Below are 56,599 nucleotides of genomic sequence, written 5' to 3' on the forward strand. Positions count from 1 at the left end.
TTGTACTTCTCGCCGAGGGGATGCATGCCCTGCGGGCTGAAAATCAGCACGTCACGAATCTCGCCGGTCAGCTCATCACGCATGCTCAGCAGGGAGGGGCACTCATACATGTAGGTGCCCTTGAGGCTCTTATCCTTGATGTCCAGCTCGCCGCGGAAGGCCCACTCGCGGCGGTCAGCGGAGGTGTACACGACCACGGCGCCGGTCTTGTCTTCACGCTGAGCACCAATAACCATCCACCACTCGCCGTTACGCTCAAAGACGTGCGGGTCGCGGTAGTGCGCGGTGTAGCCCTTCTCAGGGCCGGAAATCAGCGGGGGCAGCTGACGGGTCGGCTTCGCGTCCTCACCCGCAGTTGCGAGAATCTGGTAGGTTTCACGGTTGCCCTTCTCGTCCTTCACGTTACCGGTGTAGAAGAACTCAAAACCGCCGGGAACCTTAATACCGGAGCCGGAGTAGCAGCCGTGCGAATCGTAGCGGCTATCGGGCACCAGGGCGGTACCCTCATCGGTCCAGTGGGTCAGGTCCTCACTGACCGCATGACGCCAGTAGACCATACGCTCCGGGTGCAGGGGCGAGTACTGGTAGAAGGCGTGATAACGCTTACCATCGAAGACCAGGCCGTTCGGGTCATTCAGGCGGCCCACGGGAGGCGCCAGGTGCAGAGCAGGGTAGTCGCGGTCTTCACGAACACCGGCACCGAAAGCGTCCAGGACCTGCTGTGCTTCAGCCGCCAAGTCGCGGGCGGGTCGCTCGGTTGCGCTCTTCTTCTTTTTCTTCTGCTCGCTCATGTCTATCCGCTTTCGTGCAAAGGAATGTCTGGGTTGTCTCATCCCATCATACGGCACCTCTGCCCCGTTGCCGGGCTCTAGGAGAGAGGCACCACAGTGCTCTCAGCCTCTCTCATCCGGGGCACAGTGCGGTCACAGCGACTTCTGCGGGTGAGCGCGGTCAGATAGGACAGCACCACCGTTTGCTACAGGAGAAAAGAGCGGATGCGGCAAAGCCCCGAACCTCCCCAGTCTTCATACCGGGCGGGTTCGGGGCCGTTAAATGCCGCGAGGCGGCACATCCGATGGATGCACCGCCCGCGTAAGAATCGAGAAGAAGTCGATTACTTGAGGGTGATGGTTGCGCCAGCAGCCTCGAGCTGCTCCTTAGCCTTCTCAGCGTCTTCCTTGGAAACGCCCTCGAGCAGAGCCTTGGGAGCGCTGTCAACCAGGTCCTTTGCTTCCTTCAGGCCGAGGGAGGTCAGGGCACGAACTTCCTTGATCACTGCGATCTTCTTGTCGCCAGCGGACTCCAGGATAACGTCGAACTCGGACTTCTCTTCAGCAGCCTCGCCTGCTGCGCCGCCTGCTACAACAGCAACGGGAGCTGCTGCGGTGACGTCGAACTCTTCCTCGAATGCCTTAACGAACTCGGAAACCTCAACCAGGGACAGTTCCTTGAATGCTGCAATGAGTTCTTCGATGGACAGCTTAGCCATTGTTTGGCTCCTTCACTATCTGGTGCGGGCTGACGCCCGCGGTGTAAATCTTCAGTACCTACCCGAAAGGGTCGGTCAAATTTAGGGTGCGTTATACGCTGTTTGCGTTCACGCTGCTGAGTATCTCAGCGCTGGTGCAGTAGCACGAAAGGGGCTTATGCCTCTTCCGAAGCCTCCTCGGCTGCAGCGGGAGCTGCGCCTTCCTGCTCCTCCAGCTTGACGCGCAGTGCGTCCACAACCTGTGCGATGCGTGCGATGGTAGCCTTTGCACCACCTGCAACCTTGGACAGCAGAACCTCGCGGGATTCCAGGTCAGCGTAGCGCTTGACGTCGTCCTCGGAAAGAGCGGCACCTTCGTAGTAACCGTTCTTCACAATCAGCTGGGGGTTAGCCTTGGCAAAGTCACGCAGGCCCTTGGCAGCATCGATCAGGTCGCCCTTGATGAATGCCAGTGCGGAGGGACCCTGGAGGTGGCCTTCGAATGCGTCGATGCCAGCTTCCTTAGCTGCGATAGCAGCCAGCGTGTTCTTCACCACGGCGTATTCGGTCTCTGCACCGAGTGCGCGGCGCAGCTCCTTGAGCTGTGCAACAGTGAGACCGCGGTATTCGGTCAGGATGACTGCGTTCGAAGCTTCGAAGAGTTCCTTCAGCTCGGATACTGCAGCGATCTTTTCCTGAGTCGCCATGGTAGTTCCTTCTTCCGATTCTTGTAAGGTCGCCGGTAGAGCCTCGAAGCATTTATTGCAAGCAATAAAAAATGCCCCGACGCGTAGGCGTACGAGGCACGATAGACGGCACCCTAAATTAGGGCAACGACTATTCACTTCGAGTTACCTACGCGGGCGGCGATTTCTAGTGAAATCTGCTCTTATCAGAACTCTATTCTTCGTCTCCATCGAGGTGGCGATAAAGGACATAGTTCTAGACCGGCGGTCTTTGGTTCATTCATCATCTCAGGTTAAAGCCCGAGTCGCAAGTTAAAAACGTGATTAAGTGGGATTAATCACTTAAAGACCCCTTTTAAGCCAAATAACCGCTCTTTCTCCCGCCTAAAAGGCCCGATTGAAAGGCCCAGAAACCGTGTTCTAGAGGTAAAAGCGCTTTCCACCTGAGAACAAGAAGCAACGCTCCGCTGCCACACCCAGGTGCACCTGCTCCCCTACGCTGAGCGAGGCGCCAATCAGGGAGGTGCCCTGCGCATCCGAGATAAAGAACTCAAGCTCCTGACCGGCACGCACTCGGGCACTCAACTCAGAATCCACCGAAGCCCGTCGAGATTCCAGAGGTAGGGACACCGCCTCTAACAGACGCGCACTGTACAGCATGCCGCCCACCAGATGGCGGCTGCCAAGCACCTGCACCGGCAGAGCATGAGCAGCGTCTGCTGCCACAGGGCACAGCGCGGTCGCACGAATCGCCAGCTCACACCCGGCAGGAAGCGACTCAGAATCCTCAAGATTCAAAAGGTTCAGCGCGGGCGCCGCCAAAAGCTTAGCCACCTGCAGAGTATGCGGATGCGCCAGCAACCGCTCCGGAGTGTCCACCTGCACCAGGTAGCCAGCATCCATCACCGCCACACGCTGCCCCAGCATGAGCGCCTCATTCTGATCATGGGTCACGTACAGGCCCGTAAAACCGTAACGCTCATGCAGGCGCACAATATCGGCGCGGATACTCGCGCTCATCTGCTCATCCACACTCGCCAGCGGCTCATCAAAAAGAACCACCGGGGCACGACGAATCAAAGCACGCGCAATACCCACACGCTGAGCCTGACCACCCGACAGTTGCGAAGGCTTACGGGACTCCAGCCCCTCAAGTTTCAAAGCCTCCAGTAGCTCACGGTAGTAGTCCATATCAACCCGACCGGCGAACGCGCCCAGCCGGGTCGGAAACAGAATATTGTCCTTCACGCTCAGGTGCGGGTACAGAATAGGGCGCTGAAAAACCACACCCACCGAGCCGCGTTCCAGAGGCTGACCGGCGTAGGTCACCCGACCGGCGCTCGGTTCCTCCAGACCGGCAATAATACGCAGCAGGGTCGACTTGCCCGTACCCGAAGAACCAACCAGAGAAATCAACTCGCCGGGGTGCACATCCAGGTCAATCTCATTCAGAACCGTCGTATCGGTGCCAAAGGTCTTGGCGACACCTCGAATACGCAGGCCTTCAAAAGGCTCCGCCGCGGCAGAAGAATAGGATGCAGAAGTCATTCCCCCATTATCGCCGAAACTTGTGCCCGGCACGGGTGCAGAAGATAAGCACCGTCATAAAACAACCGCTTCAGCCTCCACGCCGGCTGCCTGAAGAAAAACCAAACAAAAAGCCCACACAAGAAAGTCTAGGCACGGCAAAGCCCCGGATCACATCCGGGGCTCACACCATATGCCTAAAGCAGCGAAAGGCCTCTAGCGCCGACCCACCAACAAACGACCCTGCGACGCCACATACGCCACACCGCCCCACAGGAAGACCAAGAAACCAGTACCAATCGCCATCAGCACAATACCCAGCGGGTTCAGCACGCCCGCGGCGCTCAAATGCACGCCGGTAGAAACCATTGCACCCATACCGAAGGAGAAACCCCACAGGCTCATGGAGAAGCCGCCCTCCATAATCCAGGGCAGCAGACGCATCAAAAAGAGCAGCTGCAAAATACCGTAACCGGTCATGATGAGGAAGAACCAGTCCACCGTGCCGCCATTAGCTGCCAGGTACGCGTTGCCTCCCACAAACGGCGGAGCCAACTGCACACCCATCAGACCGCGCTCACCAACGTTCATCGGAGCCAGGTTACGCAGACGGTTCAAGATCGCGGACTCCATGCTGAACCACGAAATCAGGCCCGCGCCGAAGAAAAGCATCGCCGCGTCCTTCCATCCCATCATGCCCATCGCGGTTGCCGTCGCAAAGTTCGTCGCAACCGTCGGCAGGTATAGTACCGGGGTGGTCGCCTCCGCCACGTGGGTACCGCGCCACATACCCGCAATGCGGTGGGAGGCAAAGTACAGCTGCCCCAGACCGCCAAGAATCGCCAAAGCGTAACCCAGGTAGGACAGGTACGGGAAGACCGTCGCACCCATCTGCGCGGTCGTCGCCGGGATTAGCGAAAAGAAGCAGCACTGCACCGGATGCGCCCACTGCTCCCGCAGCCACGGGCGGAAATTCAACACCGCAACAACCATGGCGGCAATCAGAATCAGCCACACCACAGCGGCGAAAGCAAGAATCGCCTCACCCAGCCAAGCGGGAACCATACCCGCGGAGGCGGCGGCACGCCATGCCGCGCCCAGGGCACCGGTACCCAGTGCCATCGCAAAGTAGCTGACGGGAATCGGGAAGGGACGAATGGCAGCCTGCGCTGAGGGAGTAGAAGAAGCCGGTAAAAGCTGAGTCATGAATAGATCCTTAAGGTCTGCTTGAGCCCGCGCATCAGGCAGGCGGAACTAGGATGATAAGAACGAAGTGTGTGCTGTTTATTCTAACGAGCTTGCCGCAGATATATTCCAGAACATACAGGTAGAGCGGCAGGAGAGCAGGCATAAAAATCGCCCCCGACGCCTAAACGTCGGGGGCGACTACTAGCTAAATGCTAGAAGCTACAGGTGCATACCTTAGGCAGCAACGGCAGCCGGATCAACGGGGATGCCGGGGCCGAAGGTGGTAGCAACGGTTGCCTTGGAGATGTAACGACCCTTAGCCGAAGAGGGCTTCAGGCGGTTAACCTCTTCCAGAGCTGCCTGGAAGTTCTCCTCCAGCTGCTCAGCGGTGAAGGAAGCCTTACCGATGATGAAGTGCAGGTTGGAGTTACGGTCAACGCGGAAGTCGATCTTACCGCCCTTGATGTCTGCAACAGCCTTTGCAACATCCATGGTCACGGTACCGGTCTTGGGGTTCGGCATCAGGTTACGGGGACCCAGGATCTTACCCAGGCGGCCGACCTTGCCCATCATGTCGGGGGTTGCAACCGCTGCGTCGAAGTCAGTCCAGCCGCCAGCGATCTTTGCGATCAGCTCGTCGGAACCAACGTAGTCAGCGCCAGCTGCCTCAGCCTCAGCAGCCTTGGGGCCTGCTGCGATAACGACCACGCGAGCGGTCTTACCGGTGCCGTGGGGCAGGTTCACGGTACCGCGAACCATCTGGTCTGCCTTACGGGGGTCAACGGACAGACGCATTGCAACCTCAACGGTTGCGTCGGTCTTGGTGGAAGAGGTTTCCTTCGCCAGGGCAACTGCCTCAGCGGGGGTGTAGAGCTTACCCTCTTCAATCTTGGCTACAGCTGCCTTGTACGCCTTGCTGCGCTTTGCCATCTGCTTTTCTCCTTATGCAGTTGTGGTCTCGTGAGCCGCGCTCGGCTCTGCCACATCCCGTCCATACGACGGGCATTTACAAGTTCTGTGTAGAAAAATCTACGGTGCCGATTACTCGGCTATTCGGCGAACCGAAATTACTCGACGGTGATACCCATGGAACGAGCGGTACCTGCGATGATCTTGGAAGCAGCATCCAGGTCGTTTGCGTTCAGGTCGGGCATCTTGGTCTCAGCGATCTCGCGCACCTGAGCCTCGGTCAGCGAACCAACCTTGGTGGTGTGAGGAACAGCGGAGCCCTTAGCAACGCCAGCAGCCTTCTTGATCAGCTGGGAAGCCGGAGGGGTCTTGGTGATGAAGGTGAAGGAGCGATCCTCGTAGACGGTAATCTCAACGGGGATGATGTTACCGCGCTGCGACTCGGTTGCAGCGTTGTATGCCTTGCAGAACTCCATGATGTTCACACCGTGCGAGCCCAGTGCGGGGCCGACGGGGGGAGCCGGGTTAGCGGCGCCTGCCTGGATCTGCAGCTTGATGAGGCCAGTGACCTTCTTCTTGGGAGCCAATGTAGGGTCCTTTTCTTAGCTGGGAACCGACGCACAGGAGCGTACGCCGGCAAGACGGTGACCGTGGCGCGGTCACCCGTGCATCCGCATGAAAGCGTGACATGCGCATACACAAACCAACATTCTAGCGTTAATCAGCGACTTAATCCAGCGCCAGCTAGCAGAAAGAGTAAACCCCACCCGCACAGCCGCCGCTGGTTATACAGCCGACACAAAATATGAGCCCCACACCGAAGTGCGAGGCTCATATTCACACGCTAAAAGCGTTAAATCTTTTCGATCTCGGTGAAGCTCAAGGTCACCGGGGTATCGCGGCCGAAGACGGAAATCATCACGACAATCTGCTGGGACTCGCCCTTAATCTCCGAAACGGTAGCGTCCATGCCCTCGAAAGCACCGGACTTCACGCGGACATTCTCGCCCACAGTGTAGTCGGACTCGATAACGGGCTTGGAAACAGGCAGACCCTGGCTCTGCTGCTGCTCTTCGAAGACCGGCAGGAGCATGTCGAAGACCTCGTCCATGCGCAGCGGGACCGGGTTGTACGCATCCTGACCCACGAAGCCAGTCACACCGGGGGTGTGGCGGACAACGCCCCACGAGTGGTCGGTCAGTTCCATACGAACCAGAACGTAACCGGGAACACGCACGCGGCGGATGGTCTTCTTCACGGTGTTCTTGAACTCAACCACGGTTTCCATGGGGACCTGAACCTCGAAGATCTCATCTTCAGCTTCCAGGTTCTGGATACGGGTCTCGATACCGGTCTTCACCTTGTTCTCGTAACCGGAGTAGGTGTGAACCACGTACCAGTCGCCCATCTGACGGCGCAGCTTGGACTTGAATTCTTCCAGAGCGTCGACTTCCTCAGCCGCCTCAGCAGCTGCTTCAGCCACCTCGACAGCCTCGGTAGCTTCCTCAGCCTGCTGCTCAATAGCTGCAGACTCCTCAGTAGCCTCAGCAGCGGCTACCTCGACCTCTTCAATCTCGGATACCAGTTCCTGCTCGGACACGTCGCTCCTACTTTCTATCGTTAATCATCTAGAGGGGACTTCCACTCGCCAATGCGCTGAGGGAAATCACTGATGGGGCACCCCAGATAAGGATGCAGCCAGTACTAGTTACGCTGAATCGTTCCGTTACCGAAAATCCAGAATGCTCCCTGGCCGAAAAGATAATCCAGACCAGAAATAAGCAGGAGCATCACCACGACAAAGAACAGAACTCCGAAGAAGTAACCAACCAGTTCGCGTCCGGTGGGAGTAGTAACCTTCTTCAACTCCGCAATAACTTCACGGAGGAATGCAAAAATACGGCCGAAGAAACCGAGCTTCTTATCGCTCTTCGACGATGCGCCGGGCTTAACAGCCTTCTCGGCGGTAGCAGACGATGCCATTTCTTCTGCCCCTTTCTGAGTCTAAAAAAGTACGCCCGGGGAACGGGCGTACAAAGATGGTATTGAGGCAATAAAAGCAGGGCGGACAGGACTCGAACCTGCAACCTGCGGTTTTGGAGACCGCTGCTCTACCAATTGAGCCACCACCCTTTGAAGCGTTAACTTCAGGTGCGAGAGTTGCTTCTCACTTGTCTACTCCTCCACTGCCTCCTAAGCCGTGGCTTTAGAGGGGCAAACAATTACACCCTTGCGGGTGCAGAACTAACTGTAAACCATCTTTCGGGGCTGATGCAACTTCAAAATGTAATATTTTTCGAAAAACCTCTTGAGATACCTTGACGAAGGGTTCCGCATCGCTACTAGTGGACCGTATCCTATTACAAGGAACGCCGCACACACCCGCGCCCATCACGCGCGGATTGGTCCCACACGTGCATTCCCATCACCTATTTCCTTGTCGACTTCACGCCGGCAGCGCACAAGAAGAAAGAGAAGAGAGCCCCATGGCGCGTATTTCAAGCCGCATCGGTGCCATCGCACCCTCCGCAACCCTTGCCGTCGACGCAAAGGCAAAAGCACTCAAGGCTCAGGGACGCCCCGTCATCGGTTTCGGCGCAGGCGAACCGGACTTCCCCACCCCCGCGCACATTGTGGACGCCGCACGCGAAGCGCTCAACGACCCCAAGAACTTCCGCTACTCCCCCGCCTCCGGTCTTCCCGAGCTGAAGAAGGCAATCGCGGAAAAGACCCTGCGCGACTCCGGCGTAGAGATTGACCCCTCCCAGGTTGTCATCACCAACGGCGGCAAGCAGGCGGTCTACCAGGCATTCGCAACCGTCATTGACGAAGGCGACGACGTCCTGCTGCCCGCACCCTACTGGACCACCTACCCCGAGTGCATTCGCCTGGCTGGCGGTAACCCTATCGAGGTTTTCGCCGGTAGCGACCAGCACTACAAGGTCACCGTCGAGCAGCTCGAAGCGGCCTACACCCCCGCCACCAAGGCGCTCATCTTCGTCTCCCCCTCCAACCCGACCGGTGCCGTCTACACCGAAGAAGAAACCCGCGCCATCGGCGAATGGGCACTTGCCAAGGGCATCTTCGTTCTGACCGACGAAATCTACGAGCACCTCACCTATGACGGTGTTCAGGCAGTCTCTATCCTGAAGGCAGTACCCGAGCTCGCTGACCTGTGCGTCATCCTCAACGGCGTGGCAAAGACCTACGCCATGACCGGTTGGCGTGTAGGCTGGATGATTGGCCCGCGCGACGTCATCGCCGCAGCCTCCAACCTGCAGTCCCACATGACCTCCAACGTCAACAACATCGCCCAGCGCGCAGCCCTTGCCGCTCTGACCGGCCCGCAGGACGACGTGGAAATCATGCACGCAGCCTTCGACCGCCGCCGCCGCACCATCGTAGATGGCTTGAACGCTATTGAAGGCGTGCACTGCCCCGTACCCACCGGTGCGTTCTACGCATACCCGGACGTACGCGAACTGCTCGGCAAGGAAATTGAAGGCGTACGCCCGCAGACCACCGCAGAGCTCGCCGAGCTCATCCTCGAAAAGGCCGAGGTCGCAGTGGTTCCCGGCGAGGCATTCGGCCCCAGCGGTTACCTGCGCCTCTCCTACGCCCTGAGCGATGAGGATTTGGCAGAGGGCCTGGCGCGTCTGCAGAAGTTCCTCGGTCAGGCACGCGACTAGTTCGCGGCTCTCCGAACCGCGTCTCTTGCCCCGGCGGGAGGTGCGATTTAGGTGTTGGGTGAACCGGCACAAAACGATCAATCACAGGACTATTGACCGTTTTTTGTCCTAAAAACGGAGAATCCCACAAGTATTTAAAAATATTTTTAAAACGAATGAGGCTTCCCGCATCTTTACAGATGTGAGGAAGCCTCATTCGCCTCTTCGGTGCCATAGGTGGGAAAGGGCGGCTATTTGTGTTTCAAACCCAAACATACAGGTACTAAAAACCTGAACTTTTCAGCACCGAAACGGGCGTTCCCACGGCTTTCCACCACTACCCACACAACCCAAACATCGCTAAAATAGAGACCAAGAGAACGACCTCCCGACCGGCGAACATTCGCGTGCCGAATTCGTGGAGGTCATAGTTATATACACGCGCGCACAACACCTAAAACGCGCAGACATTAGGAGCCAACCATGAAGATCGGTCTGCTTACTTCCGGCGGCGACTGCCCCGGCCTGAACGCTGTCATCCGCGGCGCTGTCCTCAACGGCGTCAAGAAGTACGGCTACGAGTTCGTCGGCTTCCGTGATGGCTGGCGCGGCGTCGTTGAAGGCGACTACATGGACCTGCCCCGTCAGAAGGTCCGCGGCCTGGCAGCCCAGGGCGGCACCATCATCGGTACCTCCCGCACCAACCCCTTCGACGGTCCCAACGGTGGCCCCGAAAACATCGAAATTATGATGGAACGCCACGGCATCGACGCAATCGTCGCTATCGGTGGTGAAGGCACCCTCGCAGGCGCAAAGCGCCTGGCAGACGCAGGCCTGCCCGTCATCGGTGTCCCCAAGACCATTGACAACGACCTGCGCGCAACCGACTACACCTTCGGTTTCGACACCGCAGTGTCCATCGCAACCGAGGCTATGGACCGCATCCGCACCACCGGTGAATCGCACCACCGCTGCATGGTCGCAGAGGTCATGGGCCGCCACGTCGGCTGGATCGCCCTGCACTCCGGTATGGCAGCAGGCGCACACGCAATCCTGATCCCCGAGGTCAAGGTCTCCATGGAGCAGGTCGCTGAATGGGTCAAGGAAGTACACGACCGCGGCCGCTCTCCCCTGGTTGTTGTGGCTGAAGGCTTCATCCCCGAAGGCTTCGACGACGTCATGGCAAACAAGGGTACCGAGAAGGACGGTCGTCCCCGCCTCGGTGGTATCGGTGAGTACATCACCCACGAAATCGAGAAGATGACCGGCGTCGAAACCCGTAACACCATCCTGGGCCACATCCAGCGCGGTGGCGCACCCACCGGCTACGACCGCGTGCTCGCAACCCGCCTGGGCATGGGCGCAGTCGACATGGTCGCTCAGAAGCAGTGGGGCAAGATGGTCTCCGTTCAGGGCACCGAGATCAAGTACGTACCCCTTGAAGAGGCACTGGACGGTCTGAAGTCCGTACCTCAGGAACGTTGGGAAGAAGCAGCCGTCCTCTTCGGCCGCTAAACCCCGCAAGCTCAGCAAGCTCAGCAAGCTCGCTGAGCACTCATACTAAAACCGCGGAGGCGGGCACTCGCAACGAGTGTCCGCCTCCGCGGTTCTAGTTGGGATGGGTTCTAGTTCAGGCGGTTTTGGGTCGGGGAGCGCCTAGCGCTTCAGGAAGTCCTGACCCGCCAAAGAACGACGCGCCACCTCACCGGACTCCGGCGAAACCACAGTCGTCTGAGCCACCGCATACTCCGTGGCCGGTGCCGGGGACCCGTCGGGCAGGAAATCCCCACCGTCTACCGCGCGCAGGGGCGCCTTCGGATCAACGCCACGCTTAATGACGGCCAGGGCGATCGGGCCCGCCTCGTGATGCAACGCCACTGAGGTAATACGACCGACCGGGCGGGACTTGCCCTCCACGAACAGCTCACTACCTGCCGCCGGCAGGGTGTGCTCCGAACCGTCAATATCCAAGAACACCAGGCGGCGCGGCGGGCGGCCCAGGTTATGCACACGAGCCACCGTCTCCTGCCCCTTGTAGCAGCCCTTATCAAAATGCACCGCCGTACGGGTGTAATCCAGCTCCTGCGGGATGGTCTTATCGTCAGCCTCGGTGCCATAGCGGGGGCGCCACGCCTCAATACGCAGAGCCTCCGCAGCCCACAGACCCGCAAAACGCGCGTCCGAAGATTCAGCCAGGGCGGGCAGAACAGAGCGCGGCACGATGCTCAAGAAACGCACGTAGTCCGCGCCAGGGTGAGCGTCACCCGCCTCATCGTAACGGTAGCTGCCAGGTGCCGGAGTGTGCCAAGAGTCCTCCCACACCAGCGGCTTAGTCTCGGCGAGCGCCGGATGCACCGAACCGTCCTGCAGAATCGGGTTGCGGGCGCTCTCCAGCACGGCGTACTCGTCGCTGAGGTTCTGTACCTCAACACGCATCATGAACTTCATGCGGTTCAGGTAATCGGTCAGCGGCTGAGCCTGGTCGCCCTCCACGATGAGCCAGAGCGCCTCGCCATCTTCGATAGCAGCCGGGGCATACTCCACGCGGCCCTGAGGCGAAAGCAGCAGGAACTCGCGGCTCTCCCCGGCGGTCATGCCGGTCAGAATCTGAGAAGCGATGGAAGTCAGCCAAGTCTGGCGGTCCGGACCCGCAACACGCACTACGCCCAGGGAGGAGCGGTCCACTAACACTAGCGGCTCATCCGCACCGGCGGAGCGGTCGAAGCTGAGGGCGCGCTGCTCCAGCATGGGGTTGCCGTAGTGTGCGGCGACGCCGGCATCCAGCCCGGAGGCGGCAAAAGCGCCGTGCAGGCTCAGCAGGGGGCTCACCGGGCGGGAGGCATCGGGCTGGGGTGCCTCAGCCTGAGGCGCTTCAATCGAAGATTCAGTCACGGAAGGTGCACCTTTCACGCAAAGAGTCTGCCCCGCCGACCAGCGGGGCAGACACAAGTTAGTTATTAGGCGGTGGGCTCAGAGCCGGGCTCGCCGGTGGGCTCTTCGCCGTCCAGGGAACCGAACATCGAAGTGCCCAGGGAGTCGCCGGTCATCGAAGAGGTCTTACGCAGCTCAGCGGAAGCGTGCTTGTGCAGCTTGCCCTCGGCGTCTGCGACCTCCCAGTCCCACATGAGGTTGCCGTTGACCAGGCCCCACAGTCGCACGGAGCCTGCGTATTCGTGGGAAATGTCGTCGCGCAGTAGGTTGCCGGTCTGCATGCGGATGACCGGACCCTTAACCATGCCCACGTAGTTTTCGCTAATACCGCCGGGGTGCGCAATGGTTGCCAGCAGGGAGAAGCCGTCGTCGGCGTTGCGGAGAGTCTCTACGCTTGCCGCGTCAGCGAAGGCGGGAACAACGTCCTTGGGGACGATACCGAAGCCGCCGTCAGCGTCGGTGAGGGGGCGGTCAATCTGCCAGAAACCGGTTTCAACGGTGATGGGGCGCAGCTTCTGACCCTCGTCATCGAGCAGGAAAGACTCAGCGCGGTATTCAATGAAGGGCAGACCATCCTGCTCAAAAGTAATAATCTGGCCGAAGGGGGTGTTTTCCTGGCCTTCGTACCACATGGTTCCGGTGCCTTCCCAGGTGCCGAGCAACCATGCGAAGGGAACAAGTTCAGGGGTTAGGTTGGTAGGGATTTCAATAGCCATACCTTCCATTTTAGTATCCTGCGTACAACAGTAGCCTGTTCGTTCGCTCACGGCACGGGGTAGCACCGCCGTCTGCAGAGTAAACGGTACGGCGGGCAACATAAAGAAAACCCCCAACCGGAGGGGACCGGGTGGGGGTTCACGCCGCCATTGGCGAGGCGGTACGAACCGTACGACCGCCTAAAGCCCTGTGTGGGCGATGCTTCTGCTCTGTGCGGGGAAGACTACTTCTGACCGCTGAAGAGGCCACGCAACACTGCGAATGCACCGATACCGATGCACACGGAGATAATAGCCATCAGCGACATGAAGAGAGCTTCAAGAGCCATAAGATTGTTTTCCATGCCTTAAACCTACCACAGACCCACCCCGAAAGGGCGCAGAATCGGTGCTAAAAACATCCTGGACAGAGCTATCGGCAGCGACCTGCGCAGACGGGCAAGTAAACAGTCCGGTATACGATATCTGCATCTGCTCTTTACCGCCTCCACAGCTGCACCATAGGCGGGCGAGTACACTAGAAAGAGCCTAATATTTTACCGGGAAAGGAGAGGGTGTGTACCGTATTGCGCTTCTGAGCGATACCGCCGCGCAGGATATGATTCCCTCGCTGAGTCTACTCAGCCACAAGGTACACGTTTTCCCCCTCGACACCGCCCATACAGCTCTCGAAACCGAGACATTCGACCTGCTCATGGTCGATGCCCGCACCGCCCTCGTTAAAGCACGCCACTGCGCCCAGCTACTGCGCGCCGCAGGTGTGCAGTTGCCGCTCATCGCGCTCCTGAATGAAGGCGGCATGGCGGCTGTTGCCGCCTCCTGGCAGGTGGACGATATTGTCTCTGACCAGGCCTCCCCTTCCGAGCTGGATGCGCGCCTGCGCCTCGCCATCAAAAGGGAAGCAACCACCGAAGAAGAAAACCAGCAGGAACGAGTGGTGCGCGCAGGCAACCTCGTGATTGACACGCAAGCATATTCGGCGCATCTTTCCGGTACCGCGCTGAACCTGACCTTCAAAGAGTTTGAGTTGCTCAAATTCATGGCTCAGCACCCCGGACGGGTCTTCTCCCGCGCCCAGTTGCTCTCCGAAGTGTGGGGTTACGATTCCTACTACGGCGGCACCCGAACCGTGGACGTGCACGTGCGCCGTCTGCGTTCCAAGCTCGGTACCGAGTACGAGCAGATGATTTCGACCGTGCGTAACGTGGGCTATTCCTTCAACAGCACCCGCTAAATTTTGGGGCTCCAACCCCTGTTTTGGTGTACCCGCTCTGCGAGTTGCCCCGGTGCTGCGCCAAGTACCAGAATGCGTAAATGTTCCGGTTCTTGTCATATTCGCCCAGGACGGAGAACAAACTCTCCAAAGAGCAACTATCCCCGGTAGAGTTGAATCAGAAGGCTACGAAAGAAGGCGATGATGGTACACAGTCAGACACCCGAAACCTCCACCCTGCCCGCAGCAAGCACCCCGGTCTACGCAGAACCGCAGCTCACCGAAGAGCTGCTGGAACGCTTCGATTCCTTCGCACAGAAGGTTGCCCGCCACGACGGCGTCTCGGCATTCTCTGAGCAGACCCGCATTGAACTGAGTAAGGCACTCCACGAAAGCACCCTGATCCCTCCGCGTTTCTTTGTCGCCGAGGATAACGGCACCCTCGCTGCCGTCTTTGTGGCGCTCACCCCCGCCAACGACGAAGACACCGGCGTGATTGAGGCAGCCGTCGCCCCCGAATACCGCGGACGAGGCGCAGGTAGCGCATTCTTCGACCACGCCGTCCGCCAGCTGGGCGATGACGCAACCCGCTACCGCCTCTGGGTTCACGGTAGCGCCACCGACACCGGCATCGAAAGCCCCGCCCACGCGTTCGCGACCCTGCACGGTTTCGAGCCGGTGCGTGTGCTGTACAAGATGGTTCTGCCCCTGGACGCGCAGACCCGCGAAGAGCTCGTGGAACGCTCCGATGCGCGCACTCTGCCGGAGAACCTGCGGATGCGCACCTTCACCGGCGCGGACGAGTTCCCTTGGCTACGCGTGAACGCCGCCGCTTTTGCGCACCACCCGGAGCAGGGCAAGCTCACCCTTGCCGATTTGCGCGAGCGCACCGGCTCCCCCTGGTTCCGCCCCGAGGGTTTCTTCATCGCCTCCGAGGTGGATGACGACTCCGCCATCGCGGCATTCACCTGGACGAAGATTCCAACCGGTCAGGAGCAGGGCGAGCTGTCCCCCTCCGGTGAGATTTACGTGGTGGGCGTGAACCCTCAGGCGCAGGGAGGCGGCCTGGGCCGAACCCTCACCCTGCGCGCGCTGGCATACCTGGCATGCGCTGAGGACGAGAACGGCGAGCCGCTGCGCGCCATCGACCTGTACGTGGACGCCGATAACACCACCGCATATTCCCTCTACACTTCGTTGGGTTTCGGCGTGGCGACGGTTGACCGCATGTACGCCCCCGCCCAGCAGGATGAGCCTGCCGCCTAGCTTTTGGTGCGCCGTCTCTGGCGTGCTTCTTCACGACTTATCCCCGATCAGAAAGGCAAGTACAGTATGGTACCCGCCCCCAATGGCCTGAATAAGGCGCCTAAGCCTAAGCCGTCTGAGCCGGCACCCATGACCGGTGTCATTCATATCGGCCACGATATTTCGAAGATTGAGCGTGCCGAGTCTCGCGGCGACCGCATTGAGAAGGGCGAGAAGCGCTCCTACTTCAGTCTGGAAGAGGAGTTCGGCCCGGAGCGTTTCTTCGACCGTGAGAGCAGCTGGCTGGACTTCAACACCCGCGTGCTGGAGCTGGCGGAGGACCCGAACCTGTTCCTGCTGGAGCGTCTGAACTTCCTGTCGATTGTGGCGTCTAACCTGGATGAGTTCTTCATGGTGCGTGTGGCGGGTCTGAAGCGCCGCATTGCGACCGGTCTGGCGGTGCCTTCGGCAGCAGGTCTGAGCCCCGAAGAGCAGATGGAAGAGATTGCTGAGCGCGCTCACCAGTTGCAGACTCGCCACGCTGATGTGTTCCAAAACCAGGTTCTTCCGGCTCTGGAGGAGCAGAACATCCGCATTGTGGGTTGGAACGACCTGGATGCGGACGCTAAGCAGCGTCTGCGCGAGGAGTTCATGCGCGATATTTTCCCGATTCTGACTCCTCTGGCTGTTGACCCGGCGCACCCCTTCCCGTATATTTCGGGTCTGTCGCTGAACCTTGCGGTGCTGGTGCGTAACCCGCAGACCGGCAAGGAGCTGTTCGCTCGCGTGAAGGTGCCCGATCAGCTGGACCGTATGGTCTCTGTGGATGGCTCGCGCGCCGCTAATACTGCGGGCCGCGAGAGCCGCTACATTGCTCTGGAAGACATCATTGCTGAGCACCTGGACACTCTCTTCCCGGGCATGGAGGTTGTGGAGCACCACGTCTTCCGCGTGACCCGTAACGAGGATCTTGAGGTGGAAGAGGACGATGCAGAGAACCTGCTGAAGGCTCTGGAGAAGGAGCTTCTGCGCCGTCGTTTCGGTCCTCCGGTCCGTCTGGAGGTTGAGGACACCATCAACCCGACCATCCTGGATCTGCTGATTTCTGAGCTGAACATTGATGAGTCTGAGGTGTACCGCCTGCCGGCTCCGCTGGATCTGCGCGGTATGAGTGCGATTGTTCGTGCGAACCGTCCGGCGCTGCACTACCCCAAGCACATTGCGCACACTTCCCGTTGGCTCAACGCCACCGAGACCGCGAAGGCTGCGGATGTGTTCGCTGCCGCCCGCGACCACGACGTGCTGCTGCACCACCCGTACGACTCCTTCGCAACCAGTGTGCAGGCGTTCCTGGCTCAGGCTGCCGCCGACCCGCGCGTTCAGGCGATTAAGCAGACCCTGTACCGCACCAGTGGCGACTCCCCCATCGTGGATGCGCTGATTGAGGCGGCTGAGGCGGGCAAGCAGGTTGTGGCGCTGGTCGAGATTAAGGCTCGCTTTGATGAGGAAGCCAACATCTCGTGGGCTCGTAAGCTGGAGCGCGCGGGCGTGCACGTGGTGTACGGCATCGTGGGTTTGAAGACTCACTGCAAGCTGTCGTTGGTGGTGCGCCGTGAGGGTAACCACCTGCGTCGTTACGCACATATTGGTACCGGTAACTACCACCCGTCCACGGCTCGTTTCTACGAGGACTTGGGTCTGATTACCTGCGATGAGCAGATTTGTGAGGATGTCTCCCGCCTGTTCAACCAGCTGTCCGGTTACGCGCCGAAGACTAACTACCAGTCGCTGCTGGTGGCGCCGCGTACTCTGCGTAGCGGCCTGATTGAGTGCATCGACCAGGAGATTGAGAACCACAAGGCTGGCCGTCCGGCGAAGATTCAGTTCAAGTGCAACTCCATGGTGGATGAGGCCATCATCGATTCGCTGTACCGTGCTTCGCAGGCTGGTGTGCCGGTGGATGTGGTGGTTCGCGGTATTTGCGCTCTGCGCCCGGGCGTTAAGGGTCTAAGCGAGAATATTCGCGTCCGTTCGGTGCTGGGCCGCTTCTTGGAGCACTCGCGTGTGTTTGCGTTTGAGAACGGTGGCGATCCGATTGTCTACATTGGCTCTGCCGACATGATGCACCGTAACCTTGACCGCCGTATTGAGGCTCTGGTACCGGTGAAGGATCCGCGCCACGTGAAGTATCTGCGTGATATGTTCACCATCTACATGAGTGATTCTTCGCGTACTTGGCACCTGGATTCTGAGGGTAACTGGACCCGCCACGACACCGACGATCAGGGCAACCCGCTGCAGGATGTGCAGTCGTACTACCTGAGCTCGCGTTCCCGTAAGAACGTGGTGGATAAGGTCTAAGGAAGTACCGCTGACCTACCGGTGATTTCTGGGGTGAACCCCGTCTGTTCTCGCGCTTTATGGCGTGGGGCAGGCGGGGTTTTCCGCGTGTCGTGCAAAAACGTGCGGTGGACTAGTGCACTTAGCGCAAAAGTGAACAACAGGTTACGTTGAGATTACAACTTGACGCTTCTCTCCCCTACAATTAGACGCGGAGCATGGTGCCCTCTGGCATTGTGCACAAGCCTAGCGAAGAGGTTCAGAGAGAGATATGGCACCGCTGGATTCCCCCTCCATCTACTACTCGGCACGACGTTTTGACGCGGTCAACAGCATTGACCGTGCCCCCTCAAACACTGCGGATATTGTTGCTTCTGGCGCACTGATTTGGCGTATGCACGACGGTGCGCTTGAGGTCCTGATCATTCACCGCCCCCGCTATGACGACTGGTCCTGGCCTAAGGGCAAGCAGGATCCGGGCGAGTCCCTGGCTGAGACCGCTATTCGTGAGATTCGCGAAGAGGTCGGTCTGCAGGTTGTTCTGGGTGTGCCCCTGGCGGTGACTTCCTACCCGGTGGGTGGCCGTCCGAAGGATGTTTTCTACTGGGCTGCTGAACTGCCCGAGGGCGCCCGTGCCCTGGCGGATGAGGGTGAAGTGGATGAGCTGCGTTGGGTATCCACCGAGGTTGCTCGCGCCCTGCTGACCAACGAGGACGACCTGGCACCCCTGGAGTCCCTGGAGGCTCTGGCTGAGGCGGATGCGCTGCGTACCCGCCCGATTCTCATTGCCCGCCACGCGAAGGCTAAGCCGCGTTCGAACTGGGCTGCCGCTGAGGATGACCGCCCGCTCGCGGCGACCGGCAAGCGTCAGGCGTTGGCTTCTAGCCGCCTCTTTGCGGCGTGGGCTCCGAGCCGTATTATTTCTTCCCCGTGGTTGCGTTGCGTTCAGACCGTGACCCCGTACTCGGTGGATTATGGTGTGTCGGTGAAGGAGAAGAAGTCCCTGTCTGAGGCTGGCGCTCAGCGTCACCCGGCGCGTGTTGCCCGCACCGTGGCGTCACTGTTCGATAAGGATTCTTCCTCGCTGCTGTGCACTCACCGCCCGGTACTGCCCCAGGTGATGGATGTTCTGCGCGAGTACCTGTTGGAGGGCTCCGCGGAGGTCCTTCCGACTAAGGACCCGTACCTGGAGCCTGGCGATGCCCTGGTTCTGCAGGTGACTGAGGGCGATAACCCGCGTATTGTCTCGGTAGAGCGTGTACGCGCTGCTCTGGACTAACACCCATAGACTTTTATCTTCTAACGGCGAGCGCGCTGGGCTTTATGCTCAGCGCGTTTGCTCTACCTGCGCCCGTTCGAGGGTTTTACAATAGAGGGGCGGTTGATTTGTGGCCGTCTCTCACGTCTACTGACAGGATTCAAGGTTTTTCTTATGACTCACGCAATCCCCACTCCCTATGAAGATCTTCTGCGCGAAATCCTCGAGGAGAACAAGGACGCCATCGCGGCGGATGCGCAGCGTTCCGACCGTACCGGCACCGGTACCTTCGGTGTTTTTGGCCGTCAGATGCGTTTTGACCTGCGTGAGTCGTTCCCGCTGATTACCACCAAGCGTGTGCACTTCAAGTCTGTTGCCATTGAGCTGCTGTGGTTCTTGCGCGGTTCCTCGAATGTGCGCTGGTTGCAGGAGCGCGGCGTGACCATTTGGGATGAGTGGGCTGATGAGAACGGCGATTTGGGCCCGGTCTACGGCGTGCAGTGGCGTTCATGGCCGACCCCCGACGGTGGCACGATTGACCAGATTGCTAAGGTTATCGATTCGTTGAAGAATAACCCGAGCTCTCGCCGCCATATTGTTTCGGCATGGAACCCTGCCGAGGTGGACAACATGGCGCTTCCGCCCTGCCACGCACTCTTCCAGTTCTACGTGCACGAACGCGCGGACGGTGTGAAGGAGCTGTCCTGCCAGCTGTACCAGCGTAGCGCGGACATGTTCCTGGGCGTGCCCTTCAACATCGCCTCGTACGCTCTGCTGACCTACCTGATTGCGCAGGAGGTCGGTATGGAGCCGGGCGAGTTCGTGTGGACCGGCGGCGACTGCCACATCTACTCGAACCACCTGGAGCAGGTGAAGAAGCAGCTGGGCTACGGCACCGACCCGGAGGGTAACCCCTACCCGCCGCGCGAACCGTACCCGTACCCGAAGTTGGTTATTAAGACGAAGAAGCCTTCTATTTTCGATTACGAGTATGAAGACTTTGAGCTGGTGGATTACAAGCACCACCCCGGTATTGCCGCCCCGATTGCGGTCTAACTGCAGGTAACGAGGAGGCATGATGTATCGTTTGGGCGCTATTTGGGCACAAACTGATGCCGGTATTATCGGCCGTGACGGGGATATGCCCTGGTACGCTCCGGAGGATTTGGCGCACTTCAAGAAGGTGACGCTGGGTGCTCCGGTGATTATGGGTCGCCGCACCTGGGAGTCGTTCCCGCCGCGTTTTCGTCCCCTGCCGGGCCGTACGAATATTGTGATTAGCCGTTCGGTCACCGAGGCGGAAGAACGCGACGGTGCGCTGTGGGTTCCCTCGCTGGATGCGGCGCTGTACGCGGCTCGTGACGTTGCAGGCGCGCCGGTCGAAGCTACCCCGGCAGATACCGCCGCGGTTGATGCTTGGATTATTGGTGGCGGCTCCGTCTACGCGGAGGCACTCTCCCGCACCGACCTGCCCGTCTTCGGCCGGGTGAAGACGGTGGAGCGGACCCTCTTCTACTGCCAGGAAGGTAACGAGATTACCGGCGATACGCGAGCGCCCGAACTGCAGCTTGCAAATTCTGCGGGTAACTGCGAGGTCAGCTCCCCGAACGGGTGCTGGCGGGTCACCTCCGAGAGCGCCTGGGAGAATAGCGAGAAGGGTTACCTGCTCGATGAGTCGGGCACGAAGAACCCCATGTACTTCTCGTTCCAGCGGCTCGAACGTATCTAGTTCAAGCTTCCCTCATTCACTCGCTGATATAGACATGCATTTCAAGCCTGCGGCTACTCCCCTCCCGGAGTGCCGCGGGCTTGAGTGTTTAATGCGACTCCCGGTGCCCCGGTAATAAGCCCCGCCTCTTCACACGGTATCCCGTTCCGAATATCAGATTTTTTGTACGGTGTTAGTCCGCACCCGCCAGCCTGAGAGTACACTTGGAACCATGAACTTTATTCCCGGTGACTCTGTAGGTTTTGTTGGCTGGCGCGGCATGGTGGGCTCCGTCCTCATGAAGCGCATGGTTGAGGAAGGCGACTTCGAGGGCATTACCCCCGTCTTCTTCACCACCTCTAATGTTGGTGGCGCTGCGCCCACCTTCGACGGCGTAATTGAGCCGTCCGAGCTGAAGGACGCATACGACATTGATGAGTTGCGTAAGCACTCGATTATTGTGACCGCTCAGGGCGGTGGCTACACCGAGGCTGTGCACCCGAAGCTTCGTGCAGCCGGCTGGGACGGCCTGTGGATTGATGCCGCTTCCACCCTGCGCATGAACGATGACTCCATCATCGTGCTGGACCCCATTAACCGCGACGTCATCGACCGCGGCCTGGCATCCGGCGTGAAGGACTTCGTCGGCGGTAACTGCACCGTCTCCTGCCTGCTGATGGGCCTGGGCGGCCTCTTCAAGAACGACCTGGTCGAGTGGGCTACCTCCATGACCTACCAGGCTGCTTCCGGCGGCGGTGCCCGCCACATGCGCGAGGTGCTTGCACAGTTCCGCGACCTGGGCAACGAGGTCTCCGAGGAGCTGAACGACCCCGCATCCGCAATTCTGGACATCGACCGCAAGATCCTTGCTAAGCAGCGCTCCGGTGAGCTGGATTCTTCCCAGTTCGGTGTGCCGCTCGCCGGCTCCCTGATTCCCTGGATCGACTCGGATTTGGGTAACGGTCAGTCCCGCGAAGAGTGGAAGGCTGAGGTTGAGACCAACAAGATTCTGGGCCGCTCCGAAGATGACAAGATCACCATGGACGGTCTGTGCGTCCGCATCGCTGCGATGCGCTCGCACTCTCAGGCGCTGACCATCAAGCTCAAGAAGGACCTGCCGATCGAAGAGATCGAGCGCATCATCGCTGAGGACAACCCCTGGGTTCGCTTCGTGCCGAACCAGCGTGAGGAGTCCATGGAGCAGCTGACCCCCGTGGCTGCTTCCGGTTCTCTGGAAATTCCGGTTGGTCGCGTGCGTAAGCTTGCGATGGGCCCCGAGTACATTAGCGCGTTCACTGTGGGTGACCAGCTGCTCTGGGGTGCTGCTGAGCCGATTCGCCGCATGCTGCAGATTGCTGTTGGCAAGCTCTAAAGCTCACTGACACGCTATAAGAAAGCCCTCGCTACCAATCTTTTCGGATGGGAGCGAGGGCTTTTTGCGTCTGCGTATAGCGTGAGCTGGTTTAGCGCTGGTTTGCGGCGACGGCTTTGCGTTCTGCCTTGCGTGCGGCTTTGCGTTCCTTGCGCTGCTGTCGCCAGGCGCGGTAGCGGTACCAGGCGGTGAGCACCACGTGCTTCATGAAGACATTGGCGCGGCGTGCCCAGGTGAATTCGGTACCCCAAATGCCCAGGCCGATGAAGATGAACAGCCAGCCGGGGCCGGGGGTGACGAGCATAATCAGTCCGGCGATAAAGCAGAAGGCGCCCACGCCGATGACGAGGGGCTTGTAGAGATGACGCATGACCGGATGCGCGTGCATACGTTCCTTGCGGGCTTCGAGCCAGCGGTGAAAGCGGCTGGTCTCGCTTTCTTTGACTTCATCTTCAATAGTTTTCAGGGGTGGTCCTTCCAAACGTGCCGTAGGTGGCTTTCACCGGGCGGCGGTGGTTAGAGAATAGCATTTACTGCTGGATGGCGGCTGTGAAAGATTTCGTCATATATAAGATTTTTTGTCATCTTCAAAGTTTTTTCATGTTAGGGGTGTTCAAGTCGAAAGTACCTTTATACACTGTAAAGGAACAATTCGCCCGGCACTACGCCTAAACACTAAGGAAGCGACCCACTACCGTGTCCTCCTCACGTCCCGCATCAACGGACTCACCCCGCATCAACGCTGTTGCACCCGCTGGTACCTCTGCACCCGCTACTGAACGCAACGCCGCACCGACCCTCAACGAACGCCTCGAAAACCTGCCCTTCACCCGCGCCCACGGCAAGCTCCTGGGCATCTCGGGTCTCGGCTGGGCGCTGGACGCCATGGACGTTGGCCTCATCTCCTTCGTCATGGCGGCACTCATCAAGGAATGGCAGCTCAGCCCCACCGAAGCCTCCTGGCTCGGATCCATCGGATTCGCCGGCATGGCGCTCGGTGCAACCTTCGGCGGCCTACTCGCCGATAAGCTCGGCCGCCGCTACATCTTCGCCCTCACCCTGCTGATTTACGGTCTGGCGACCGGCGCATCCGCCCTGGCAACCTCCCTGGGTGTGCTGCTCGTCTTCCGTTTCCTGGTTGGTCTGGGTCTGGGCGCGGAACTTCCCGTGGCGTCCACCCTGATTTCTGAGTTCTCGCCGCGTGCTATTCGCGGGCGCGTCGTGGTCGCCCTGGAGGCTTTCTGGGCTCTGGGCTGGATCCTCGCCGCGCTCATCGGTACCTTCGTCGTTCCGCAGGCTAATGGCTGGCGTTGGGCGCTTGCCATCGGTCTGATCCCCGCCATCTACTCGCTCGTAATCCGTATGGGAACCCCCGAGTCGGTGCGCTTCCTGGAGTCGGTCGGCAAGCACGATCAGGCACGACAGGTGGTCGAACGTTTCGAGGCCTCCCCCGCGCTCTTCTCCCGAACCGGTAAGAAGCAGACCGAAGACGCTTCCGCACACGGTGCCGCAGAAAGTGCCGACAACGCAGAATCCGCGAAGATTCACTCCATCTGGGCTGCCGGTCAGCGCCGCAAGACCATCGCCCTGTGCGTCATCTGGTTCTGCATCAACCTCTCCTACTACGGCGCGTTCATCTGGATTCCGGCGCTGCTGAACGCCCAGGGCTTCAGCCTCGTGAAGTCCTTCGCATTCACCCTCATCATGACCCTCGCCCAGCTGCCCGGCTACGCGGTCGCCGCCTACCTCATCGAAAAGTGGGGCCGACGCGCAACCCTGGCGACCTTCCTGCTCGGCTCCGCACTGGCGGCAGCTGGCTACGGCATGGCGCACTCCGAGGTATTCATTATCCTCGCCGGTTGCATGCTCTCCTTCTTCAACCTCGGCGCGTGGGGCGCCCTCTACGCCCTGAGCCCGGAGATCTTCCCGACCCACCTGCGCGGAACCGGCACCGGTGCCGCCGCCGGTATCGGCCGTATCGCCTCCATCGCGGCGCCGCTCATTGTGCCGCCGCTGGTCGCATTCGGTGGAACCCCGCTGCTCTTTACGCTCTTCTCCACCGCGTTCCTGGTAGCGGCAACCACCGTGTTCCTGCTGCCTGAACGCCGCGGCGAGTCCCTCTAACGAGCCGCCTAGCCTACATGATGGGCTGTCCCTCCTGAACGCTTTTTCCGAGCAGTCAGAAGGGGCAGCTCATTTGTCATTTAAGCCCCCTATCCATGCGCCACAACCTCAAACTATGAGAGGATACGTTCTATGCTCGATTCCTTCCTCTCCAGCCCCTACCGCACAGAGTTCAGCCCCTGGCCCGTGAGCGAACACTACGCCACCGAACGTGCCGGCGGCGTGCCCGAAGCCATGCTGCTGCCGGGCGAACTCACCGTGCACCGTAGCGACGGGGCAAAAATGAGCTACTACCTGGACTGGCCCGAGGAATTCAACGAATACACCCGCGCAATCACCCTGCGCCCGCGCACCAAAAACGGCTACCCACAGGACTTTACGCTCAGCGTCGCCGTACGCGACGGCCAGGCTGTCTTCACCGCAACCGCGCTCAGCTTCTGGGAACAGCGCGACGGCCGCCCCTACGACCATGAGCCCATCGCCCGCGGCTACGTGGACGTCGTAGCCTACGAATCCTGCGAGGAATACGTGGGCAATTCCGCCGCGCCCGCCCTCATCGGCTGGGATATCGCAGACCTCTACCCTGCACGCATGGCGCTCATCCGCGCCCTCTGCGAAGGAATCGCCAGCAGCATCACAATGGGCACCCAAATCCTCGCGGACGGGCAGGTACAGGTCGACCACAAGGACGGGGATCTGCTCGCCCTACACGTAAACGCGATCAGCACCGTAGGCGGCATGGTCCGCGCCCTCATCATCGAGCAGGACCGTGTGCCCAGCGGCGTATCTACCAGCACCGCTACCGGTACCTCCGAGCGTGCCGACCTGCAGACGCGCGCCTACTACGCCAACGTGCTTTCCCCCGTTCCCGGCGAGTTCGGCAACCTTGTCTGGTCGCACAGCGAGGACGCGGAATACTACCCGTACCGGCCCACGCGCCATAAGCCGATTTTCCACGCCCCCAGCCCGCCGCAGAAGCTTCCCCTGGCGGTTCAGGTGCTGATGGAGCATCTGCCTGCCGCTCCCCTTGCGGCAACGCGCACAGCGCCCAAGCGCAGGCCCTACCTGCCGGGCCAGGTGCGTATCTCCTCACCTCGCCACTAGCTCAGCGAGTCAATACAACGCTTCGGGCGGTCTCCAATGAAGAGACCGCCCGAAGCGTTTATTCTATGCGTCCTCGCGCTACGAGAGGCGAGAAGTTAAGCGTTTAGATTTCGCCGTTGACCACGACAGGTTCAGGAACCAGGGTCACGCCAAAACGTTCATGCACGCCGTCGCGCACAGCGCGGGCGATAGCGAAGATGTCCTCAGCGGATGCGCCGCCGCGGTTCGTAATCGCCAGGGTATGCTTGGTCGACAGGCTTGCACGACCCTGAGCGATCTCGCGGGACTCGCCCTCCAGACCGAAGCCCTTCTCGAAACCGGCGTGCTGAATCAGCCAGGCAGCCGAGAGCTTCACGTGATCGGGGTCCTCGACACCCGCGGTGAACGGGGAAGTCTTCACGACCACCGGGAAGTTCGGGGCGCCCTCGGGCAGGGAATCCAGGGTCGAGCGCGGAACGATCGGGTTGGTGAAGAAGGAACCGGTGGAGAAGGTATCACGGTCCTCGGGGTTGAGCACCATGCCCTTGGAACCGCGCAGCTCCAGCACCTTTTCGCGTACCAGGGCGGATTCGGCGCGCTGACCGGGCTCAACGCCCAGGCTCTTCGCTAGCTCGGCGTAACGAATCGGGGAGGACAGGCTACCGAGGGTGAACTGGAAATCAACGGTCAGCACCACGTAGCGGGGCGAGCCGTTGACGGTTGCGCGCTTGAGCACCGAGTCCCGGTAGCCGAAGCGCAGGTCTGCGCTCGCGAAGGTCTTCCGAGTGTTCTTTTCGCGGTCCCAGGTGCGTACGGAGGCGATGAACTCGCCCACCTCAACGCCGTATGCGCCGACGTTCTGCACGGGGGTTGCACCCACAGTGCCGGGAATACCGGAGAGAGCCGCGGGGCCAACCCATTCGTTCTCGATGCTGAGCTTCACGAAGTCGTCCCAGATAGTGCCCGCCTGCACGCGCACGTTCGCGCCGCCGCATGCGGGGATGGGCAGAACCTCTACGCCTTCGGAGGCGATGTGCACGACGGTTCCGTTGAAGCCTTCGTCGGAAACCAGCAGGTTGGAACCGCCGCCCACGATGAGGACGGGCTCGCCTGCGGCGTCTGCAGCGGAGACTGCTTCGATAATTTCTGCTTCGGAGGTGGCGCGGACGTAGGTCTTAGCGGGGCCGCCTACCTGGGCGGTGGTCAGTTCGCTCAACAGCTTTTCAGTCATAGGTTAAGAATACCGGTCGTTGTGCGGGGTCAACACCCACCACGCGTTAAAGTCACGAAAACCTTATGGTGATTTTGCCTTCATTTTCCGGCGCGCCTCCCGCAGAAAGAAGCGCCACCACCTGCGTCGGTGAGCGCGCTGCCGAGCACACAGCCGAGCGCACAAAAGCCCCGGCACCACCTCATCGGGTAGCGCCAGGGCTTTCACATAATTGCTTTCACACGGCTATCTGCAAGCACAGAAACTCTATGCCGAGAGACGAACCACAGCCTGGCTCTTCATCAGAACCTTCTGCTCCTTGCCTTCCTCATCACGAGCGGTGACGGTCAGGTCAATGCGGGCGGTGCGCTCCTCCTCGTTCAGGGCGCCCACCTTACCGCTGATGGTCAGGGCGTTCGTGGGGGTGTCGGGGTTTTCGCCGCCGGGTGCATCCGCCACGGGAACGGGCTTGGTGAATCGAGTCTGGTAGTCCACGATCGCGCCAGGGTCGCCCGCCCAGTCGCTCACGAGCTGCACGGCGGTACCCATGGTCAGCATGCCGTGAGCGATCACGCCGGACAGGCCCACCGACTGAGCAAAACGCTCGTTCCAGTGAATCGGATTGAAGTCACCGGATGCGCCAGCGTAACGCACCAGCGAAGCGCGGGAGAGCTCCACGGTACGCGAACCGATGTCCTGGCCCTTTTCAAGATCTTCAAAACGCACCATTAGTTTTCCTCCTCAGCACGAACCAGCAGGGAAGAAATGCAGGTGGTGACCGGCTCGCCCTGCGCATCAACGATTTCTTCACGGGTAGTCAGCATTGCGCCGGCACCCATAACGCGCACGGAGTCCACGTGAACTTCGGTGCGCAGCTCATCACCGGCAACAATGGGGCGGTGATGGGTGAAGCGCTGGTCGGCGTGCACCACGCGGGAGAAATCAATACCGGCGGAATCGTCGTTGATGAGTGCCGCGTCAGCTGCCTGCGCCAGGATAATGGCGAAGGTCGGCGGGGCAATCACATCTGCGTACCCTGCCGCGCGGGCTGCCTCAACGTCGTGGTGGAGGGGGTTTTCTGCGTGAACTGCTCGGGCAAATTCGCGGATCTTTTCGCGACCGACAACGTAGGTGTTCTCGGACGGGTAGACCCTGCCCACAATCTCAGGGTTAATGCTCATGATTTCAGTCTACCGTTCTTGTGCACAGTGTTCAGCTCAAACGTACAGAGTGGACAGACCACTGTACAGGTAACCGGCGTGCAGGCGTGCAGTATTTCGTCGCATTTTTACCTGCTAGCGAAGGCCCCTACCCATCCAGCCCAAGCAGGCGTAGGCTGGACGGGTACCCGCAATCTATTTCAGAAGGAAAAGTTATGTCTTCCAACGTAAAAATTTCGGTGCTTGACCTGATGCCGCACCGCCCCGACCAGAGCCAGCACCAGACCATGCTCAACACCATCGATGCCGCCCGCGCGGCTGAGTCCTACGGCTACGAGCGTTTCTGGGTCGCCGAGCACCACAATGCCGGCTCCCTGCTGTCCTCGGCGACCGTCGTGGTCATGGCGGAGATCGCTGCCGCAACCGAGCGTATTCGCGTGGGTTCGGGCGGCATTATGCTCCCCAACCACGCACCCTACGTGGTGGCGGAGCAGTTCGGTACCCTCAACGCATTCCACCCCGGCCGTATTGACCTGGGTGTGGGCCGTGCGCCCGGCACCGACCCGATGACCGCCGCCGCTCTGCGCCGCGACGATTCTGCCGCCATGAGCTTCCCCGCCGAGGTGCAGCAGCTGCAGCGCTTCCTGGGCGAGCCCTCCCCCATGCACCGCGTGCACGCCATTCCCGGCCAGGGCTCGAAGGTGCCCCTGTACATTCTGGGTTCTTCCCTGTTCGGTGCGCAGCTTGCCGCACAGCTGGGTCTGCCCTACGCGTTCGCTTCGCATTTTGCGCCCGCAATGCTGCAGGAGGCGGTAGACACCTACCGCGCAAACTTCAAGCCCTCCGAGCACCTGGAACAGCCCTACGTCATGGTGGGTGCAACCGCAATGCTCGCCGATACCGACGAGCGAGCACGCTACCTGTACACGACCCAGCAACAGCATTTCCTGGGCGTGGTGCGCGGCAATCTGTCTTTCGCACCTCCCGTGGAAGATATGGACGCCGTCTGGACCGACGCGGAGAAGATGCACATTGAACGCATGACCGCCGAAGCAATCGTAGGCTCCCCCGCCACCGCACAGGCTCGTATTGAGGACCTGGTGGCGCGCACGGGCGCTGACGAGCTCATCGTCATGACCGAGGCGTGGGAGCACGAGGACCGTCTGCGCTCCTACGAGCTGCTGTCCCAGCTGCCGGTGGTGCGCCGCGCCTCCTAACGCTTCGATCAGAGCATAAAGATGAAGCCCCCGAGTATTTTTCTCGGGGGCTTTGCTATGCCCGGCATCGGGCCGCGGGGCTGAGTACCTATTGAGCACATGCAGACCGGGCTTCAGGCAAAGAAAATAGGCAGACAAAATGGCAAACAAAAAAGCCTGCCTCCGAAGAGACAGGCTTATCTGAGCCCCGACCGGGAATCGATCCCGGGACCTCCATCTTACCAAGATGGCGCTCTACCACTGAGCTATCGGGGCGTAGCGGTGGACGGGCTCGATCCGTCGACCTCACGATTATGAGTCGTGCGCTCTAACCAGCTGAGCTACACCGCCACATCATTAATACGTGCTCTCGCATGAATTAATGAGAGAGCCCCGACCGGGAATCGATCCCGGGACCTCCATCTTACCAAGATGGCGCTCTACCACTGAGCTATCGGGGCAACAGGTAAAACTATACAGGTCTTCAAGAATGCTCGCAAGCGGAGAAGCTATGGCATGCACCACATTTAACGTTTTCCTGTTCTCCGCCCTGCCGCACGATAGCCCAGCAATGACCAGGCGCCCCAGTAATGATCAGGCACCACCGCAACAGCTGACGCAAACACATCAACACCCATATACATAAAGACCGGCAGGAGAGCTCATCGCTCCCCTGCCGGTCTTTGACTCATATGCGAATGACAAGGCTGCTAGCCGATAGCCTCAGCAAGCCTCTCATACCGCAAATCCATGCTTAGCCGGAATCTTAGTAGCGCTTGCCGCGGCCGCCGAAGTCACGGCCACCATCGCGGTTGCCACGGTAGCCGCCATCACGGCGGTTATCACGGCCACCGAAGTCGCGACCACCAAAGTCACGGTCATTACGCTTGCCACCGAAATCACGGCCGCCACGCTTGAAGTCGCGGTCACCGCCGAAGTCACGGCCACCGCCGCCGCCCTTGGGGCCGTTGTCCTTGCGGATGTTGATGAACTCGCCAGCAATCTTGGTGTCGCGCAGGCGATCGAAGAAGTCGCGGGGCAGGTCCTCGGGCAGGCCAACAATGGTGAAGTGCTGGCGAATGTCGATGGAGCCGATCTGGGAGCCCTTAATGCCACCCTCGTTAGCCAGTGCACCCACAATAGCGCCTGCGGTCACGCGGGAGGAACGGCCAACGTTCAGCTTGTAGTTGACCATGCCCTCGTCGTTGTGCGCGCGCTTTGCCTTACGGCCGCCGCGATCCGAATCCTCGTCAGAGAAGGGGCGGGACTTGTTGGCGATATCTTCGCTCTCATCGAGGAAGAAGGGGCGACCCTGCTGGGCGATAACAGCCAGTGCAGCTGCAATGTCCTCAGCGGTGGTGTCGTGCTCGTTCTCGTAGTCCTCGATAATCTGGCGGAAGAAGCTCAGGTCCTCAGACTCGATGGTCTCGGTAATCTGCTGTGCGAAGCGCTGCTTACGGGTCTCGTTCACTGCCTCTGCAGTGGGCATGTGCATCGGCTCGACCTTCTGGCGGGTTGCCTTCTCGATCTGGCGCAGCATGTACTTCTCACGCGGGGTGACGAAGAGGATTGCGGCACCTTCACGACCTGCACGGCCGGTACGACCGATGCGGTGCACGTAGGACTCGGTGTCGTGGGGGATGTCGTAGTTGACGACCAGGGAGATGCGCTCAACGTCCAGACCGCGTGCCGCCACGTCGGTTGCCACGAGGATGTCGATGCGGCCGTCACGCAGGGCGTCAACGGTGCGCTCACGCAGCTGCTGGGGGATGTCACCGTTAATCGCTGCTGCCGCGAAACCGCGTGCCTTCAGCTTGTCGGCAACTTCCTCGGTTTCCTTCTTGGTGCGCACGAAGACGATGATGCCGTCGTAGTTTTCGACCTCGAGCACGCGGGTCATTGCATCCAGCTTGTGGGAGTGCATGACCTGCATGTAGCGCTGGGAGATATTTGCGCTGGTGGTGGTCTTAGCCTTGACGCGAACCTCGACGGGGTCGTTCAGGTACTGCTGAGCGATCTTGCGGATCGAGTTGGGCATGGTTGCGGAGAAGAGCGCAACCTGCTTGCTGTCGGGGGTGCCCTCGAGGATCTTTTCCACGTCTTCGGCGAAGCCCATGCGCAGCATTTCGTCTGCCTCGTCCAGTACCAGGTACTGCAGGTTGGACAGGTCCAGGGAGCCCTTTTCCAGGTGGTCAATCACGCGGCCGGGGGTACCGACGACGACCTGCGCACCGCGGCGCAGACCAGCCAGCTGCGGGCCGTAGGGGGAGCCACCGTAGATGGGCAGGACGGTGAAGTCCTCCATGTGGGTCGCGTAGGAGGAGAAGGCTTCTGCAACCTGCAGAGCCAGCTCGCGGGTGGGTGCCAGGACCAGGACCTGGGTGTCGCGGGAGACGCCGTTGATGTCGGCGAGTTCAGCCATGCGGGACAGTGCCGGCAGCGCGAATGCTGCGGTCTTACCGGTACCGGTCTGTGCCAGACCGACCACGTCGTGGCCTTCAAGCAGCAGGGGGATAGTCTGCTCCTGAATGGGGGACGGCTTCTCGTAACCGACCTCTTCCAGGGCTGCCAGGACGCGGGCGTCCAGGCCCAGGTCGGTGAAGCGTACGCCTTCTTCTTCAGCCTTTTCGGCGGTTTCTTCGGCGGGTGCTTCTGCAGTAGCTTCTGCGGTGGTTTCTTCTGCTTCTACAGCAGGGCTCTCAACGGTGTTCTCGGTGATGTTCTCAGTGGTCACAACGGTCTCTGCCTCGGCGTTCAGTTCGGCCGGGGTAGCAGTATTCTCAGTCAATTTTTCCTCTATACGGTAGGGGTGGAAGCGCACGCTTTTCGGCGCTTACCGGGTGTCCCCTTCACGGCCCAGCCACACATCATCCCCTGGGGAGTAGAACGTCCAGGGGTCCTCCGTTACCGGCGCATTCTGCAGAGGTGTTCTGCGGATGCTGCGGGTAGCGGCTTTTGCTGGGGGTGGTCTTGAATTTCTCGGCACATTATCCGCACGCCTATTCGTACTCTGTGCTTGGCGCACAGTAGTCCCTGCGAATCAGGGGTGTACAGGGTGGGTAATGCTCACATGCAATGTCACGTATTCCTGGTGGTTCGCCTTCCCGCTCTACGGCGGTGGTGTGTCTGTTACAGCAGACGCAGTAAAGACGCTGGACCAGAGATCGTTAAGAGAAGCCCGCGTGTACGGTGTGAACCGCAAATTTATGGGGCGTATCAATCGGTGATGGTGAGTACGGCGCACCTACAATTCCAGCACCACCTTGGGTGCCGGGTGCGCACAAGACCTTCATCGGGGGTTCCCGTGTTCTATCCAGTGTACAGCAGGGTCCCCACTTGAGTCATAAAAAGGTGCTTAAAACCTCATCTCTTAAATGCGAGCGCCCACCCCAGCGTTTGCGGGGTGGGCGCTCATTGAGCCGCTGAACCGAGAGGCTAGTCTACGCGGCGCACAATATCAATCGTGCCAACGGTCGCGTACTTAGCGTAGGAATGGCCGTAGCGGTCGGCCGCGTACTGTGCGGCGTTGGTCGGCGGGTTGCCGCCCCAGGAGTTGCTCCTGCGGTCGATAACCACGTAGTCGGGGGCGGGCTCACCGGTGTGACCAATCCAGTAGACGGTACGACCGGGAATCAGCTGGGTCAGAATCGACAGGTCAGATGCGACCGATACCCCTTCAGGTACCTTCTGGACGGCGTCCTGCTTCATCTGGTCAGTCGTAGTCAGCGCGGAGGCGGTGAACTGCGCATTACCCAGGGACGCGAGGGGCTGCTGGGAGCCGGGCACGAAAATCGGGGAGGCGGCAAGGAAGAGCGCCGCGGCGGGTAGAGCCCATACGGGTATGCGGCGTGCCGTGGCGGTGAGGCGGCCGGGCTCGGTATTGGTCTGAGGTTCCTGCGCGGAGGCGCTATCGGCTGCGCGCGCGCCCAAACGCGCCGGAATCGCAGCGGGAACCACTCCGTAGCGTATCCACATGACGGCGTCGAGCAGGGCGAGGAAGACGACGGGCATGAGCACGAGCGAGTAGTGCCAGGTGCTTGCCCAGTAGGATTCCATGGTGGAGAGCAGACGCCAGGCGAGGGTCGGCAGGGCAATTGCCGCGAGCGGAGAAATCACCCAGAGGACAGCTCCGGTAATGAGCAGCAGTCCGAGGGTTGCCAGCTTGGTGTTGTTACTGAGCATCTGCAACGCTGAGCCGAAGGGGTCGCCCAAGGCTGCGGAGAAGTTCACCTTGTCGGCGTAATCAAAGTTTCCACCGCTATTGAAGTAGGGCAGAATCACGTAGACGGCGACGACAGACCAGAACACACCCCACATCATGACCATGGTGGATTCTGCGACGGCGGGGGTGCGTGCCCACGAGGAGTAGAGCTGCTGCATGCGGGCACGCATGGGGGCGGGAGTACCAGCGGAAAGGCGCGGCATCAGAATGTCAACAGCGGTGCTCAACCAGCCGGTGCGGATAAAGATGATGAGGCCGATGGCTGCGACAGTAATACCCATATCTTCTTTGACGAAGGCAATGGGCAGGGACCACCAGCAAGCGTAGGCGAGGTAGCGGGCACGTTCGGTGCCACTCACTCGTGAGGCAAGCACCAGGTAACCGAGGCTCATGGCAAGCAGCGGCACGGCGAAGGCTACTTCGTGGAATTGGGCGGCGATAGCCTGCTGAACGCCGAAGCTGAGGGCGAATCCGGCGCCGAGCAGCAGACCGGTGAGGGTCGGGATGACGCTCTGAAGTTTTGCGGACTGAGCATTCTGCGCAGGTTCGTTCTTCTGCGCATCTTCAGTTTTTTGGGCGAGCGCGAAGGCACGCTGAGTGAAGCGCACAATGGCGAAGCTTGCGAAGGCGACCAGGGCGTTCTGCACGACCAGTAACGTGGTCGGCGAGGGGAACAACGCGTAGACGGGTCCCAGGAGCACCAGAATCGGGTGGAAGTGGTCACCCCAGAGGTTAAAGTCGGGCCCCTTAATCGGCACGATGGGTACGGAGAAGTGCGAGTACGCCTGTGCCATCTGGGTAAAAATCGCTAGATCCCAGGAGGGGGTAATCCAGTGCTTCATCTGTTGCAGCGAGTAGTAGGTGTACAACGCCATGACGGCGGCGGCAAGCAACAGACCGGGTAGTAGTTCGAGGGGGCGGATGCTCTTGACGCGCTCGGTGAGGGACTGACGCGGCTGTTTCTTGGCGCGCTGAGTACTGCCCGCGCTGGTGGCAGTGCTGTTCTTCTGTTCAGGTGCGTCAGTATTCGAGGATGCTTCGTGTGCTTCCGCTGCCATAGGCGTCCTTCTCTCGGGGTACGTGTCCGGGCTACAGGCGCCCACAGAGCGGGTGGAACGCGTCGCCTATGTCGTGCCGATGGCGGAGTTTGCGTTCGTTCTCGCTCTACCCTTTAGGGTATCGCATTAGCGGCGTACCTGCCCTTCCTGCACTTTTTGTATCTTGTCCCTCAAATATCTGCCCCGGATGCTACTGCCCGGTTTGGGCACATAGACTGGTGTGGTGAGTACGTTTCCTTCCTCAACCCCCGGCAGTGTCACCCCCGACGGCGCGGCCCCCGGTAGCCATCCGGCAGCGGGTGCACGGCGCGCCCGGCACCCTTTGGCGGCAGCTGGTGTACCCTATGCGCCGGCGTTTACGGATGTTCTTCAGGAGCCTACCGTTCTTCACCAGCCGCGCGTTCAGATTCGTACTCTCTCCTCCGCCGCTTCGCCCCTTCCCGGTGCCCTGGCTCCCGAGGCGTGCGAGGTTGTGATTGAGCCGCATGTTCCGGTGCAGTTGGCGCAGACTTTGGGTTCGTTGCGCCGCGGTGCTCAGGATCTTTCGTATCGTGCGCTGAGCCGCGCGGATGGTGCCGAGCGAATCTGGGTGACGGCTCGCACTCCGTTTCACGAGTTCCCGGCGGTGCTGTACGCCGAACGTTTGGCGCAGCCAGCCGAGCTTCCCGAGTCTCTCCCCTCCCTGCATCGCCTGCTGATGCGCCCGGTGCGTATTCGCATCTGGGTTTCTTATAGTGCCGCAGATCAGCAGATGCAGGCGCGAGCCGACCTTCAGGCGCTGGCGCAGGAAATGACGTATTGGCTGGGGTTGCACGACCCCGCAGAGCAATTTGGCGCTCTGCCTTCTTTTGAGGCTCTTCCGCCGCGTATTCAGCAGGCGTGGCGGCAGAATCCGGGGCTCCGCCTCAGCGCCTCGGGGCAGTTGGACCGGCAGATGCTCAACGCCATTGTGGAGCAGCGCATCACCCAGACCGAAGCGTTCAGAACCTTAGGCTGGGTTCTGCGAAAGTACGGCTCCCCCGCCCCATCGACCGGGTTGGGGCATCAGCCCGAAGGCATGCGCGTCTACCCAAGCGCCCGGACCCTGGCGACGATTCCCACCTGGGATTGGCATCGGGCGGGCGTTGATAAAAGCCGCTACGATGCCGTGTACGCTTACGCTCGTTCCGCCGAGTCTCTGAAAAACATTGCGGCAGAAGGCGACGTGGCGCTTCTGGCGCGGAGCCTGCACACTGTGCGCGGCGTGGGCCCGTGGAGTATTTCCGAGGTTCTGCAGCGTGTGTGCGGGCATCCAGATGCCATCAGCGTGGGCGACTACCATCTGGCGCACGCGGTCGGTGAGCTATTCACCGGTCAACGCACCGATGATGCGGGTATGCTCGCCCTGCTGGTACCCTACAGCCCGCATCGGCAGCGTCTGGTGCGGCTCATGCATGCTTCTGGCTTCTCAAAGCAGAGGTTCGGGGCGCGCATGACCATTGAAGATCACCGCGACCGCTAACACGCATGCACCCTAACGAGGTTAAAAGGGGACGGGGCGCCCCAGCCGGTTGTGCCGGCGGGTGCGCCCCGTTCAAGCTCTTTTGTGGTGGTGAGCTTACTTCTTCTCTGCAGAGCCCTCTGCTGCTGCGATTTCTGCACGGACCTTGTCCATGTCGAGCTCGCGGATCGAACCAATCACGGTCTCCAGCTGGTCTTCGCGCAGTGCGCCGGCCTGCTGGTAAACCAGGATACCGCCACGGAAGCCCATGATGGTGGGGATGGAGGTGATGCCTGCTGCCTGAGCGAGCTGGCCCTGGTCCTCGGTGTCAACCTTGCCGAAAACGATGTCGCTGTGCTTCTCCGAAGCCGCCTCGTAGACGGGGGAGAACTGCTTGCAGGGACCGCACCAATCTGCCCAGAAGTCCAGGAAGACGATGTCATTGCTCTCGACGGTAGCAGTCAGGTTCTGCTGAGTAATTTCAATAGTAGCCATGAGATAAAGCTACACCCTCAAGACCCCAATCGCTAATTGTTCGCCCTGGGATTCAAACATTGTGAAAGATATGACAAATTGCCGTCATAGTAAATACTTTTCGCGGCTGTTTCAGCCGGTTTACGGGTGTGTCGCGAACACTCTGGCGAACACCCCTGCATCTGCTACTGGAGGCGCCCGCCCCGGCAACCGAAGCCCCCCCGAGTGAGCTCTCCCTCCCCTCCCGCAAGAAAGCCCCTCGCGGGCGTCTGGAAAATACGGGCGCATCCACGGAAGACCGCTGCGGTGGAAAGCCGCTGGGCAGGAGGGTAGCTGCGGGAGCCACCTTGAAACTGGTTTTAGATACACAAAAGCCCGGTTACTTTCGTAACCGGGCTATTTGTGGCAGGTGAGGGATTCGAACCCCCGTAGGCAGTGCCAGCTGATTTACAGTCAGCCCCCTTTGGCCGCTCGGGTAACCTGCCGCCTAGCTAGGTGCTAGTTGCTCGCTCAAGCGAACAGAGACTACTCTACAGCAGTTTTAGGGACTTGTACACTTCACATAGGGTTTTGTGACGAAGGTTATATTTTTGACTATATTTATCGTTTCTCGTCACTGACAGGCCAAGAGCGCACACTCACCGCACATCCATATCTACCGCGCATATCTATCGCAGCGCCCGCGCCCTCATCCTAATTGAATAAAGCCCTCATGAATAAAGCCACCACCTACAGCAGCTTTAGAAAGAGCGGGACGGAGTATCGCCATCCTGCTCAAGCAGAAGCACGATCTCCAGGTGCTCCAGATAGCGGCGCGCCTGCTCCACGGTGCACATGTCGCCGGCAATCTCACGCTCCAGGTCACGGCGAACGCCACGGAAACGCGCCACCAGCGAAGGTTCCGTCAGAGTGATACCAATACCGTCAAAGGGAGAAGGCTCAGCATCTTCCTCGTGCAGATCAAGATGAATCTCGTGGTGGTCAGATTCGTTGAGACGCTCCGCCTCAGGAATACCCTCGGGCTCAGCACCCAGAGAGGTATGCAGGTCGATGAAAAGGAGGGTTTGCAGGTCGCGAGCTTCCTCGCTCGTGCGTGCGTCCGTTACGGACAGGTTCTGAATGGTCATATTTCTATTGTCCTCTTTAAAGGTTAGTGTGGCCTGTAAAACAGGCCGGTTATTCTGATAGTTAGCTGTGAACAAGAGCCCCAACCCGGTAGGCTAGTACTAACCGGTGCCAGTAGCACCTCATTCACGAAAGGAAAGCCCATGGCTAGCGAATCGTCATTCGACATTGTGTCCAAGGTGGACAAGCAGGAAGTTTCCAACGCACTGCACCAGGCGCAGAAGGAAATCTCCCAGCGTTACGACTTCCGCGGCGTTGGTGCAGAAATCGACTATTCCGGCGACAAGATCCTCATCAAGGCAAACGCCGAAGAGCGCGCCCTGGCAGTACTGGATGTTTTCCAGTCTAAGCTGGTCAAGCGCGGCATCTCCCTGAAGTCCCTGGACTCCGGCAAGCCCTACGCATCCGGCAAGGAAACCCGCATCGAGTGCTCCATCAAGGAAGGCATCGCGCAGGACCAGGCGAAGAAGATCTCCAAGATGATTCGCGAAGAGGGCCCCAAGGGCGTGAAGGCGAACATCCAGGGCGATGAGCTGCGCGTCTCCTCCAAGTCCCGCGATGACCTGCAGGAAGTTATCGCAATGCTCAAGTCCGCTGACCTTGAGGTTGACCTGCAGTTCGTCAACTACCGCTAAACTCAGGCGAGGCTCCCCGCCCAGCAATGGGTGAGGGAGGCGGTTAGAAGCCGAAACGTAAAATCTTCTACACAAAAATCCTCGGGGTGGCCACTTCCACAGTAGCCACCCCGAGGATTTTTTGTCTGCCGGCCCGTCATCGCGGGTCACAATCGTCACGCCGGGTCATATTCATACCCGGATAGTGCAAACAGAGAAAAGACTTAGTACTGACCCATCTCACGAGCCTGCTGCTGCAGGCGCGCAATACGCTGATCCATCGGCGGGTGAGTCGAAAGCATGTTCTTCAGCGAACCGAAGGGGTTCGCAATCATCATGGCGCTCGCCGCCTCGGTATTGCGGTTGTTCGGGTCCATCGGGTACATGGACACGCCGCTCTCCAGCTTGTTCAGTGCCGAGGCCAGAGCCAGCGGATCGCCGGTCAAACGTGCGCCGTCCTCATCGGCATCAAATTCACGGGTGCGGCTAATAGCCATCTGGATGACCTGCGTAGCAATGGGAGCCAGCATGGCAACCACGAACATGGCGAGGGGGTTGGAACGTTCACCATCGCGGTTGGATCCGCCGAACATCGCGCCAAACGAGAGGAACTGAGCCACAGTACCGATGATGGAGGCAATACCCGCCGCCACGGAGGAGGTAAGGATATCGCGGTTGTACACGTGCATGAGCTCGTGGCCGAGCACGCCGCGCATCTCGCGCTCATCCAGCAACTGCAGAATACCCTCGGTGCAGCACACCGCCGCATTCTGCGGGTTACGACCGGTCGCGAACGCATTCGGGGTCATGGTCGGCGCCACGTAAAGAGCAGGCATGGGCTGACCCGCACGGGAGGAAAGCTCCTCCACAATGTCGTAGAGCACCGGGACCTCTTCACGGCTCACCGGGTACGCATTCATGGAGCGCAGGGCGAGCTTATCGGAGTTCCGGTAAGTGTACGCGACCGAACCCAAGCTAAACAGGCCCATAACCCAGATAAAAATGGAGGTGCGGAAAGTCGCCGAAAGCAGGCCACCGATAAGCAGCATCATGCCCACCATGGAGCCCATCAACAGGGCAGTTTTCAGTCCGTTGTTATGGCTGTGCATGGGTATCCTCCTGAACAATTAGGTCAGTGCGTACAGCGTGTACTTGACTCTATAGAATACGTGCAAGCACCCGCGGGCGCACCTTATGGCGCGCGGATTCACCCAGAGCGTCACCCAGACGCTAAAAGCGCGAGAAGAACTAGGGAATGGCGCCGGGGATATTCACCAGGGGCACCTGCTCCAGCACCTGCGCCGTAGCAGTCGGGAAAATACCCAGAAGAAGAATCGTGCCGTAAGCACCCAGAAAAAGGATGAAGAGCAGACCGAGCATCAGCTGCCCCTCCAGATCAAAGCCGGTGGTGGTGCTACGGTACTGACCGTAAATCACCGGGGTCACGATGGGCACACCAAAGAGCAGAATCATCAGCAGAATGTAGATGGGGTTTGTGAAGTCGTACACCATGACCCTATCCTCCTTGATGGTGATCGCCGGTACGGGTTACTCTAGGTTCTTTGATTGTACGGCATCTCTTCACACCCGAGGCCGGGGCGAGGAGGGGCGCCACAGAGTGGATGAAAGGGACGCCCTGCCGGCTTATTATGAGTTTTTCATAAGATAATGATGAATTTCTCATAATAATGTGTAGACTTAAACCTATGACCGACGCAAAGACAACCTCCGATACGAAGAAGACCCAGAGCCCAGACCATCACAACACCGGTTGCGCCCACACCACCGGCCTGCCCATGCTCTCCGCAATGAGCCCTGAACAGCTCGAAGAAGCATGGACCACCGGGCTGCGCGCCAGGGGCCGCCGCGTCACCAAGCAACGCCTCGCCGTACTCCACGCAGTGCAGGAACACCCGCACTCCACCGCCGACACCATCGTGCAGGCAGTCCGCGAGCGCATCCCCGCCATTACGGTCCAGTCCGTCTACGTGATTCTTGCCGACCTGACTGATATCGACCTGCTGCGTAAGTTTGAGCCGCCGGGAACCCCCGCCCTCTACGAAACCCGCACGGGCGACAACCACCACCACGCCTTCTGCGTACGCTGCGGCAAGGTCGAAGACGTGGACTGCGCGGTCGGCTCCGCACCCTGCCTGACCCCCAGCGATTTTCACGGCATGGCACTTTTCAGCGCAGACGTGCTCTACCAGGGCGTATGTGTAGACTGCCAGACCGAGCAGGAGGCGGCACTCGCCCGCACCCAGCAGGAAGCGGCAACGCGCATCCTGGCGGCATAACCCTATAGCCCCGGGAGTCTCGGGCAGGCTCGGTCATGAGAGCTTTTAAACCGTTGAGGCGGCGACACGAGTAGTGTCGCCGCCTCAACGGTTTAAGTTATTTAATGCAGGAGCTTAGGCACCCATGCGGGGCTGAGAGCCCACAATCTCCAGCAGCTCGCGAATCTGCGCCGCGGTCAACACCGTGGAGGGGTTAATCGCGTTCACCTTCACGCTCGGAGCACCAATCTCCAGGGCGTAACGCAGAATATCCAGGGCGTTCGCCGAACGCACCTCAATATGCGGATCCAGTGCCGCAATCTCAATGGGCGAAGTGAACACCAGCAGACTCTGCGGGTTGCCGTTCTCATCCGGGTCAAAGACGAAAGAGGTACCGGACGGGTCAGCCGGGTCAACACCCACCAGCAGCACGGACGCCGGGGACACCAGCGAGCCGAGTAGCATCTGCATGTTGTCCTGGGTCAGCGCCATCTTCGCGCCGTCGTTACGGGGCGAAGTGACAATCCACTGCACCTGAGCGCGCTCAATGTAGCACTCGTGGTCGGTGCCGGGGTCAACCACAATCAGGTCCAGCGCCTCGTTGCCGAGGAAATCGATAAAGACCTTCATCGCCGGTTCGCGCAGAATCAACTCGTCGCCCTCGGACTCCTGACGCACGTAGCTCTTGCCAATGTGCTCGGAGGAGGAGAACACGCACAGCGCCTGCATACCGGTCTCGGGCATACGAATGACCTGGTGGGTCAGCACCGACTCGGGGCCCATCGGGTCGGTCTCAGACGGAATCAGCAGGGAACCGGTCGCATCCAGTAGAACGTCGCCGCCGAGCATCGTGCGAACCACGTTAATGAGGGTTCGCTCCTGCACATCGTTACGGAACGTCTCAAGAGCGGCGACCAGGTAGGGGTTCGGAATCTCGTGCTCGCTCGAAGACAGCGCCGCGGCGGCAGAGTGGCGGGCGCGACCCTCCATACGTTCACGAGCCCAGGCGGGGATACGCGACGCGTCACGCGGGAACTCAGTCAGGTGCTCACGCACGTCGGTCGCGGTCAGGGTGCCTTCATTCTTCCAGCTGGCGGGCTCATCGTCACGGTTATAGGAGGCACCCACGCTGAACTGCGGGTTCGGCCAGCCGGTTGCCGCCACCACAATGGAGGCGGTGAACCAGGTGCCGCGGTTACCGTCGTAGGCGGCACGCTGCAGCTTACGAACCTCAGCAATAATGGGCGAGCCGTCCTTGAGCGGGCCGATGGTGCCAATGAACTCTTCACCGTCGCGGAATTCACGCACACGCACAAAAATCTGACCTGCCAGAGGCTTGACGTCCAGCACCATTTCACTCCAGCCGGGGTCAACACTAACGACATCCAGCAGCCAGCTTCCAATGTTGTTCAGCGCATCCTGGATGCGCGCGGCGCGGCTACTCGTCTCGGCGAGGCGGGGTTCAGTCATAGTTCATACATCCTTGAGTGTGAATACGGCGCGGCTGGAGGCATCCGTGTTCGGTCGTAGTGTCGGCTTACAGGGTGCCGGAAGAAGCCGTCTCTTCGATTCTAACGAACACAGGCACTCCACGCAGATAGTTTACGCCGAAAGATATATGCTCTATCTCTCCCTCGGAGCTCTTGGATACGGCTCAATCAGGCGCCTTAGAGCCCAATACGCCTAAAGCACACACTAAAACCGGGGATACACGGCATAGTGAACGCTAAAAGGTTGATAATCTTGAAGCATGACGAATTCTCTGCAGGACCTTATCGACGCATCGATCTTTATCTCCACCGAGTACCAGGCTCGACTCGCCGAGCTCGTGGGTACCTCCGAGTGGAACGTGGATTTCACCTCCCAGTCTCTGGACTTTGAGACCACTCCCCCGCTCTCGCTCAAGCCGCATCTGCTGGGCACTGAATCTGAGAACCGCGGTACTTGGATTTGGTCTTGGCAGCAGCTGGGCTACTTCCCCGACTCCGTTGTTTCCGCTGCTATTCAGGCGCGCGAAACCGGTGAGCGTGACGGCCTGGCCGAACTGACCACCGACGAGCTGCCCCTCTCCGAGTCCCTGGCACGCCGCCTGACCCTGGCAACCAAGACCATCAGCGGCCTGTACGCACACTACCCGCTGCCCGCGGGCGCTGGCGTGCGCGCATGGACCCTGCTGGAGGGTGCCGAGCTGACCCTCGAGGCCCCGACCTACAAGGGTATCGGTCGCGTAATCGCGAAGACCCTGCAGAGCGAAGAAATCCACAACCAGGTTCTGGCGGTGGACTCCTACGCTCAGCAGCGCGGCTTCCACATCGCCTGGGACACCGAGGCAACCGCCGTGCTGACCGCAACCGACGGTGCCCTGCGCCTGTGGTTCGACGAGGGTCGCATCAGCGGCATCGAGCAGGCTGAGCCCCAGGTTGGCCCCGAGGTTCTGGAGCAGTGCGCAGCCGCTGCCGCACAGCGTCGCGAATCCCTCGCCGCACTGCGCGCCGAGATTGAGCGCGTGGCAGCCGCAGAGGCAGCCGCTCAGAACGCACAGCGCGAGCAGGAGGCAGCAGAACGCGCCGCCGCACGTGCCGAGGCCGAAGCTGAGCGCGCGGTCGAGATCGCCGAGCACGCACCGGTCGCAGAGACCGAGGTACCCGGCGTCGAGAGCACCGAGAACCTCTACCCTGCCGACGAGGCTCCCTTCGATCAGGAGCCGGCAGAGTACGCAGAGCCCGGCTTGGTCACCGTGGAGACCCTGCCCGGCGAGTACGAGGCAGAGGAGACCGAGCAGGCTCGCGTCTACACTGACGAGTCCATCGGCGCCGAGCAGCCCGAGTACGAGACCGTTGAGGCTTCCGCAGAGTACGCTGAGGAGCCGGTCGCCGTTGAGACTGTAGCTGAGCAGCCCGCAGAGGCCGAGCAGCCCGCAGCAGAATACGAAGAGCAGCACGTGGAGCCCATCCGCAACGCTGGCGCAGCTCCCGACCTGCAGGCAGAGCACGAAGAGGCAGCCCGCCGCGAGCAGGAAGAAACTGCACGCCGCGAGGCAGAGCAGCCCAAGAAGAAGGGCTTCTTCTCCCGCTTCTTCGGCCTCTAAACCGAATACGCAGCACTCCTCAGGCGCGGTATCCTCGTGGTACCGCGCCTGAGGCATCTATAGCGTATGCTGCACCCTGTATCGGGTACAGTAGTGTGCGCGCATCGAAACCTGTGTGGATACCCAGCCGGCGCATCCCGATGAATAGCTTAGAAGAACGTAACCGAAGAATCAGGTCAGACGAAACCATGTCAGAAACGCAGAAGCACACCACCCGCAACGGGTTTATCACCATCATCGGCACCTACATCATTTGGGGTCTGCTCCCCCTGTATTTTGTGCTGATGGCGCCGGCAGGACCGATTGAGATTGTGGTGGCGCGAGTGGTCTTCTCCCTCATTTTCTGCGCCCTGCTACTACCGATTGTGCGGGCAACCGCGGACTTCCGCCGCGCCCTCAAGGATCGCCGCATCATGCTGGTACTGACGGCGGCATCGTTCCTCATCTGCGCGAACTGGCTTATCTACGTGATGGCAACAACCAGCGGTCACACGATTGATGCGTCCCTGGGATATTTCATTAACCCGCTGGTCTCCGTGGTGCTGGGCGTGATTTTCCTGCAGGAGCGCCTGCGCGCCGCGCAGTGGGTATCCGTCGCAATTTCATGTATCGCGGTGCTGATGATGAGCCTCATCTATGGTCAGGTGCCCTGGACGGGTCTGGGCCTGGCGTTCTCCTTCGGCATCTACGGCCTGCTCAAGGCACGCGTAGCCCACGACGTGAGCCCCATCGTTTCACTCTCTCTCGAAACTCTGATTCTGGCGCCCTTCGGCATTGCCGCCCTCTTTGTGCTCAATGCTCAGGGACAAATGACCCTCTTCAGCGAAGGTGCCGGGCACTTCTGGCTTCTCGCATCCACCGGCGTGGTCACCGTTGTGCCCCTCATGCTCTTTGCGGCGGCAACCAAGGCGCTACCGCTGTCAGTCATTGGCATGGTGCAGTACCTGGGCCCGACCATCCAATTTGTTCTGGCGCTGACCGTTCTGCACGAGCAGATGAGCGCCGATAAGGTGCTGGGTCTGAGCCTCATCTGGATTGCGCTCATCATTTTCACCGTGGATGCGGTGCGTGCCTCCCGCTCCTACCGCGCCTCCGCGCTGTCCGACCCGGAAACCGGCATGATCCCGCTCGTAAAAGCTGAAGACGTACAGAGCAAGTAGCTCTCCCCAACCCGGCTAAAACACTGTCCCGCACAAAATACACTCCCGCATACAACAAAGTGATGCCCCGCAGACGTTAGCCTGCGGGGCATCACTTTATGTCGCGTTCACACGCTAAAGCTCAGACCCCTGAGCTTCAGCAGCAGCATCGAGAGCATCCAGATCCGGATGACGGTGCAGGTTCAGCAGAGCCAAACCCAGGCCACCCCAAATGATCAGGATTGCCACAATGAGCATCACAATTGCGGAGATAGACATGAGGGCTCCTAACGGGTAATAGTCGAATCAACGTGGCCGTGCTCCACCTGACCGGAAATCACCGGAGGTGCCGGCGGCTCTTCAGCCGCACGAGACTTCTTCGACCAGGGCAGAAGAGAAACAACGATCGCACCAACCAGAAGCAGTGCGCTCATACCCCAACCGAAAATCGCCAGCAGATCCGCAGGGTAACCCTCATACGGGGTCGCAATCAGCTTGATAACGCTCTGAATCAGAGAGTAACCCAGAACCAGCGGAGTCACGACAGCCAGCAGACCCATCCAGATCTTGCCGACCTTGATGGAAGAGTAGCGGTTCAGGTGCTCAGCCAGAGCGGGCAGAGCACGCACCACGTATGCAACCACGATAATGGCGCACAGGCCGGCAGCCAGAATACCGAAGAGGTTCACGAAGTTATCGAGAATATCCAGCACGTACAGGCCGGTAGTGGTCGGCATCAGCAGCAGCGAAATCAGAGCCATCGGAACAATCACCAGTATGGTGGACGCCAGACGGGAAGTCGCGAACTTGTCCTGAATACCGGCGATAATCACCTCAAGAATCGAAATGAGGGAGGTGAAACCAGCAAAAAGCAGGGAACCGAAGAAGAGGATACCAATCAGCACGCCGCCGGGCGCCTGAGAAATAATGGTCGGGAACGCGATGAACGCCAGACCAATACCGCTGGTCGCAACCTCGCTCACCTGGGTGCCAGCAGCCTGAGCCATGAAGCCCAGAGCAGCGAACACACCAATACCAGCAAGAAGCTCGAAACCGGAGTTCGCGAAACCAACCACAGCACCGGAACCGGTCAAGTCAGTCTTAGGCTTCAGGTAGGAAGAGTAGGTGACCATAATGCCGAAGCCAATGGACAGCGAGAAGAAAATCTGGCCGTACGCAGCAACCCACACGTCCGGGTTAGCCAGGGAGTCCCAGCTGGGGGTGAACAGAGCGTTCAGACCGTCCACAGCGCCGGGCAGGGTCAGCGAGTAAATCACCAAACCAACGAACATGACCAGCAGCAGCGGGATGAAGATAATGTTGGCTGCGCCCACGCCCTTCTGAACACCCAGAGCCATCACAGCGAGCAGAACGCCCCACACCAGAACCATGGGAATCAGGATGTTCATGTTGAAGTCCAGGGAGACGCCGGGATCCTTTGCGACCTTCAAGAACTCGCCCTGGAAGAACGCCTTCGGGTTATCGCCCCACTCATTGGTGAAGGAGAAAACCATGTAACGCAGAGCCCACGCCACAATAGCGGCGTAGTAGATAGCGATGACAAAGTTGATACCCATGTGCCACCAGCCAATGAACTCGGTCTTACGGTTCAGACGGCGGAAAGCCAGCGGGGACGACGCACGCGCACGGTGACCGATTGCGTAGTCAAAGAACAGGAAGGTCAGACCGGCGGTCAGCAGGGCGACAATATAGGGAATCATGAAGGCGCCGCCGCCGTTATCAAATGCGATGTAGGGGAAACGCCAAATATTGCCCAGACCAACAGCAGAACCGATGGCGGCAAAGATAAAGACGCGACGGCTAGAGAAGCCTTCGCGCTTCGTGGGCGCCTTAGGGGTAGATGCTCCCATAGTTGTAAACCTCGAATGTGTGGGGACGCGGATGGTTGGTGCGAGAATAACCCGTCGGAGTGGTGGGCTCTGCTCGCGTCCAGAAATAGTAAACGGCTCTCCAACACGGGGTGGGCGTGGAAGCCGTCAAACGTCTGAAGGGTGGATGTGCGCCTCAGGCATGCCTATAAGGATTACCTTAAAGGCATATAGCGGTCAAGGAGACCCCAGCATACGGAACTATGCGGGACAGGGCACCCGCTCATACCTGCCCTGAAAACCGGTACTGACTAGCCATAATGCAGAAAACCCCCGCTGAATCTGACTGGATTCAGCGGGGGTTTTGAAGTATGAGACGCATCAGCGCTTACGCCAGCGCACACGTTACGTGGTGAGGCATTTTAGCCCTCGCGGTGAACCACAGCGTGAGCGAAGGACTCCAGCGCAGCCTTCGCGGTGGACTCGGGCAACGGAGCAATCGCGGCAATCGCGCGGTCCGCCCAGTCGTAAGCAATCTGCCATGCTTCCTGGGTGACCGGGTGGGCGGCGAGCGCCTCCACAGCGGTCTCCAGAGCCTCGTCGGAGCTGAGGTCTGCATCCAGCAGGGCGCGAACAGCAATAGCAGATTCGTCGCCGGCGGCTACCGCGCGGTCCAGCAGGATGGTCGGCAGGGTCGGCACGCCCTCGCGCAGGTCGGTGCCGCGGGTCTTACCGCTGGTCTTGCCGTCGCTCACAATGTCAATCACGTCGTCAGCCAGCTGGAATGCCACGCCGACCAGCTCGCCGTACGCCTTGACCATGGAGATGACGTCTTCGGAAGCGCCCGAAAGCAGGGAGCCGTACTCACCGGCAGCGGCAATCAGGGAACCGGTCTTACCCTCAATGACCGCGATGTAGTGGTCGAGCAGGTCCTGGCCCTCGCGGGGGCCGGTGGTCTCAAAGAGCTGACCGAGCACCAGACGCTCAAAGGTCTGGGACTGAATCTTCATGGGGCGGGTACCCAGCTCGGAGACCAGCAGGGATGCGCGGGAGAAGATCAGGTCACCGGTGAGAATGGCGACGGAGTTGCCCCAAATCATCTGGGCGCTGTCCACACCACGGCGCTTGGGGGCGTCGTCCATAACATCGTCGTGGTAGAGGGTTGCCAGGTGAGTCAGCTCAACGACCACGGCGGCCTCGATAACCTCGTCGTTGATTTCGCCGTCGACAGCTGCCGAGAGCAGCGCCAGCAGGGGACGCACACGCTTGCCGCCCGCGGAGAGCAGGTGGCGGGATGCAACATCCGCCAGGTGATCGGTCTGTGCGATGGCTTCTGCCAGGCGCTCCTCAATACGCGCGAGGGAGGAAAGAATCTGCGGACCCAGCTTGGGGTCTGCGGCGATGAGTTCGAAGCCTGCAGGAAGCTTCAGGTCGAGGTCTCCCAGCAGGTCGGTTGCGGCAATGGGCTGCTCTGCGTTGCTCACAGTGTCTTCTATCTTCTTGGTGTTGGTGTCTTCGGTGGTGTGTGAACGCGGTGTCTATGCGTTGTGTGCTTCAGGCTTGAAACCGCGGTGAATGGCGACGATGCCGCCGGTGAGGTTGCGGTACTGCACGGAGGTGAAGCCCGCCTCCTTGAACTTCTGCGCCAGTTCCTGCTGGTTGGGCCAGGCGATGATGGACTCGGCGAGGTATTCGTAGGATTCGGGGTTGGAGGAGATTGCGCGGGCAATCGGCGGAATCGCCTTCATGATGTAGTTCTTGTAGACCGCGCCGAAGGGGGCGAAGGTCGGGGTGGAGAACTCGAGGATGACGATGCGTCCGCCGGGCTTGAGCACGCGGTAGATTTCGCTCAGCGCTTTGGGGTAGTTTGCGACGTTGCGCAGGCCGTAGGACATGGTCACTGCGTCGAAGGTTTCGTCGTCGAAGGGTAGGGCTGTGACGTCTGCCTGCACGAAGGTCATGTCGGGGCGACGGCGGCGGCCCACATCCAGCATGCCTTCGGAGAGGTCTGCTGCGATGACGTCCACACCGGCGTCGGCGAAGGGTTCGGAGGAGACGCCGGTACCTGCGGCTACGTCCAGCACTTTCTGGCCGGGGTGCGCGTCGACGGCTGCGACTGCCTGCTTGCGCCAGTAGATGTGCTGGCCGAGGGAGAGGATGCCGTTCATGAGGTCGTAGCGTTCGGCTACGGTATCGAACATGGCGGCGATGTCGCTGGTTTTCTTGTCTAGGGTTGCGCGGGTTGCGCGGGTGTTCTTCTCTGCGTTCACGCTCTCAATTGTGGCATGGAGGTTAGGGGATTCGATAGTTGGGTGAACCGTAGTTGCATCATGTGGCGTGCTAAGGGGCGTGCCGTGAAGGTTTTTGAGTCGTTCAGACGGGGTTTTATTCACTCTTTAAGGGTTGATTTATGCATATTCAGCAAAAATTTATGAATATTTATGTATGTGCTTGCATTTTTTAACATGCGGGCGCACAATAGACTCTAGATTTCATAGAACGCACCACTCAACGAGTGAACGCACACCCCACACAGGAGCATCCCAATGAACACCGCAATCCTCAAGAAGGCATCCCTTAAGCCCCTCGCACTACTGGCAGTACTGCCCCTGGCACTGACCGGCTGCGTCTCCACCGCCAACGAGAACTCCGACGCCAACGGCGAGGTCAGCCTCGTCAAGTCCGGCACCCTCAGCGTCTGCACCAACACCCCCTACAAGCCCTTCGAATACGAAGAAAACGGCACCATCGTCGGTCTGGATGCAGACATCGCCAATGCTATCGCCTCCGACCTGGGCGTGAAGGCTCAGCTGACCTCCATCAGCTTTGAGGGTCTGGACTCCGGCACCGGCCTGGCCACCGGTCAGTGCGATATCGCCCTTGCGGGTATCGGCGTGACCGATGAACGTAAGAGCAAGATGGAATTCACCACCGTCTACTTCGACGACAACCTGGCAATCCTGGTCCCCAAGGGTTCCTCCATCAGCTCCGCCGCAGATCTGAAGGGCGTGAGCGTTGGTGCGCAGCAGGCAACCAGCGGTGAAACCTACGCCAAGGAAAACGGCGCAGAGGTCATCCAGTACGAAGACACCTCCCTCATGTTCTCCGCCCTGAAGACCGGTCAGGTCAAGGCAGTCGCAGCGAACCTTTCCGTGGTGTCCGAGGCACTGACCAATGACCCGGACTCCTTCAAGATCGCCTACCAGGATTCCGAGAACACCGAGCAGATTGCCGCAGCAGTTTCCTCCAATAACAAGGCACTGCTGGCCAAGGCTAACGCAACCATCGACAAGCTCAAGAAGAACGGCGAGCTCGACAAGATGAAGGCCAAGTGGGTGGGCACCACCTCCTCGACCTCCGCGAGCGCCTCTTCCTCCGCTTCCTAAGCATCTAGCAGGTTAGCCTCTCCCCCAATTCAGGAGTACCCTTATTACTTTTGGGTTGGGGGATTCTCCGGCCTTCACCCTTGTGAGCGTATAAAACGCTCTTGACCGAACAGCACACGAATAAGAAAGCGCATGTCCTCTAAACTCTCACCCCGTCAGAAGCAGAAGCTCTTCCGCTACGCACAGTACGCCCTTCTGGCAGTTATCGCTCTGGCAGCCATTCTTTTGGCTGACTGGAAGACCCTCAGCCAGCAGGTATTCAACCTGGACGTTGCGGCTCAGCAGTTCCCCGACGTCATCACCGTGGCGTTAAAGAACACCCTGCTGTACACCACCTTGGGCTTCATCGTGGGCCTCTCCGGCGGTCTGCTGCTGGCGCTCATGCGTATTTCCTCTATCGCTCCCTACCGTTGGATTGCGACCCTGTACGTGGAGCTTTTCCGCGGCATCCCGGCGCTGCTGGTCTTCTTCGCGTTCGGTTACGGTATTCCCCTGGCGTTCAAGATCCGCTTCGTGGATAACCTGATTCCGGTGACCCTGTCCCTGGGTATGGTTTCGGCAGCCTACATTAGTGAGGTTCTGCGTGCGGGCCTGCAGGCGATCCCGAAGGGCCAGATGGAGGCGGCACGCTCCCTGGGCATGTCCCACACTCGCGCGATGATTTCGATCATTATTCCCCAGGCGTTCCGCGTGGTTCTGCCCCCGCTGACCAACGAGGTTATCTTGCTGACCAAGGACTCCTCCCTCGTGTACCTGCTGGGTGTGACGGTTTCTCAGTACGAGCTGGCGAAGTTCGGCCGTGAGGGCCTGACCGCCGCTAACGCGGGCCTAACTCCCCTGGTGGTTGCGGGTCTGTGCTACCTGATTATCACTGTTCCGCTGGGCCAGCTCTCCGCATACTTTGAGCGCCGCACCCAGCTTGCGGGCCGCAAGTAAGCGCAACGACAGATACGGATTACGGAAGATACTATGACTGTTTCAACTTCATCCATGGCCGCCTCCTCGGTGCGCATTTCTAACCTGCACAAGTCCTACGGCAAGGTTCAGGTTCTCAAGGGCATTGACATGCAGGTCAAGCCGGGCGAGGTCGTGTGCCTTATCGGCCCTTCGGGTTCCGGTAAGTCCACCCTGCTGCGTTGCGTGAACCTGCTGGAGGAGCCGAATGACGGCACCATCATGGTGGGCGATACCGAGGTCACCGACCCGGACGTAGACATTAACCGCGTGCGTACCCACATGGGTATGGTGTTCCAGCAGTTCAACCTGTTCGGCCACCTGAACATTCTGGATAACTGCACGATCGCTCAGATTAAGGTTCTGGGCCGTTCCAAGGCTGAGGCGGAGGCGGTTGCCCTCGAGCAGCTCGCCAAGGTTGGTCTGGAAGGCAAGGAAGACCGCTTCCCGGCTCAGCTGTCCGGTGGTCAGCAGCAGCGTGTGGCTATTGCGCGTGCGCTGTCTATGAACCCGGACCTGATGCTCTTCGATGAGCCGACCAGTGCACTCGACCCGGAGATGGTCGGCGAGGTTCTGAGCATTATGCGCAACCTTGCTGACGAGGGCATGACCATGATCGTGGTAACTCACGAGATGGCGTTCGCCCGCGAGGTCGCCGATAAGGTCGTCTTCATGGCCGATGGCGTGGTCGTGGAGGAGGGCCCCGCCGATCAGGTGATTGGCAACCCCCAGCACGAACGTACTCGGGCTTTCTTGGCGCGCGTGCTCGATCCGACCCACGCCGTAGTAGACTAGTACTAGCTCTTGAAAAACGTAGCGGGCGGTGCTGTACGAAACATTCTGTTTCGCGCAGCACCGCCCGCTTTTGAATGCTCTAGTTCGCCGCTATTTCGGTTCTAGAAGATACGGCGCGCCACCTTGTCAAAGAGATGGTCCGGTAGCACGGTATGCAGGAACACGGAGGGCTTAGCACCGAAACCTACCAGGTAGCGGGTCTTGGGGCGGCGCGCCTCCAGGGCTCGCAGAATAGCGTTAGAGATAACCTTGGGCTCCGAGAGATTGGATGAAGGAGAGTAGAGCCTACGCATATTTGCCGCAACCCGCTGCGCCTGAGCCGCGTAGACACCGTTTCGGGAGGATTCCTCGAGGTGGTCTGCCGCGATGAGTCCCCAGGGGGTTTTGATGCCGCCGGGCTCGATAATGACCACGTCAATACCGAACTCTTCAACTTCCATGCGCAGTGCATCGCTGAACGCCTCGAGGGCGTACTTGGTGGCGTGGTACCAGGCACCCAGGGGTGAGGTAATACGCCCCGCCATTGAGGAGATGTTCAGGATGCGCCCGCTACCCCGTGCGCGCATGTGCGGCAGCACCAGCTGGGTGAGGCGCGCGAGGCCGAAAAGGTTCACCTCGAACTGGCGGCGTGCCTCGTCGATGGGGACGTCTTCAATAGCACCGTAGGATCCGTAGCCGGCGTTGTTGATGAGCACGTCAATGCGGCCTTCTGCGTCAATAATCTGCTGTACGGCGGCTTCCATGGATGCTTCATCGGTAACGTCCAGGCTGAGCGCTTTCACGCCTTCGGAGGCGAGCTCTTCAATCTTCTCAATGCGGCGGGCGGCACCGTAGACGGTGTAGCCGTATCGCGCCAGTAGCGGTGCCACGTCGTAGCCGATACCGGAGCTGGCGCCGGTGAGAAGAACGACCGGGCGTTGCAGTGACTTGGGCATTGCGTATCCTTTCGGGTTGCTCCCTGTGATGATAGCGGGAATGCACTTCTCAGGGTACGCCCGCGCGGGGTGTACGAGCGTGCAGAAAGCTCAGGGCGTAGCGTGAGGGTATTCTCCGCCGGCATATGTGAGGGCAAGAGGACAGAGAAAAAGCTCGCCGCGGCATCCTATGCAGATGCGGCGGCGAGCTAAAGTTTTTGGGTCAGGGGTTTAGAGGCCGGGGTTTAGACCTCTTCGACGTCAATATTGACCTTGGGTTCGGGGTGCGATTCGCCGGTCAGCATGGTCACCAGCAGGGTGGAGTCCTTCACGGCGCGCAGGGAGTGCAGCAGCTTGGCGGTCACGTGAATCGGCTTGCCGGGCACCAGGGTAATATCGCGGTCCTTCACGTGGAAAATCACCTCGCCCTTGAGCACCTGCACGAAGATGGGGTGCACGCTGTGGTGCTCATGCCAGGACTGGCCCGCAGCCAGCTCCATGAGGGTCAGGTTGCCGCCGTCGGCGTCAACGATCTTGCGGGCCTGGGGCTTATCTTCAAAGGGGGTCAGCGCTTCGGTGAGCTGGGGGAATACGAGGACGCGGCCTTCATGGGTACCTGCCATGGTACGCACCTTTCTCTTCAGGGGTGAGTGAAAGGGGGCGCGCAACCCCCTCCCTAATATTGGTATTAAAAATACTAAATTTCTTATATTGTATTCCCCTCCCCGCAACTGGACAATACCTCAGCTCACATCAAGCTGAAACATCCCGCGCGGGGAGGGGAACAACATCTACTGATAACTCCACACCTTCGAATAGGCGGAGCGATTACTATTACGCGGACGCAACAGGTTCACCATCAACGCCGTCGTACCAAAGCTCACCGCAATAATCATGCAGGTCGCTGCGGTAAAAGCACCGCCGGGAATCGGGGCAAAAATCGCAATCAGATACAGGATCACCGCGCAGAACGACAGGAACAGCGTCGCAATCGTCATCAACGGCACCAGCACCAAACCACCACGCGCCGGCACCGCAAAATCTGCCGGACGCACATAACGCAACACACCCATACCCACAACCGTCCAGATGGCGGTGACCAGAATAGCGGTCACCACATCCGCCGGGCGATGCCAACCATTAATAATCGTGGAGGCACCCGTCAGACAGGTCGCCACCGCCGCGCAGAGAGCCACCGTGGGCCGCAAGAAACGAGGCGCCGCCAGGAAGAGCGCCGCGCCAGCCGCCGCCGCAAAGGTCGTATGGCCGCTGGGCGCCGAGTTGCTCAGCGCTTCCTGAACACCCAGGTCGGGCTTCACAATCAGGTAGTGCTTGAGCAGGTACGTGCTCGTCACCGCCGCAGCCCCAACTAGCACGCCAATCAGCGAGGGCAGGAACCGGTGCTTCCAAATCAGCACCGCAATCAGACCCAGCACCGCAATCACGCCGACAATCGTGGGCAAAGAATCCAGCGCAGTCAGGGTCGGACCGCGGTAACTCTTGAACTGATGCGCATACTCGGTGTACGCCTGCTCATCAACCTGCTGGCCGGTCGCCGTGTAAATGAAGAACACAAACGCACCGTAGAGAGACAGACCCAAGAACAGCAACGCCATCACGTGACGCATCAAAATACCGGTACTCGGAAGATGGTGCCCCTGCTCTTCGCCGGGACGATTCACCGGGCGGCCCGAAGCATCCACGGGAACCTGACCGGTCTGAACATACGCACCGTTCGGGTAGGCGGCGGCAGGATACGCCTCGGGAGGATAAGCCACCGGCTGCGGAGGCATCGCACGCGTGGGAAGAGGCTGTTGAGCACCCATCTGAGGCGCACCCATTGAGGAGGCACCCATCTGATTGTTCAGCGGGAAACCGCTCACCGGAGGCCTCGGCGGATCGAGGCGGCGCGTAGCCTGCATCGGTTCATCCGCGCTGTAGTTCCCCTGAGAGGCGCGTTCCTGCGGCGAGGGAATCGTCTCAGGAATCTTAATGGGGGCACGGTAAGCGCGCGGCAAAGGACGAGTCGCGCCAATAACCTCTGAGGTGTCGGGGTGCGAAGAAATAACTTCGGTATTCGCAGATTCAGCGTTCGCGGAAGCCACGTTTACGGAACCCACGTTTGCAGAACCTACAGGCGCAGCTTCGTGAGCTGGCGATGAACCGTAATCCGTCAAAACTTTCGTACGGTCATCACTGTGCGCAGTAGCAGGGGTAGCCGTTTCGTGGGAGGCGAGCACCTGGGTAGCGTCCTGATAATCAGAGAGCACCGCAGTCTCATCAGAGGAAAACACCGTAGTGGGCGCGTTGTCAGCAGCAGCCGCATGCACGTCAGCGGGGTGAAGCACACTGGTAGCATCGAGGTTTTCGGAGCTCTCCCAACCGGAGTTTCCCGAACCCGATGTATTTGCCGGTGTTTTCTTCTTCATAACCCTTCGTACCTTCTTGCCCTCATGTCTGTTAGCCATACCCGAGCCCGCCGATGCCAGCCCCTCAAAACAGTAGCCCCCAAGCTGCCGTTTTATGCGAGGCACCGTCCGAGTTCTCGGGCGAATAACTACCTACTATCCCAGGTTAAGCTATGAAAAACTAAAGTTTTTTCGACCACAACCTGAGAGTTTCCAGAGAATGCGTGACAGGGTGCGAGCGCGCCCGCCCGCCCCCAGAGTGTTATGGTGAGCTCATAGCGCATCAAAGAAGGGCAGATACCTTGAACACCAGTATGAGCGTGCCGCCTCTCGGCTACGGTTTTCACCTCACGAACACTCCCCTGCCGCCGCTGAAGGAGGTTCTGGAGAACCTGTTCACGGTCGAAATTCCGATGACCGTGACCTTCCGCGGAGTGAACAGCCGCCAGAGCGCGCTGATTCGCGGCCCGCACGGCTGGGGCGAGTTCGCGCCCTTCCTCGAGTACGGCGTGCAGGAGTCTGCCGCGTGGCTTGCCTGCGCGCTGGAGGCGGCGTGGCTGCCCACCCCGGAGCCGGTGCGTACGCGCATCCCGCTGAACGCGACCCTGCCCGCGGTGCCCGCCGAGCGTGTGCCGGAGGTGCTCGCCAAGTACGAGGGTGAGATTCAGGAACTGAAAATCAAGGTGGCTGAGAAGGGCCAGAGCCTCGCCGACGATATTGCCCGCGTGGCGGCGGCACGAGATGCGCTCCCGAGTGCACGCCTGAAGGTGGACGCGAACATGGGCTACACCCTCGCCGGTGCCCTTGAAGCGCTACGCAAGCTCTGCGAGTACGGCATTATCTACGCCGAGCAGCCCGTGGCATCCATTGAAGATATGGCGGCGCTCCGCTTTGCCATTGCCAAGGAGGGGCTGCCCGCCCGCATTGCCGCCGACGAGTCGATCCGTAAGGCGGAAGACCCGCTGAAGGTGGCTCGCGCGAACGCCGCGGACCTCATGGTTATTAAGGCGGCACCGCTGGGTGGTGTGCGTCGTGCGCTCGCGCTGGTTGAGCAGGCGCAGCTTCCGGCGGTGGTTTCTTCGGCATTGGAGTCTTCGGTGGGCATTGCCACCGGTGCCTCTCTGGCGGCCTCCCTACCTACGTTGAGGTACGGGTGCGGTCTGGGCACGGTCTCCCTCATGGCTGAGGACGTTACCGACGAGCCGCTCATCGCCCGCGACGGGTTCATGGATCTGCGCACCATCACCCCCAGCCCGCAGCGCCTGGAGCGTCTCGCCACCGACAAGCAGACCCGCCAGTGGTGGGTGGAGCGAGTCACTGCCTGCTACCGGGTACTGGAACGCGCCTCCGGACTGTGAAGACTGTAGTTATCAAGGTTGCACCCGTGAAGGGTAACCATAACTGAATGAAAAACCTTACGGCATTAGAATGGTACGGTGACTGAAAACCGCTCAACCCCCGCCATGCTCACCGCAGTATCCGTGCTCGATTCGCTGATTCGTGCCGGTATGCGGCATGTTGTCGTGTCTCCGGGATCCCGTAGCGCACCTCTTGCGTACGCTATTGCCGCCGCCGCTGAAGCCGGCGCCCTCATTGCGCACGTGCGCGTGGACGAGCGAAGTGCAGCCTTTACCGCCCTGGGTATTGCCAAGGCATCCGGTCAGCCCGTGGGTCTGGTGTGCACCTCCGGTACGGCACTGGGCGAGTACGTGCCCGCCGTCATGGAGGCGTATCACGCCGGTGTGCCCCTGGCGGTGCTGAGCGCGGACCGCCCGGAGCGTCTGCGCGGTAGCGGCGTGAATCAGACGACCCGCCAGGCGAGTTTCTTCTATCCT

The 56,599-nt window shown here is 60.0% G+C and carries 51 protein-coding genes and 5 tRNA genes (2 of these 56 only partly in view); 22 read left to right on the plus strand and 34 right to left on the minus strand.

What is annotated here, in order from left to right; translation table 11 throughout:
- The 10 genes from HMPREF2980_RS07125 to HMPREF2980_RS07170 form a co-directional block, all read right to left on the minus strand.
- A protein-coding gene (locus HMPREF2980_RS07125; RefSeq protein WP_070541415.1) for a glycoside hydrolase family 32 protein crosses the window boundary here: on the minus strand, positions 1–791 show its 5' portion. 751 nt of this gene lie to the left of the window's left edge; the window shows 791 of its 1,542 coding nt (coding positions 1–791); it begins with the start codon at positions 789–791; its stop codon lies beyond the left edge, outside the window.
- Positions 792–1,114: 323 nt separating this feature from the next.
- Positions 1,115–1,489 carry a 50S ribosomal protein L7/L12 gene (gene rplL, locus HMPREF2980_RS07130; RefSeq protein WP_005504884.1) on the minus strand — a complete coding sequence of 125 codons (375 nt, stop codon included), beginning with the start codon at positions 1,487–1,489 and terminating at the stop codon, positions 1,115–1,117.
- A 155-nt stretch (positions 1,490–1,644) separates the two neighbouring features.
- Positions 1,645–2,175, minus strand: coding sequence for a 50S ribosomal protein L10 (gene rplJ / locus HMPREF2980_RS07135; RefSeq protein WP_044150180.1), 531 nt, complete (start codon positions 2,173–2,175; stop codon positions 1,645–1,647).
- A gap of 399 nt (positions 2,176–2,574) precedes the next feature.
- A complete protein-coding gene (locus HMPREF2980_RS07140) occupies positions 2,575–3,702 on the minus strand; it encodes an ABC transporter ATP-binding protein (protein WP_070691039.1) in 1,128 nt (375 codons plus the stop codon).
- A gap of 195 nt (positions 3,703–3,897) precedes the next feature.
- Complete coding sequence (locus HMPREF2980_RS07145) at positions 3,898–4,887, minus strand: SLAC1 family transporter (RefSeq protein WP_070691041.1); 990 nt, start codon at positions 4,885–4,887, stop codon at positions 3,898–3,900.
- Between the two features lie 216 nt (positions 4,888–5,103).
- Positions 5,104–5,799, minus strand: coding sequence for a 50S ribosomal protein L1 (gene rplA, locus HMPREF2980_RS07150; RefSeq protein ID WP_005504876.1), 696 nt, complete (start codon positions 5,797–5,799; stop codon positions 5,104–5,106).
- A 137-nt stretch (positions 5,800–5,936) separates the two neighbouring features.
- Complete coding sequence (gene rplK / locus HMPREF2980_RS07155) at positions 5,937–6,365, minus strand: 50S ribosomal protein L11 (protein ID WP_005504870.1); 429 nt, start codon at positions 6,363–6,365, stop codon at positions 5,937–5,939.
- 266 nt (positions 6,366–6,631) lie between these two features.
- Positions 6,632–7,378, minus strand: coding sequence for a transcription termination/antitermination protein NusG (gene nusG / locus HMPREF2980_RS07160; RefSeq protein ID WP_049338063.1), 747 nt, complete (start codon positions 7,376–7,378; stop codon positions 6,632–6,634).
- A 104-nt stretch (positions 7,379–7,482) separates the two neighbouring features.
- Positions 7,483–7,761: a preprotein translocase subunit SecE gene (gene secE / locus HMPREF2980_RS07165; protein ID WP_049353360.1), complete on the minus strand. Its 279-nt coding sequence runs from the start codon at positions 7,759–7,761 to the stop codon at positions 7,483–7,485.
- 77 nt (positions 7,762–7,838) lie between these two features.
- A tRNA-Trp gene (locus HMPREF2980_RS07170) sits at positions 7,839–7,911 on the minus strand.
- A 353-nt stretch (positions 7,912–8,264) separates the two neighbouring features.
- On the opposite strand from HMPREF2980_RS07170, the gene HMPREF2980_RS07175 reads away from it, so the two are divergent.
- Positions 8,265–9,467 (plus strand): pyridoxal phosphate-dependent aminotransferase, encoded by a 1,203-nt coding sequence (locus tag HMPREF2980_RS07175; RefSeq protein WP_049341095.1) that lies wholly within the window; start codon positions 8,265–8,267, stop codon positions 9,465–9,467.
- Positions 9,468–9,929: 462 nt separating this feature from the next.
- A complete protein-coding gene (locus HMPREF2980_RS07180; RefSeq protein ID WP_005504866.1) occupies positions 9,930–10,961 on the plus strand; it encodes a 6-phosphofructokinase in 1,032 nt (343 codons plus the stop codon).
- A 141-nt stretch (positions 10,962–11,102) separates the two neighbouring features.
- Here HMPREF2980_RS07180 and HMPREF2980_RS07185 read toward each other — a convergent pair whose 3' ends face one another.
- Complete coding sequence (locus HMPREF2980_RS07185) at positions 11,103–12,338, minus strand: CAF17-like 4Fe-4S cluster assembly/insertion protein YgfZ (RefSeq protein WP_070691043.1); 1,236 nt, start codon at positions 12,336–12,338, stop codon at positions 11,103–11,105.
- Positions 12,339–12,403: 65 nt separating this feature from the next.
- Positions 12,404–13,093: a nitrobindin family protein gene (locus tag HMPREF2980_RS07190; protein ID WP_049349557.1), complete on the minus strand. Its 690-nt coding sequence runs from the start codon at positions 13,091–13,093 to the stop codon at positions 12,404–12,406.
- 556 nt (positions 13,094–13,649) lie between these two features.
- Here HMPREF2980_RS07190 and HMPREF2980_RS07195 point away from each other — a divergent pair.
- The 7 genes from HMPREF2980_RS07195 to asd all read left to right on the plus strand — a co-directional run bounded on the left by HMPREF2980_RS07195 (position 13,650) and on the right by asd (position 22,229).
- Complete coding sequence (locus tag HMPREF2980_RS07195) at positions 13,650–14,327, plus strand: winged helix-turn-helix transcriptional regulator (protein ID WP_080975586.1); 678 nt, start codon at positions 13,650–13,652, stop codon at positions 14,325–14,327.
- A 180-nt stretch (positions 14,328–14,507) separates the two neighbouring features.
- The gene (mshD, locus tag HMPREF2980_RS07200; RefSeq protein WP_049347338.1) at positions 14,508–15,572 is read left to right on the plus strand and encodes a mycothiol synthase; all 1,065 of its coding nucleotides are present in this window, start codon (positions 14,508–14,510) and stop codon (positions 15,570–15,572) included.
- A 66-nt stretch (positions 15,573–15,638) separates the two neighbouring features.
- Complete coding sequence (locus HMPREF2980_RS07205; RefSeq protein WP_083313518.1) at positions 15,639–17,912, plus strand: RNA degradosome polyphosphate kinase; 2,274 nt, start codon at positions 15,639–15,641, stop codon at positions 17,910–17,912.
- A 250-nt stretch (positions 17,913–18,162) separates the two neighbouring features.
- Positions 18,163–19,170, plus strand: coding sequence for an NUDIX hydrolase (locus HMPREF2980_RS07210; RefSeq protein WP_070691045.1), 1,008 nt, complete (start codon positions 18,163–18,165; stop codon positions 19,168–19,170).
- A gap of 153 nt (positions 19,171–19,323) precedes the next feature.
- Positions 19,324–20,205 carry a thymidylate synthase gene (locus HMPREF2980_RS07215; protein WP_049353365.1) on the plus strand — a complete coding sequence of 294 codons (882 nt, stop codon included), beginning with the start codon at positions 19,324–19,326 and terminating at the stop codon, positions 20,203–20,205.
- 22 nt (positions 20,206–20,227) lie between these two features.
- Positions 20,228–20,878 (plus strand): dihydrofolate reductase, encoded by a 651-nt coding sequence (locus HMPREF2980_RS07220; RefSeq protein ID WP_070691047.1) that lies wholly within the window; start codon positions 20,228–20,230, stop codon positions 20,876–20,878.
- A 211-nt stretch (positions 20,879–21,089) separates the two neighbouring features.
- On the plus strand, positions 21,090–22,229 hold the full coding sequence (gene asd / locus HMPREF2980_RS07225; RefSeq protein WP_070691050.1) for an aspartate-semialdehyde dehydrogenase: 1,140 nt from the start codon (positions 21,090–21,092) through the stop codon (positions 22,227–22,229).
- 91 nt (positions 22,230–22,320) lie between these two features.
- Here asd and HMPREF2980_RS07230 read toward each other — a convergent pair whose 3' ends face one another.
- Positions 22,321–22,617, minus strand: coding sequence for a PGPGW domain-containing protein (locus tag HMPREF2980_RS07230; protein WP_239663377.1), 297 nt, complete (start codon positions 22,615–22,617; stop codon positions 22,321–22,323).
- 308 nt (positions 22,618–22,925) lie between these two features.
- Between HMPREF2980_RS07230 and HMPREF2980_RS07235 the strand changes: the two genes are divergently transcribed.
- A complete protein-coding gene (locus tag HMPREF2980_RS07235; protein WP_083313519.1) occupies positions 22,926–24,353 on the plus strand; it encodes an MFS transporter in 1,428 nt (475 codons plus the stop codon).
- A 132-nt stretch (positions 24,354–24,485) separates the two neighbouring features.
- A complete protein-coding gene (locus tag HMPREF2980_RS07240) occupies positions 24,486–25,457 on the plus strand; it encodes a histidine kinase (RefSeq protein ID WP_070691052.1) in 972 nt (323 codons plus the stop codon).
- A gap of 103 nt (positions 25,458–25,560) precedes the next feature.
- Here the strand turns inward: HMPREF2980_RS07240 and HMPREF2980_RS07245 are convergent, their stop codons facing one another.
- The 3 genes from HMPREF2980_RS07245 to HMPREF2980_RS07255 form a co-directional block, all read right to left on the minus strand.
- Positions 25,561–26,667 (minus strand): UDP-N-acetylmuramate dehydrogenase, encoded by a 1,107-nt coding sequence (locus HMPREF2980_RS07245; protein ID WP_049349187.1) that lies wholly within the window; start codon positions 26,665–26,667, stop codon positions 25,561–25,563.
- 246 nt (positions 26,668–26,913) lie between these two features.
- A complete protein-coding gene (locus tag HMPREF2980_RS07250) occupies positions 26,914–27,375 on the minus strand; it encodes a MaoC family dehydratase (protein WP_049349185.1) in 462 nt (153 codons plus the stop codon).
- Positions 27,375–27,827, minus strand: coding sequence for a MaoC family dehydratase N-terminal domain-containing protein (locus tag HMPREF2980_RS07255; RefSeq protein WP_005504824.1), 453 nt, complete (start codon positions 27,825–27,827; stop codon positions 27,375–27,377). Before HMPREF2980_RS07255 ends, HMPREF2980_RS07250 begins: the two co-directional genes overlap by 1 nt.
- Positions 27,828–28,021: 194 nt before the next feature.
- Between HMPREF2980_RS07255 and HMPREF2980_RS07260 the strand changes: the two genes are divergently transcribed.
- The gene (locus tag HMPREF2980_RS07260) at positions 28,022–29,023 is read left to right on the plus strand and encodes an LLM class flavin-dependent oxidoreductase (protein ID WP_005504823.1); all 1,002 of its coding nucleotides are present in this window, start codon (positions 28,022–28,024) and stop codon (positions 29,021–29,023) included.
- Positions 29,024–29,206: 183 nt separating this feature from the next.
- Here HMPREF2980_RS07260 and HMPREF2980_RS07265 read toward each other — a convergent pair.
- The 5 genes from HMPREF2980_RS07265 to HMPREF2980_RS07285 form a co-directional block, all read right to left on the minus strand.
- A tRNA-Thr gene (locus HMPREF2980_RS07265) sits at positions 29,207–29,278 on the minus strand.
- Between the two features lies 1 nt (position 29,279).
- A tRNA-Met gene (locus tag HMPREF2980_RS07270) sits at positions 29,280–29,353 on the minus strand.
- A gap of 38 nt (positions 29,354–29,391) precedes the next feature.
- Positions 29,392–29,463, minus strand: a tRNA-Thr gene (locus HMPREF2980_RS07275).
- 305 nt (positions 29,464–29,768) lie between these two features.
- Positions 29,769–31,790 carry a DEAD/DEAH box helicase gene (locus tag HMPREF2980_RS07280; RefSeq protein WP_070691055.1) on the minus strand — a complete coding sequence of 674 codons (2,022 nt, stop codon included), beginning with the start codon at positions 31,788–31,790 and terminating at the stop codon, positions 29,769–29,771.
- Between the two features lie 647 nt (positions 31,791–32,437).
- Positions 32,438–34,282, minus strand: coding sequence for a DUF2079 domain-containing protein (locus tag HMPREF2980_RS07285; protein ID WP_070691056.1), 1,845 nt, complete (start codon positions 34,280–34,282; stop codon positions 32,438–32,440).
- Positions 34,283–34,505: 223 nt separating this feature from the next.
- On the opposite strand from HMPREF2980_RS07285, the gene HMPREF2980_RS07290 reads away from it, so the two are divergent.
- Positions 34,506–35,783: a DNA-3-methyladenine glycosylase family protein gene (locus HMPREF2980_RS07290; RefSeq protein WP_246823703.1), complete on the plus strand. Its 1,278-nt coding sequence runs from the start codon at positions 34,506–34,508 to the stop codon at positions 35,781–35,783.
- Between the two features lie 96 nt (positions 35,784–35,879).
- Here the strand turns inward: HMPREF2980_RS07290 and HMPREF2980_RS07295 are convergent, their stop codons facing one another.
- From HMPREF2980_RS07295 to HMPREF2980_RS07305, 3 genes are all read right to left on the minus strand, one after another.
- Positions 35,880–36,257 (minus strand): thioredoxin family protein, encoded by a 378-nt coding sequence (locus tag HMPREF2980_RS07295; RefSeq protein ID WP_005504813.1) that lies wholly within the window; start codon positions 36,255–36,257, stop codon positions 35,880–35,882.
- Between the two features lie 382 nt (positions 36,258–36,639).
- A tRNA-Tyr gene (locus HMPREF2980_RS07300) sits at positions 36,640–36,721 on the minus strand.
- 255 nt (positions 36,722–36,976) lie between these two features.
- Positions 36,977–37,363, minus strand: coding sequence for a hypothetical protein (locus tag HMPREF2980_RS07305; protein ID WP_049353818.1), 387 nt, complete (start codon positions 37,361–37,363; stop codon positions 36,977–36,979).
- Between the two features lie 141 nt (positions 37,364–37,504).
- On the opposite strand from HMPREF2980_RS07305, the gene HMPREF2980_RS07310 reads away from it, so the two are divergent.
- The gene (locus tag HMPREF2980_RS07310) at positions 37,505–37,996 is read left to right on the plus strand and encodes a YajQ family cyclic di-GMP-binding protein (protein ID WP_005508322.1); all 492 of its coding nucleotides are present in this window, start codon (positions 37,505–37,507) and stop codon (positions 37,994–37,996) included.
- 203 nt (positions 37,997–38,199) lie between these two features.
- On the opposite strand, the gene htpX is transcribed toward HMPREF2980_RS07310, so the two are convergent.
- On the minus strand, positions 38,200–39,084 hold the full coding sequence (htpX, locus tag HMPREF2980_RS07315; protein WP_070691061.1) for a zinc metalloprotease HtpX: 885 nt from the start codon (positions 39,082–39,084) through the stop codon (positions 38,200–38,202).
- 139 nt (positions 39,085–39,223) lie between these two features.
- Entirely contained in the window at positions 39,224–39,487 is a 264-nt protein-coding gene (locus HMPREF2980_RS07320; protein WP_005504804.1) for a hypothetical protein, read from the minus strand.
- Between the two features lie 194 nt (positions 39,488–39,681).
- Between HMPREF2980_RS07320 and HMPREF2980_RS07325 the strand changes: the two genes are divergently transcribed.
- Complete coding sequence (locus tag HMPREF2980_RS07325) at positions 39,682–40,272, plus strand: Fur family transcriptional regulator (protein WP_070629953.1); 591 nt, start codon at positions 39,682–39,684, stop codon at positions 40,270–40,272.
- Between the two features lie 114 nt (positions 40,273–40,386).
- Here the strand turns inward: HMPREF2980_RS07325 and HMPREF2980_RS07330 are convergent, their stop codons facing one another.
- The gene (locus HMPREF2980_RS07330; RefSeq protein WP_049338047.1) at positions 40,387–41,721 is read right to left on the minus strand and encodes an SseB family protein; all 1,335 of its coding nucleotides are present in this window, start codon (positions 41,719–41,721) and stop codon (positions 40,387–40,389) included.
- Between the two features lie 280 nt (positions 41,722–42,001).
- Here HMPREF2980_RS07330 and HMPREF2980_RS07335 point away from each other — a divergent pair, with 280 nt between their 5' ends.
- Positions 42,002–43,339, plus strand: a complete 1,338-nt coding sequence (locus tag HMPREF2980_RS07335; protein WP_049353377.1) for a DUF6882 domain-containing protein — start codon at positions 42,002–42,004, stop codon at positions 43,337–43,339.
- 188 nt (positions 43,340–43,527) lie between these two features.
- Positions 43,528–44,499, plus strand: coding sequence for an EamA family transporter RarD (rarD, locus tag HMPREF2980_RS07340; RefSeq protein WP_049349172.1), 972 nt, complete (start codon positions 43,528–43,530; stop codon positions 44,497–44,499).
- 114 nt (positions 44,500–44,613) lie between these two features.
- Here the strand turns inward: rarD and HMPREF2980_RS09345 are convergent, their stop codons facing one another.
- From HMPREF2980_RS09345 to HMPREF2980_RS07355, 4 genes are all read right to left on the minus strand, one after another.
- The gene (locus HMPREF2980_RS09345; protein ID WP_005508316.1) at positions 44,614–44,757 is read right to left on the minus strand and encodes a methionine/alanine import family NSS transporter small subunit; all 144 of its coding nucleotides are present in this window, start codon (positions 44,755–44,757) and stop codon (positions 44,614–44,616) included.
- Between the two features lie 8 nt (positions 44,758–44,765).
- Complete coding sequence (locus HMPREF2980_RS07345) at positions 44,766–46,349, minus strand: sodium-dependent transporter (RefSeq protein ID WP_049353378.1); 1,584 nt, start codon at positions 46,347–46,349, stop codon at positions 44,766–44,768.
- Positions 46,350–46,729: 380 nt separating this feature from the next.
- On the minus strand, positions 46,730–47,791 hold the full coding sequence (locus tag HMPREF2980_RS07350; RefSeq protein ID WP_049356287.1) for a polyprenyl synthetase family protein: 1,062 nt from the start codon (positions 47,789–47,791) through the stop codon (positions 46,730–46,732).
- Between the two features lie 54 nt (positions 47,792–47,845).
- Complete coding sequence (locus HMPREF2980_RS07355; RefSeq protein WP_049349165.1) at positions 47,846–48,577, minus strand: demethylmenaquinone methyltransferase; 732 nt, start codon at positions 48,575–48,577, stop codon at positions 47,846–47,848.
- A 276-nt stretch (positions 48,578–48,853) separates the two neighbouring features.
- On the opposite strand from HMPREF2980_RS07355, the gene HMPREF2980_RS07360 reads away from it, so the two are divergent.
- The 3 genes from HMPREF2980_RS07360 to HMPREF2980_RS07370 all read left to right on the plus strand — a co-directional run bounded on the left by HMPREF2980_RS07360 (position 48,854) and on the right by HMPREF2980_RS07370 (position 51,442).
- Positions 48,854–49,693, plus strand: coding sequence for an ABC transporter substrate-binding protein (locus HMPREF2980_RS07360; RefSeq protein ID WP_049353830.1), 840 nt, complete (start codon positions 48,854–48,856; stop codon positions 49,691–49,693).
- 132 nt (positions 49,694–49,825) lie between these two features.
- A complete protein-coding gene (locus tag HMPREF2980_RS07365; protein ID WP_005504788.1) occupies positions 49,826–50,629 on the plus strand; it encodes an amino acid ABC transporter permease in 804 nt (267 codons plus the stop codon).
- Between the two features lie 33 nt (positions 50,630–50,662).
- Positions 50,663–51,442 (plus strand): amino acid ABC transporter ATP-binding protein, encoded by a 780-nt coding sequence (locus tag HMPREF2980_RS07370; protein WP_049327513.1) that lies wholly within the window; start codon positions 50,663–50,665, stop codon positions 51,440–51,442.
- Between the two features lie 101 nt (positions 51,443–51,543).
- On the opposite strand, the gene HMPREF2980_RS07375 is transcribed toward HMPREF2980_RS07370, so the two are convergent.
- The 3 genes from HMPREF2980_RS07375 to HMPREF2980_RS07385 form a co-directional block, all read right to left on the minus strand.
- On the minus strand, positions 51,544–52,377 hold the full coding sequence (locus HMPREF2980_RS07375) for an oxidoreductase (RefSeq protein WP_070691063.1): 834 nt from the start codon (positions 52,375–52,377) through the stop codon (positions 51,544–51,546).
- A 224-nt stretch (positions 52,378–52,601) separates the two neighbouring features.
- On the minus strand, positions 52,602–52,979 hold the full coding sequence (locus HMPREF2980_RS07380; protein ID WP_049327511.1) for a cupin domain-containing protein: 378 nt from the start codon (positions 52,977–52,979) through the stop codon (positions 52,602–52,604).
- A gap of 168 nt (positions 52,980–53,147) precedes the next feature.
- On the minus strand, positions 53,148–54,785 hold the full coding sequence (locus HMPREF2980_RS07385; RefSeq protein WP_070691065.1) for a phosphatase PAP2 family protein: 1,638 nt from the start codon (positions 54,783–54,785) through the stop codon (positions 53,148–53,150).
- A gap of 293 nt (positions 54,786–55,078) precedes the next feature.
- Here HMPREF2980_RS07385 and HMPREF2980_RS07390 point away from each other — a divergent pair, with 293 nt between their 5' ends.
- Complete coding sequence (locus tag HMPREF2980_RS07390) at positions 55,079–56,122, plus strand: o-succinylbenzoate synthase (protein WP_070691068.1); 1,044 nt, start codon at positions 55,079–55,081, stop codon at positions 56,120–56,122.
- Between the two features lie 78 nt (positions 56,123–56,200).
- Positions 56,201–56,599, plus strand: the beginning of a protein-coding gene (gene menD, locus HMPREF2980_RS07395; protein ID WP_070691072.1) for a 2-succinyl-5-enolpyruvyl-6-hydroxy-3-cyclohexene-1-carboxylic-acid synthase. It continues 1,431 nt past the right edge of the window; the window shows 399 of its 1,830 coding nt (coding positions 1–399); the start codon lies at positions 56,201–56,203; its stop codon lies beyond the right edge, outside the window.

This window comes from Rothia sp. HMSC076D04 (genome assembly GCF_001814645.1).
In the GTDB taxonomy this organism is placed as follows: Bacteria; Actinomycetota; Actinomycetes; order Actinomycetales; family Micrococcaceae; genus Rothia; species Rothia mucilaginosa.

What these genes read in the sequence shown, in the direction of transcription:
- HMPREF2980_RS07320 (WP_005504804.1), bottom strand. Translation starts at nt 39,487, where the DNA reads ATGGTGTACGACTTCACAAACCCCATCTACATTCTGCTGATGATTCTG.
- asd (WP_070691050.1), top strand. Translation starts at nt 21,090, where the DNA reads ATGAACTTTATTCCCGGTGACTCTGTAGGTTTTGTTGGCTGGCGCGGC.
- HMPREF2980_RS07215 (WP_049353365.1), top strand. Translation starts at nt 19,324, where the DNA reads ATGACTCACGCAATCCCCACTCCCTATGAAGATCTTCTGCGCGAAATC.
- HMPREF2980_RS07140 (WP_070691039.1), bottom strand. Translation starts at nt 3,702, where the DNA reads ATGACTTCTGCATCCTATTCTTCTGCCGCGGCGGAGCCTTTTGAAGGC.
- HMPREF2980_RS07220 (WP_070691047.1), top strand. Translation starts at nt 20,228, where the DNA reads ATGTATCGTTTGGGCGCTATTTGGGCACAAACTGATGCCGGTATTATC.
- HMPREF2980_RS07330 (WP_049338047.1), bottom strand. Translation starts at nt 41,721, where the DNA reads ATGACTGAACCCCGCCTCGCCGAGACGAGTAGCCGCGCCGCGCGCATC.
- HMPREF2980_RS07390 (WP_070691068.1), top strand. Translation starts at nt 55,079, where the DNA reads ATGAGCGTGCCGCCTCTCGGCTACGGTTTTCACCTCACGAACACTCCC.
- HMPREF2980_RS07295 (WP_005504813.1), bottom strand. Translation starts at nt 36,257, where the DNA reads ATGGCTACTATTGAAATTACTCAGCAGAACCTGACTGCTACCGTCGAG.
- HMPREF2980_RS07205 (WP_083313518.1), top strand. Translation starts at nt 15,639, where the DNA reads ATGGTACCCGCCCCCAATGGCCTGAATAAGGCGCCTAAGCCTAAGCCG.
- HMPREF2980_RS07285 (WP_070691056.1), bottom strand. Translation starts at nt 34,282, where the DNA reads ATGGCAGCGGAAGCACACGAAGCATCCTCGAATACTGACGCACCTGAA.
- rplA (WP_005504876.1), bottom strand. Translation starts at nt 5,799, where the DNA reads ATGGCAAAGCGCAGCAAGGCGTACAAGGCAGCTGTAGCCAAGATTGAA.
- HMPREF2980_RS07250 (WP_049349185.1), bottom strand. Translation starts at nt 27,375, where the DNA reads ATGGTGCGTTTTGAAGATCTTGAAAAGGGCCAGGACATCGGTTCGCGT.
- HMPREF2980_RS09345 (WP_005508316.1), bottom strand. Translation starts at nt 44,757, where the DNA reads ATGTCTATCTCCGCAATTGTGATGCTCATTGTGGCAATCCTGATCATT.
- HMPREF2980_RS07145 (WP_070691041.1), bottom strand. Translation starts at nt 4,887, where the DNA reads ATGACTCAGCTTTTACCGGCTTCTTCTACTCCCTCAGCGCAGGCTGCC.
- HMPREF2980_RS07180 (WP_005504866.1), top strand. Translation starts at nt 9,930, where the DNA reads ATGAAGATCGGTCTGCTTACTTCCGGCGGCGACTGCCCCGGCCTGAAC.
- HMPREF2980_RS07325 (WP_070629953.1), top strand. Translation starts at nt 39,682, where the DNA reads ATGACCGACGCAAAGACAACCTCCGATACGAAGAAGACCCAGAGCCCA.
- HMPREF2980_RS07360 (WP_049353830.1), top strand. Translation starts at nt 48,854, where the DNA reads ATGAACACCGCAATCCTCAAGAAGGCATCCCTTAAGCCCCTCGCACTA.
- rplL (WP_005504884.1), bottom strand. Translation starts at nt 1,489, where the DNA reads ATGGCTAAGCTGTCCATCGAAGAACTCATTGCAGCATTCAAGGAACTG.
- HMPREF2980_RS07190 (WP_049349557.1), bottom strand. Translation starts at nt 13,093, where the DNA reads ATGGCTATTGAAATCCCTACCAACCTAACCCCTGAACTTGTTCCCTTC.
- HMPREF2980_RS07230 (WP_239663377.1), bottom strand. Translation starts at nt 22,617, where the DNA reads ATGCACGCGCATCCGGTCATGCGTCATCTCTACAAGCCCCTCGTCATC.
- HMPREF2980_RS07305 (WP_049353818.1), bottom strand. Translation starts at nt 37,363, where the DNA reads ATGACCATTCAGAACCTGTCCGTAACGGACGCACGCACGAGCGAGGAA.
- mshD (WP_049347338.1), top strand. Translation starts at nt 14,508, where the DNA reads ATGATGGTACACAGTCAGACACCCGAAACCTCCACCCTGCCCGCAGCA.
- rarD (WP_049349172.1), top strand. Translation starts at nt 43,528, where the DNA reads ATGTCAGAAACGCAGAAGCACACCACCCGCAACGGGTTTATCACCATC.
- secE (WP_049353360.1), bottom strand. Translation starts at nt 7,761, where the DNA reads ATGGCATCGTCTGCTACCGCCGAGAAGGCTGTTAAGCCCGGCGCATCG.
- HMPREF2980_RS07335 (WP_049353377.1), top strand. Translation starts at nt 42,002, where the DNA reads ATGACGAATTCTCTGCAGGACCTTATCGACGCATCGATCTTTATCTCC.
- htpX (WP_070691061.1), bottom strand. Translation starts at nt 39,084, where the DNA reads ATGCACAGCCATAACAACGGACTGAAAACTGCCCTGTTGATGGGCTCC.
- HMPREF2980_RS07370 (WP_049327513.1), top strand. Translation starts at nt 50,663, where the DNA reads ATGACTGTTTCAACTTCATCCATGGCCGCCTCCTCGGTGCGCATTTCT.
- HMPREF2980_RS07255 (WP_005504824.1), bottom strand. Translation starts at nt 27,827, where the DNA reads ATGAGCATTAACCCTGAGATTGTGGGCAGGGTCTACCCGTCCGAGAAC.
- HMPREF2980_RS07310 (WP_005508322.1), top strand. Translation starts at nt 37,505, where the DNA reads ATGGCTAGCGAATCGTCATTCGACATTGTGTCCAAGGTGGACAAGCAG.
- HMPREF2980_RS07210 (WP_070691045.1), top strand. Translation starts at nt 18,163, where the DNA reads ATGGCACCGCTGGATTCCCCCTCCATCTACTACTCGGCACGACGTTTT.
- HMPREF2980_RS07345 (WP_049353378.1), bottom strand. Translation starts at nt 46,349, where the DNA reads ATGGGAGCATCTACCCCTAAGGCGCCCACGAAGCGCGAAGGCTTCTCT.
- HMPREF2980_RS07175 (WP_049341095.1), top strand. Translation starts at nt 8,265, where the DNA reads ATGGCGCGTATTTCAAGCCGCATCGGTGCCATCGCACCCTCCGCAACC.
- HMPREF2980_RS07260 (WP_005504823.1), top strand. Translation starts at nt 28,022, where the DNA reads ATGTCTTCCAACGTAAAAATTTCGGTGCTTGACCTGATGCCGCACCGC.
- HMPREF2980_RS07365 (WP_005504788.1), top strand. Translation starts at nt 49,826, where the DNA reads ATGTCCTCTAAACTCTCACCCCGTCAGAAGCAGAAGCTCTTCCGCTAC.
- HMPREF2980_RS07375 (WP_070691063.1), bottom strand. Translation starts at nt 52,377, where the DNA reads ATGCCCAAGTCACTGCAACGCCCGGTCGTTCTTCTCACCGGCGCCAGC.
- rplJ (WP_044150180.1), bottom strand. Translation starts at nt 2,175, where the DNA reads ATGGCGACTCAGGAAAAGATCGCTGCAGTATCCGAGCTGAAGGAACTC.
- HMPREF2980_RS07245 (WP_049349187.1), bottom strand. Translation starts at nt 26,667, where the DNA reads ATGACTGAAAAGCTGTTGAGCGAACTGACCACCGCCCAGGTAGGCGGC.
- HMPREF2980_RS07240 (WP_070691052.1), top strand. Translation starts at nt 24,486, where the DNA reads ATGCTCGATTCCTTCCTCTCCAGCCCCTACCGCACAGAGTTCAGCCCC.
- HMPREF2980_RS07380 (WP_049327511.1), bottom strand. Translation starts at nt 52,979, where the DNA reads ATGGCAGGTACCCATGAAGGCCGCGTCCTCGTATTCCCCCAGCTCACC.
- HMPREF2980_RS07385 (WP_070691065.1), bottom strand. Translation starts at nt 54,785, where the DNA reads ATGAAGAAGAAAACACCGGCAAATACATCGGGTTCGGGAAACTCCGGT.